The sequence below is a fragment of the Vibrio scophthalmi genome, assembly GCF_040869025.1.
Taxonomy (GTDB): Bacteria; Pseudomonadota; Gammaproteobacteria; order Enterobacterales; family Vibrionaceae; genus Vibrio; species Vibrio scophthalmi.
This window is the reverse complement of record NZ_CP134271.1, coordinates 1730147-1786271: the sequence shown is the minus strand read 5'-3', so window position 1 is coordinate 1786271 and position 56125 is coordinate 1730147. Positions and strand designations below refer to the sequence as shown.

At 43.4% G+C, this 56125-nt stretch carries 64 protein-coding genes and 1 rRNA gene (2 of these 65 cut by a window edge); 13 read left to right on the top strand and 52 right to left on the bottom strand.

What is annotated here, in order from left to right; all coding sequences use genetic code 11:
• The 8 genes from RJD38_RS08200 to dusA all read right to left on the bottom strand — a co-directional run.
• Window positions 1-949 (bottom strand): 16S ribosomal RNA (locus tag RJD38_RS08200) (it extends 598 nt beyond the left edge of the window).
• Between the two features lie 642 nt (window positions 950-1591).
• Window positions 1592-2368: a phosphoadenylyl-sulfate reductase gene (locus RJD38_RS08195; RefSeq protein ID WP_005597058.1), complete on the bottom strand. Its 777-nt coding sequence runs from the start codon at window positions 2366-2368 to the stop codon at window positions 1592-1594.
• A complete protein-coding gene (gene cysI, locus RJD38_RS08190) occupies window positions 2361-4085 on the bottom strand; it encodes an assimilatory sulfite reductase (NADPH) hemoprotein subunit (RefSeq protein WP_065545752.1) in 1725 nt (574 codons plus the stop codon). The genes RJD38_RS08195 and cysI overlap by 8 nt, the downstream gene beginning before the upstream one ends.
• Window positions 4085-5935 carry an assimilatory sulfite reductase (NADPH) flavoprotein subunit gene (locus RJD38_RS08185; RefSeq protein WP_065545753.1) on the bottom strand — a complete coding sequence of 617 codons (1851 nt, stop codon included), beginning with the start codon at window positions 5933-5935 and terminating at the stop codon, window positions 4085-4087. Before RJD38_RS08185 ends, cysI begins: the two co-directional genes overlap by 1 nt.
• 120 nt (window positions 5936-6055) lie before the next feature.
• Entirely contained in the window at window positions 6056-6283 is a 228-nt protein-coding gene (locus RJD38_RS08180) for a hypothetical protein (protein WP_009386358.1), read from the bottom strand.
• Window positions 6284-6433: 150 nt separating this feature from the next.
• Window positions 6434-7096: a TIGR04219 family outer membrane beta-barrel protein gene (locus RJD38_RS08175; protein WP_065429755.1), complete on the bottom strand. Its 663-nt coding sequence runs from the start codon at window positions 7094-7096 to the stop codon at window positions 6434-6436.
• Between the two features lie 72 nt (window positions 7097-7168).
• Entirely contained in the window at window positions 7169-7378 is a 210-nt protein-coding gene (pspG, locus tag RJD38_RS08170; protein ID WP_005597063.1) for an envelope stress response protein PspG, read from the bottom strand.
• 160 nt (window positions 7379-7538) lie between these two features.
• Entirely contained in the window at window positions 7539-8522 is a 984-nt protein-coding gene (gene dusA, locus RJD38_RS08165) for a tRNA dihydrouridine(20/20a) synthase DusA (RefSeq protein WP_367971208.1), read from the bottom strand.
• 149 nt (window positions 8523-8671) lie between these two features.
• On the opposite strand from dusA, the gene RJD38_RS08160 reads away from it, so the two are divergent.
• The 4 genes from RJD38_RS08160 (at window position 8672) to RJD38_RS08145 (ending at window position 13401) form a co-directional block, all read left to right on the top strand.
• Complete coding sequence (locus RJD38_RS08160; RefSeq protein WP_367971207.1) at window positions 8672-9850, top strand: tyrosine-type recombinase/integrase; 1179 nt, start codon at window positions 8672-8674, stop codon at window positions 9848-9850.
• Between the two features lie 302 nt (window positions 9851-10152).
• Window positions 10153-11277: a tyrosine-type recombinase/integrase gene (locus RJD38_RS08155; RefSeq protein WP_367971206.1), complete on the top strand. Its 1125-nt coding sequence runs from the start codon at window positions 10153-10155 to the stop codon at window positions 11275-11277.
• 305 nt (window positions 11278-11582) lie between these two features.
• Window positions 11583-12956 (top strand): hypothetical protein, encoded by a 1374-nt coding sequence (locus RJD38_RS08150; RefSeq protein WP_367971205.1) that lies wholly within the window; start codon window positions 11583-11585, stop codon window positions 12954-12956.
• Between the two features lie 91 nt (window positions 12957-13047).
• Window positions 13048-13401, top strand: a complete 354-nt coding sequence (locus tag RJD38_RS08145; RefSeq protein ID WP_367971204.1) for a hypothetical protein — start codon at window positions 13048-13050, stop codon at window positions 13399-13401.
• Window positions 13402-13497: 96 nt separating this feature from the next.
• On the opposite strand, the gene RJD38_RS08140 is transcribed toward RJD38_RS08145, so the two are convergent.
• Both RJD38_RS08140 and RJD38_RS08135 read right to left on the bottom strand, forming a co-directional pair.
• Entirely contained in the window at window positions 13498-16650 is a 3153-nt protein-coding gene (locus RJD38_RS08140) for a type III restriction-modification system endonuclease (protein ID WP_367971203.1), read from the bottom strand.
• Window positions 16651-16660: 10 nt separating this feature from the next.
• Window positions 16661-18601 carry a site-specific DNA-methyltransferase gene (locus RJD38_RS08135; RefSeq protein WP_367971202.1) on the bottom strand — a complete coding sequence of 647 codons (1941 nt, stop codon included), beginning with the start codon at window positions 18599-18601 and terminating at the stop codon, window positions 16661-16663.
• A gap of 258 nt (window positions 18602-18859) precedes the next feature.
• Here RJD38_RS08135 and RJD38_RS08130 point away from each other — a divergent pair, with 258 nt between their 5' ends.
• Window positions 18860-20068 carry an IS4 family transposase gene (locus tag RJD38_RS08130; protein ID WP_032073033.1) on the top strand — a complete coding sequence of 403 codons (1209 nt, stop codon included), beginning with the start codon at window positions 18860-18862 and terminating at the stop codon, window positions 20066-20068.
• Window positions 20069-20077: 9 nt separating this feature from the next.
• On the opposite strand, the gene RJD38_RS08125 is transcribed toward RJD38_RS08130, so the two are convergent.
• From RJD38_RS08125 to RJD38_RS08090, 8 genes are all read right to left on the bottom strand, one after another.
• Entirely contained in the window at window positions 20078-20902 is an 825-nt protein-coding gene (locus RJD38_RS08125) for a DUF4391 domain-containing protein (RefSeq protein ID WP_367971201.1), read from the bottom strand.
• A 17-nt stretch (window positions 20903-20919) separates the two neighbouring features.
• A complete protein-coding gene (locus tag RJD38_RS08120; protein ID WP_367971200.1) occupies window positions 20920-24192 on the bottom strand; it encodes a helicase-related protein in 3273 nt (1090 codons plus the stop codon).
• 6 nt (window positions 24193-24198) lie between these two features.
• A complete protein-coding gene (locus RJD38_RS08115; protein ID WP_069540250.1) occupies window positions 24199-24435 on the bottom strand; it encodes a transcription factor in 237 nt (78 codons plus the stop codon).
• Between the two features lie 61 nt (window positions 24436-24496).
• Window positions 24497-26560 carry a hypothetical protein gene (locus RJD38_RS08110; protein WP_367971199.1) on the bottom strand — a complete coding sequence of 688 codons (2064 nt, stop codon included), beginning with the start codon at window positions 26558-26560 and terminating at the stop codon, window positions 24497-24499.
• The gene (locus RJD38_RS08105) at window positions 26550-26939 is read right to left on the bottom strand and encodes a hypothetical protein (protein ID WP_367971198.1); all 390 of its coding nucleotides are present in this window, start codon (window positions 26937-26939) and stop codon (window positions 26550-26552) included. Before RJD38_RS08105 ends, RJD38_RS08110 begins: the two co-directional genes overlap by 11 nt.
• Window positions 26940-27095: 156 nt before the next feature.
• On the bottom strand, window positions 27096-27413 hold the full coding sequence (locus tag RJD38_RS08100) for a hypothetical protein (protein ID WP_367971197.1): 318 nt from the start codon (window positions 27411-27413) through the stop codon (window positions 27096-27098).
• A gap of 16 nt (window positions 27414-27429) precedes the next feature.
• The gene (locus RJD38_RS08095) at window positions 27430-28119 is read right to left on the bottom strand and encodes a hypothetical protein (protein WP_367971196.1); all 690 of its coding nucleotides are present in this window, start codon (window positions 28117-28119) and stop codon (window positions 27430-27432) included.
• Window positions 28120-28169: 50 nt separating this feature from the next.
• The gene (locus RJD38_RS08090) at window positions 28170-28436 is read right to left on the bottom strand and encodes a pyocin activator PrtN family protein (protein ID WP_367971195.1); all 267 of its coding nucleotides are present in this window, start codon (window positions 28434-28436) and stop codon (window positions 28170-28172) included.
• A 744-nt stretch (window positions 28437-29180) separates the two neighbouring features.
• Between RJD38_RS08090 and zur the strand changes: the two genes are divergently transcribed.
• Both zur and RJD38_RS08080 read left to right on the top strand, forming a co-directional pair.
• Window positions 29181-29639 carry a zinc uptake transcriptional repressor Zur gene (gene zur, locus RJD38_RS08085; RefSeq protein WP_174269656.1) on the top strand — a complete coding sequence of 153 codons (459 nt, stop codon included), beginning with the start codon at window positions 29181-29183 and terminating at the stop codon, window positions 29637-29639.
• A 17-nt stretch (window positions 29640-29656) separates the two neighbouring features.
• A complete protein-coding gene (locus RJD38_RS08080) occupies window positions 29657-30118 on the top strand; it encodes a chemotaxis protein CheX (RefSeq protein WP_005597067.1) in 462 nt (153 codons plus the stop codon).
• Between the two features lie 168 nt (window positions 30119-30286).
• Here RJD38_RS08080 and cysC read toward each other — a convergent pair whose 3' ends face one another.
• From cysC to cobA, 5 genes are all read right to left on the bottom strand, one after another.
• A complete protein-coding gene (gene cysC, locus RJD38_RS08075; RefSeq protein ID WP_065545754.1) occupies window positions 30287-30904 on the bottom strand; it encodes an adenylyl-sulfate kinase in 618 nt (205 codons plus the stop codon).
• A gap of 11 nt (window positions 30905-30915) precedes the next feature.
• A complete protein-coding gene (locus RJD38_RS08070) occupies window positions 30916-32640 on the bottom strand; it encodes an SLC13 family permease (RefSeq protein WP_367971194.1) in 1725 nt (574 codons plus the stop codon).
• Between the two features lie 163 nt (window positions 32641-32803).
• A complete protein-coding gene (gene cysN, locus RJD38_RS08065; RefSeq protein ID WP_367971193.1) occupies window positions 32804-34231 on the bottom strand; it encodes a sulfate adenylyltransferase subunit CysN in 1428 nt (475 codons plus the stop codon).
• 20 nt (window positions 34232-34251) lie between these two features.
• Window positions 34252-35160 carry a sulfate adenylyltransferase subunit CysD gene (cysD, locus tag RJD38_RS08060; protein WP_005597074.1) on the bottom strand — a complete coding sequence of 303 codons (909 nt, stop codon included), beginning with the start codon at window positions 35158-35160 and terminating at the stop codon, window positions 34252-34254.
• Between the two features lie 47 nt (window positions 35161-35207).
• Window positions 35208-36074, bottom strand: coding sequence for a uroporphyrinogen-III C-methyltransferase (gene cobA, locus RJD38_RS08055; RefSeq protein WP_367971448.1), 867 nt, complete (start codon window positions 36072-36074; stop codon window positions 35208-35210).
• A gap of 261 nt (window positions 36075-36335) precedes the next feature.
• Here cobA and cpdB point away from each other — a divergent pair, with 261 nt between their 5' ends.
• From cpdB to RJD38_RS08035, 4 genes are all read left to right on the top strand, one after another.
• On the top strand, window positions 36336-38297 hold the full coding sequence (gene cpdB / locus RJD38_RS08050; protein ID WP_367971192.1) for a 2',3'-cyclic-nucleotide 2'-phosphodiesterase: 1962 nt from the start codon (window positions 36336-36338) through the stop codon (window positions 38295-38297).
• A gap of 109 nt (window positions 38298-38406) precedes the next feature.
• Window positions 38407-38970: a Crp/Fnr family transcriptional regulator gene (locus RJD38_RS08045; protein ID WP_367971191.1), complete on the top strand. Its 564-nt coding sequence runs from the start codon at window positions 38407-38409 to the stop codon at window positions 38968-38970.
• Window positions 38971-39103: 133 nt separating this feature from the next.
• Window positions 39104-39574: a GNAT family N-acetyltransferase gene (locus tag RJD38_RS08040; RefSeq protein WP_367971190.1), complete on the top strand. Its 471-nt coding sequence runs from the start codon at window positions 39104-39106 to the stop codon at window positions 39572-39574.
• Window positions 39574-40434, top strand: a complete 861-nt coding sequence (locus RJD38_RS08035) for a DMT family transporter (protein ID WP_367971189.1) — start codon at window positions 39574-39576, stop codon at window positions 40432-40434. Before RJD38_RS08040 ends, RJD38_RS08035 begins: the two co-directional genes overlap by 1 nt.
• Before the next feature lie 26 nt (window positions 40435-40460).
• Here RJD38_RS08035 and RJD38_RS08030 read toward each other — a convergent pair whose 3' ends face one another.
• The gene (locus tag RJD38_RS08030; RefSeq protein WP_367971188.1) at window positions 40461-41021 is read right to left on the bottom strand and encodes a LysM-like peptidoglycan-binding domain-containing protein; all 561 of its coding nucleotides are present in this window, start codon (window positions 41019-41021) and stop codon (window positions 40461-40463) included.
• A gap of 231 nt (window positions 41022-41252) precedes the next feature.
• On the opposite strand from RJD38_RS08030, the gene RJD38_RS08025 reads away from it, so the two are divergent.
• Both RJD38_RS08025 and RJD38_RS08020 read left to right on the top strand, forming a co-directional pair.
• Window positions 41253-41873 (top strand): FKBP-type peptidyl-prolyl cis-trans isomerase, encoded by a 621-nt coding sequence (locus RJD38_RS08025; RefSeq protein ID WP_005597087.1) that lies wholly within the window; start codon window positions 41253-41255, stop codon window positions 41871-41873.
• A 93-nt stretch (window positions 41874-41966) separates the two neighbouring features.
• Complete coding sequence (locus RJD38_RS08020) at window positions 41967-42452, top strand: DUF2780 domain-containing protein (protein ID WP_367971187.1); 486 nt, start codon at window positions 41967-41969, stop codon at window positions 42450-42452.
• A 99-nt stretch (window positions 42453-42551) separates the two neighbouring features.
• Here the strand turns inward: RJD38_RS08020 and rplQ are convergent, their stop codons facing one another.
• The 28 genes from rplQ to rpsJ form a co-directional block, all read right to left on the bottom strand.
• The gene (gene rplQ, locus RJD38_RS08015) at window positions 42552-42932 is read right to left on the bottom strand and encodes a 50S ribosomal protein L17 (protein WP_005383141.1); all 381 of its coding nucleotides are present in this window, start codon (window positions 42930-42932) and stop codon (window positions 42552-42554) included.
• Window positions 42933-42958: 26 nt separating this feature from the next.
• Window positions 42959-43951: a DNA-directed RNA polymerase subunit alpha gene (locus tag RJD38_RS08010; RefSeq protein ID WP_005597091.1), complete on the bottom strand. Its 993-nt coding sequence runs from the start codon at window positions 43949-43951 to the stop codon at window positions 42959-42961.
• Window positions 43952-43975: 24 nt separating this feature from the next.
• On the bottom strand, window positions 43976-44596 hold the full coding sequence (gene rpsD, locus RJD38_RS08005) for a 30S ribosomal protein S4 (protein ID WP_005597093.1): 621 nt from the start codon (window positions 44594-44596) through the stop codon (window positions 43976-43978).
• 27 nt (window positions 44597-44623) lie between these two features.
• Complete coding sequence (rpsK, locus tag RJD38_RS08000) at window positions 44624-45013, bottom strand: 30S ribosomal protein S11 (protein ID WP_005597095.1); 390 nt, start codon at window positions 45011-45013, stop codon at window positions 44624-44626.
• 18 nt (window positions 45014-45031) lie between these two features.
• The gene (gene rpsM / locus RJD38_RS07995; protein WP_005597097.1) at window positions 45032-45388 is read right to left on the bottom strand and encodes a 30S ribosomal protein S13; all 357 of its coding nucleotides are present in this window, start codon (window positions 45386-45388) and stop codon (window positions 45032-45034) included.
• Window positions 45389-45536: 148 nt separating this feature from the next.
• Window positions 45537-45650, bottom strand: a complete 114-nt coding sequence (gene rpmJ, locus RJD38_RS07990; RefSeq protein WP_000868186.1) for a 50S ribosomal protein L36 — start codon at window positions 45648-45650, stop codon at window positions 45537-45539.
• Between the two features lie 39 nt (window positions 45651-45689).
• Window positions 45690-47024, bottom strand: a complete 1335-nt coding sequence (gene secY / locus RJD38_RS07985; protein ID WP_005597099.1) for a preprotein translocase subunit SecY — start codon at window positions 47022-47024, stop codon at window positions 45690-45692.
• A 20-nt stretch (window positions 47025-47044) separates the two neighbouring features.
• Window positions 47045-47479 (bottom strand): 50S ribosomal protein L15, encoded by a 435-nt coding sequence (gene rplO, locus RJD38_RS07980; RefSeq protein WP_005597101.1) that lies wholly within the window; start codon window positions 47477-47479, stop codon window positions 47045-47047.
• A 6-nt stretch (window positions 47480-47485) separates the two neighbouring features.
• Complete coding sequence (gene rpmD, locus RJD38_RS07975) at window positions 47486-47662, bottom strand: 50S ribosomal protein L30 (protein WP_000201159.1); 177 nt, start codon at window positions 47660-47662, stop codon at window positions 47486-47488.
• 7 nt (window positions 47663-47669) lie between these two features.
• Window positions 47670-48173, bottom strand: a complete 504-nt coding sequence (gene rpsE / locus RJD38_RS07970; RefSeq protein ID WP_005597103.1) for a 30S ribosomal protein S5 — start codon at window positions 48171-48173, stop codon at window positions 47670-47672.
• A 14-nt stretch (window positions 48174-48187) separates the two neighbouring features.
• Entirely contained in the window at window positions 48188-48541 is a 354-nt protein-coding gene (rplR, locus tag RJD38_RS07965) for a 50S ribosomal protein L18 (RefSeq protein ID WP_005597104.1), read from the bottom strand.
• 9 nt (window positions 48542-48550) lie between these two features.
• Window positions 48551-49084: a 50S ribosomal protein L6 gene (rplF, locus tag RJD38_RS07960; protein WP_367971185.1), complete on the bottom strand. Its 534-nt coding sequence runs from the start codon at window positions 49082-49084 to the stop codon at window positions 48551-48553.
• Window positions 49085-49094: 10 nt separating this feature from the next.
• Window positions 49095-49487 carry a 30S ribosomal protein S8 gene (rpsH, locus tag RJD38_RS07955; RefSeq protein ID WP_005597108.1) on the bottom strand — a complete coding sequence of 131 codons (393 nt, stop codon included), beginning with the start codon at window positions 49485-49487 and terminating at the stop codon, window positions 49095-49097.
• 29 nt (window positions 49488-49516) lie between these two features.
• Window positions 49517-49822, bottom strand: a complete 306-nt coding sequence (rpsN, locus tag RJD38_RS07950) for a 30S ribosomal protein S14 (RefSeq protein ID WP_005597110.1) — start codon at window positions 49820-49822, stop codon at window positions 49517-49519.
• Between the two features lie 17 nt (window positions 49823-49839).
• Window positions 49840-50379, bottom strand: a complete 540-nt coding sequence (rplE, locus tag RJD38_RS07945; RefSeq protein WP_005597112.1) for a 50S ribosomal protein L5 — start codon at window positions 50377-50379, stop codon at window positions 49840-49842.
• Window positions 50380-50393: 14 nt separating this feature from the next.
• Window positions 50394-50708, bottom strand: a complete 315-nt coding sequence (gene rplX / locus RJD38_RS07940; RefSeq protein WP_005597114.1) for a 50S ribosomal protein L24 — start codon at window positions 50706-50708, stop codon at window positions 50394-50396.
• A gap of 11 nt (window positions 50709-50719) precedes the next feature.
• The gene (gene rplN / locus RJD38_RS07935; protein WP_004745883.1) at window positions 50720-51091 is read right to left on the bottom strand and encodes a 50S ribosomal protein L14; all 372 of its coding nucleotides are present in this window, start codon (window positions 51089-51091) and stop codon (window positions 50720-50722) included.
• 165 nt (window positions 51092-51256) lie between these two features.
• Window positions 51257-51511, bottom strand: coding sequence for a 30S ribosomal protein S17 (gene rpsQ / locus RJD38_RS07930; protein ID WP_005597117.1), 255 nt, complete (start codon window positions 51509-51511; stop codon window positions 51257-51259).
• Window positions 51511-51702, bottom strand: a complete 192-nt coding sequence (gene rpmC, locus RJD38_RS07925; protein WP_005597119.1) for a 50S ribosomal protein L29 — start codon at window positions 51700-51702, stop codon at window positions 51511-51513. The genes rpsQ and rpmC overlap by 1 nt, the downstream gene beginning before the upstream one ends.
• Window positions 51702-52112 carry a 50S ribosomal protein L16 gene (gene rplP, locus RJD38_RS07920; protein ID WP_367971184.1) on the bottom strand — a complete coding sequence of 137 codons (411 nt, stop codon included), beginning with the start codon at window positions 52110-52112 and terminating at the stop codon, window positions 51702-51704. The genes rpmC and rplP overlap by 1 nt, the downstream gene beginning before the upstream one ends.
• An 11-nt stretch (window positions 52113-52123) precedes the next feature.
• Window positions 52124-52822 carry a 30S ribosomal protein S3 gene (gene rpsC, locus RJD38_RS07915; protein WP_367971183.1) on the bottom strand — a complete coding sequence of 233 codons (699 nt, stop codon included), beginning with the start codon at window positions 52820-52822 and terminating at the stop codon, window positions 52124-52126.
• A gap of 19 nt (window positions 52823-52841) precedes the next feature.
• Window positions 52842-53174, bottom strand: coding sequence for a 50S ribosomal protein L22 (gene rplV, locus RJD38_RS07910; RefSeq protein ID WP_005597124.1), 333 nt, complete (start codon window positions 53172-53174; stop codon window positions 52842-52844).
• Between the two features lie 10 nt (window positions 53175-53184).
• Window positions 53185-53463: a 30S ribosomal protein S19 gene (gene rpsS / locus RJD38_RS07905; RefSeq protein ID WP_005597126.1), complete on the bottom strand. Its 279-nt coding sequence runs from the start codon at window positions 53461-53463 to the stop codon at window positions 53185-53187.
• A 19-nt stretch (window positions 53464-53482) separates the two neighbouring features.
• Window positions 53483-54307 (bottom strand): 50S ribosomal protein L2, encoded by an 825-nt coding sequence (gene rplB / locus RJD38_RS07900; protein WP_005597128.1) that lies wholly within the window; start codon window positions 54305-54307, stop codon window positions 53483-53485.
• A gap of 16 nt (window positions 54308-54323) precedes the next feature.
• Window positions 54324-54626 carry a 50S ribosomal protein L23 gene (rplW, locus tag RJD38_RS07895; protein WP_005597130.1) on the bottom strand — a complete coding sequence of 101 codons (303 nt, stop codon included), beginning with the start codon at window positions 54624-54626 and terminating at the stop codon, window positions 54324-54326.
• The gene (gene rplD, locus RJD38_RS07890) at window positions 54623-55225 is read right to left on the bottom strand and encodes a 50S ribosomal protein L4 (protein WP_005597132.1); all 603 of its coding nucleotides are present in this window, start codon (window positions 55223-55225) and stop codon (window positions 54623-54625) included. Before rplD ends, rplW begins: the two co-directional genes overlap by 4 nt.
• Before the next feature lie 17 nt (window positions 55226-55242).
• Window positions 55243-55872, bottom strand: a complete 630-nt coding sequence (gene rplC, locus RJD38_RS07885) for a 50S ribosomal protein L3 (protein WP_005597133.1) — start codon at window positions 55870-55872, stop codon at window positions 55243-55245.
• Window positions 55873-55886: 14 nt separating this feature from the next.
• Window positions 55887-56125 carry the 3' portion of a 30S ribosomal protein S10 gene (gene rpsJ / locus RJD38_RS07880; RefSeq protein ID WP_001181007.1) on the bottom strand. The gene runs 73 nt beyond the window's last position, so only the last 239 of its 312 coding nucleotides appear in the window; the start codon falls outside the window, past its right edge; its stop codon occupies window positions 55887-55889.

Sequence of the window (56125 nt, the reverse complement as noted above, 5' to 3'; positions counted from 1 at the left end):
CTCCACCGCTTGTGCGGGCCCCCGTCAATTCATTTGAGTTTTAATCTTGCGACCGTACTCCCCAGGCGGTCTACTTAACGCGTTAGCTCCGAAAGCCACGGCTCAAGGCCACAACCTCCAAGTAGACATCGTTTACGGCGTGGACTACCAGGGTATCTAATCCTGTTTGCTCCCCACGCTTTCGCATCTGAGTGTCAGTATCTGTCCAGGGGGCCGCCTTCGCCACCGGTATTCCTTCAGATCTCTACGCATTTCACCGCTACACCTGAAATTCTACCCCCCTCTACAGTACTCTAGTCTGCCAGTTTCAAATGCAATTCCGAGGTTGAGCCCCGGGCTTTCACATCTGACTTAACAAACCACCTGCATGCGCTTTACGCCCAGTAATTCCGATTAACGCTCGCACCCTCCGTATTACCGCGGCTGCTGGCACGGAGTTAGCCGGTGCTTCTTCTGTCGCTAACGTCAAATCCATACGCTATTAACGTATGAACCTTCCTCACGACTGAAAGTGCTTTACAACCCGAAGGCCTTCTTCACACACGCGGCATGGCTGCATCAGGCTTGCGCCCATTGTGCAATATTCCCCACTGCTGCCTCCCGTAGGAGTCTGGACCGTGTCTCAGTTCCAGTGTGGCTGATCATCCTCTCAGACCAGCTAGGGATCGTCGCCTTGGTGAGCCATTACCTCACCAACTAGCTAATCCCACCTGGGCTAATCTTGACGCGAGAGGTCCGAAGATCCCCCTCTTTGGCCCGTAGGCATTATGCGGTATTAGCCATCGTTTCCAATGGTTATCCCCCACATCAAGGCATATTCCCAGGCATTACTCACCCGTCCGCCGCTCGTCAGCAAAGAAAGCAAGCTTTCTTTCTGTTACCGCTCGACTTGCATGTGTTAGGCCTGCCGCCAGCGTTCAATCTGAGCCATGATCAAACTCTTCAATTTAAGATTTTGTCGGCTCAATGAATACTGACTTCAAAACTACTAAAAGTAATTTTAAAGCTATTATCGTTCCAACAGAACGATAATGAATTGACTGTGCCAAGACTAAGTAAAACTTAATCTCGATTGGTCACTCAGTTCATTGAACCCAATTTGTTTCCGAAGAAACAGTCATTGCCTAAGCAATAACTTATTGGATTATCATCAACGAGTGCCCACACAGATTGATAGGTTTATATTTTTAAAGAGCGTTCTTCTTTGTGACTTACATCACTCTGGAAGAGGCGGCCATTCTAGCGAGATAATTCTCAGTGTCAAACACTTTTGTGTTTTATTTTACTTTTAAAAAGTAAACCACTCTAACTACTTCGCCTTTCTTTCTGACCTTGTCGTTTTGGCCTTAAACCCTTATAGAGCCTTGCCTCGTCGACAGGTGGGCATTATAGAGATCATCGTCACATTGGCAAGCGTTAATTTGCAAAAGTTGCAAAAATAACGACTAGACGCAGATTTTATCGGCAACGGCTTATTTATTCAACTTTACCCATAAGACACCAACAAATTACTCACAGAGTTATCCACATTTGGTATTTTCCGTGTTCAAAAAAGGCTGCACAATGCAGCCTTTTTTACTTCTATATAGAGCTAAATACCGGATCCGTACTGCTCTCCATCATCTTCATGTAGCCCACACTCACGTTTTAGGCCAAAGAACCGTGTTTCTTCTTCTTTCATTCCAGGTTCCCACTTCTTTGTGGTATGAGTATCCCCTACCGAGAGATAACCTTCTTCTCTCAGCGGGTGGTAAGCCAAACCATGCTCTTCTAAATAGTAATGCACATCTTTATTACTCCAGTCGATCACCGGTAGGAATTTAAACACACCATTTTGGATTGAGAGTATTGGCAAATTTGCTCTGGATTGGGATTGCTCTCTACGCAACCCCGAAAACCAAGTACCAACTTGCAGTTCATCCAACGCTCGGCGCATCGGTTCAACCTTATTTAGCTTGTTATACTTCTCTATACCTTCAATCCCCTGCTCCCACAACTTACCGTACACAGCTTCTTGCCACACTGGACTTTGCTTTGCGCGGTACACTTTGAGGTTTAGAGTCAACTGCTTGGTTAATTGCTCTATAAATTGGTAGGTCTCTCCAAAGAGATAACCGGTATCAGTCAGAATAACTGGGATATCTGGTTTTGCTTGCGTCACAAGATGAAGCATGAGTGCCGCTTGAATACCAAAGCTCGACGAAACCACATGCTCTCCGCCCAAGTTTTCGATTGCCCAAGCAACACGCTGCTGCGCTGTCATTTGCTCTAGTTGGTGGTTAATAGAAGAGAGTTGCAATATTTGCTCTGTTTTTGTCAGTGCCAGTAATTGCTGAAGCTCTACCTTTTGTGTTGTCGACTCAAGCATGCAAATCCCTCTTAGATACGAAGACTTCTTCTATAATGCCAGCGCGAATGGTGAAATCACCGAAACCCTCACCGTCATTACGCTCTTTAGCCCAACGCTCCACCAGCTGATCAATCTCTTCTAAGATCTGTTTATCAGTAATGTTCTCTTTGTACATTTTCGGTATACGGGTACCGCCACGGTTACCACCTAAATGTAAGTTGTAACGTCCTGGGGCTTTTCCGACCAATCCAATCTCCGCCAACATCGCGCGACCACAGCCATTAGGACAACCAGTTACACGTAAAATGATGTTGTCTTCTTTGGGTAGGCCATGCTTCACCAAGATATCTTCTACATCCGTTACAAATTGCGGTAGAAAACGTTCTGCTTCTGCCATCGCCAAAGGACAGGTAGGGAATGCGACACACGCCATTGAGTTTTTACGCTGCTCACTCACGGTGTCATCCATCAAACCATGTGCAATCGCTATCTTCTCAATCTTGGCTTTATTTGCTTTAGATACCCCAGCCACAATTAAGTTTTGATTGGCGGTCATACGGAAATCACCTTTGTGAATCTTGGCTATCTCAGCCATTCCCGTTTTGAGTGGTTTGCCTGGAAAATCGAGCAAACGACCGTTCTCTATAAAGAGAGCAAGATGATGCTTGCCATCAATACCTTCTACCCAGCCGATTCGGTCACCACGTTCAGTGAACTCGTAAGGACGACTATCGGAGAACTTAACTTCTGCACGCTTTTCGACTTCCGCTTTAAACACATCAATCCCAACACGGTCTAAGGTGTATTTGGTTTTTGCATTTTTACGGTTAGAACGGTTACCCCAATCACGTTGAGTCGTCACGACTGCCGCGGCAACATCCAATGTTTTATCTAAAGGAACGAAACCAAAATCATCCGCTCGACGAGCATAAGTTGAAGTATCACCATGAGTCATAGCAAGACCACCGCCCACCAGCACGTTGAAACCGATCAGTTTGCCGTTTTCCGCAATCGCCACAAAGTTCAAATCGTTAGCATGCACATCAACATCATTTTGCGGAGGGATCACAACCGTCGTTTTGAATTTACGTGGTAGGTAATGTTTTCCGAGAATCGGTTCATCATTCTCAGTGGTTTCTACTTTTTCACCATCAAGCCAAATTTCGGCATAGGCTTGGGTTTTCGGCAATAAGTGCTCACTGATTTTTTTCGCCCACTCATAAGCTTCTTGATGAAGCTCTGATTCAACTGGGTTAGTGGTACATAGAACATTACGGTTTACATCACCCGCTGTCGCAATTGAATCAATACCAATACTGTTGAGCGTTTGGTGCATCAGTTTCACGTTTGGCTTTAATACCCCATGAAACTGAAACGTTTGACGCGTAGTCAGACGGATGCTGCCATAAAGTGAATGGTCAGTGGCAAACTTATCAATCGCTAGCCATTGAGTTGGCGTAATAATGCCACCTGGCATACGTGCACGCAGCATGACATTGTGTAACGGCTCAAGTTTTTGTTTTGCACGCTCATTACGAATATCACGGTCATCTTGTTGATACATGCCATGAAAGCGAATCAACTGGAAATTGTCTGCCGTAAAACCACCCGTGATTTTATCTTGTAAATCTTGCTCAATCGTTCCACGTAGATAGTTACTTTCACGCTTTAATCGTTCGTTGTCAGCCAAAGGGCCCAATACTTCACCGAGTACTTCTTGTTGTTCTTTGCTCATTAGTACACATCCCTTTGGTAACGTTTTTCCTTACGCAGAGTGGTAATAAATTCCTCTGCTTTTTCTTTGCTTAACTTGCCATGTTCTTGCACTACTTCAATCAATGCTTCATGAACATCTTTCGCCATGCGAGTCGCATCACCACACACGTAGAGATAAGCACCCTCTTCTATCCATTGCCATAACTGCTGACCATTCTCTAAAAGACGATGTTGTACATAAACTTTGTCTTGCTGATCACGGCTAAAGGCCACATCAAGCTGGGATAAAACACCTGATTTTAAATACTTTTGCCATTCAACTTGGTACAGGAAATCTTGAGTAAAGGTGCGATCGCCAAAGAACAACCAGTTTTTTCCTTCCGCATCACGATTATCACGCTCTTGAATAAAGCTGCGGAATGGCGCAATACCCGTTCCAGGACCAATCATGATCACTGGTGTATTGTCATCTTGAGGTAACTTGAAGTTATTGTTGTTCTCGATGAAGACTTTCACTTCACCACCTTCTTCAAGGCGATGAGAAAGATAACTGGATGCGCCACCAAAGCGAGTTTCTTCACCTTGCTGATACTCGACCACGCCGACTGTTAAATGCACTTCTTCATCAACTTCCGATTGAGCCGAAGCAATTGAATAAAGACGTGGCGTTAAGCGACGCAGTAAACCAACCAATTGTTCTGCGTTAAGTTTGGTTTTCTTCTCTGCTAATACATCAACAATCTGAGTATTACCCGCGTATTCACGCAGCTTATCTTTATCTTCCACCAGCTTTTGCAATTTTTTGCTCGCTGATAGCTCAGCAAAGTTAGTCACAAATTGCGGATTAGCAGTCGTGATTTCATATTTGGCGACCAGTGCACTGTGGATAGATAGGCTTTCACCATCGACATCGATACTCTCCACGCCTGACAATCCAACTTTAGCCAAAATAGCATTGGCAAGTTCTGCACTGTTTTCATACCAAACACCTAATGCATCGCCTGGCTGGTAAGTAATACCTGAGCCATCGAGATCAATCGCAATATGACGAACATCTTTACCTGAATCACGGCCTGTGATTTTTTGGCTGGTTAACAGCGTTGCGGTGTAAGGATTTTGTTTGGTGTATTGAGAATGCCCTGCCGCTTGGCCGACAGGTAGCTGTACAACTTCCGCTTCTGCGCCAGAAGAAAGCGCTTCTTTAACCACTTCCAGTGCTTTAGCTCGCCATTCTCCAGCTGGTGCTTCGTAATCAACATCACAGTCAATACGATCGATGAAAGCTGTCGCTCCCTGTTTTGCTAGATACTGATCAAAATCTTTACCGGTTTGACAGAAAAATTCGTAGCTAGAGTCACCTAGGCCAATGACACCATATTGTAGGTTAGGTAATTTAGGCGCCTTCTTTGATTGCAGAAACTCGTGCAATTCAATGGCATTATCTGGCGCCTCGCCTTCGCCGTTAGTTGAGGCCACGATGATAACGTGCGTCTCTTTAGCTAAGTTCTTACCTTTATAATCACTAGCATCAAAAAGTTGCACAGCAATACCTTGTGCCTTGGCTTCTTGTTCCAGAGCTTCTGCAACCCCCTTTGCATTACCAGTTTGCGACGCATAGATAATCGCTAACTTGCCCGCAGGTTTGGCAGCAACGGCGGCAGCGGCTTGATTAATCGGCGCAGCAGCGGCAGCAGGTTGTTGGTGCTGGGCTAAACCCCAAAAATACCCGCTCACCCAAGCTAATTGCTGTGACGATAAATCGGTCACTGTTTGTTGTAGTTGATTTAATTGTTGATCATTCAGTGGGCTAGCGACTGATGGTAATTCTTGTGTGTTTCCTTGAGAGGACACATTCTTGTTTAAAGACATGGTCTCGACATCCCTGTTCATTGCGTGATTATAGATTAACCACTCTTTTTAATAACAAGAAAGAATAGAAGTGAATGTTTTATAACTTTTGGAATTAAAGCATTGGGAAAGAGGGCTAAATCAGTTCTCAACACGTACCTGATTGAAACCCACCGCCATGGCCGATTTCGAGGCTAAGTTTAAATCACCGTAATGACACTCTTCACCATGAACATCGGTTAAAAGTAAGAATTCACCATGCGCATGGCGAAACTCCACCACCCAAAAGCCCTCTTCCGCGGAAGGTTCAATGATGGCCTCAACCAACTTGTTCTCACGATAAAGATTTCTAAGCTCATTAATTGTCATGTTCACTAGCCCTAGTTAAAACTCCCTTTCATCGTATAAGCATGGCGCATAGCGCTAGAACTGCTAACAAATCCCCCTTTATTATAAAAAAAAGATATAAAAAAACGCCGCGTTAAAAAGCGACGTTTTAAAAAAATCTTCTCAGAAAGGCTAGAAATTGTATTCCGCTCCAAGGAAGAAACCATTTACAAAAACATAAGACTCCGCTGTCGCCGGAGATTGCTTGGCAAGATCTTCAAACTCCAAGTCGATAACGCGATAACCACCGCGTAAAACAACATTGCCTGAATTGGTTTTGATTTTATATTGTAGCCCAGCTAATACATCAGCACTCTTAATGCCTTTACTGTTACCAAAATCAAACTGACCGATGATGTCAAAATTGGTATTAGGAATATAAAGCTCCGCATAGGCATACCAATTAAAAGTTAACTCATCAAAGTCATACTTAGGTGTTGCAGACTCTTTGGTTCGGTAATGACTATTGCTGTACTGCGTTAATGTTGCACCCGCATCGAACGTCATCAACTCACGTTCAAGAATTTTGTAGTAAAACGTAAAGTCGTATTTATCAAACCCTGCGTAGTCCGTATCAACACTCGTGTAGCGAAAACCAACGTTCGGCACGTAGGCCATATCATGCTCTAGCGAAAAATAAAGGGTTGGCACAGAAGCATCATCTCGACGAGTCTCATCGATTTTACTATCACCAAACCACACATCAGCGCCAATATCACCAGTGAAAGATTGGGCCATTACCGATGTTGAGGCCATCGATAGTGTTGCTATAAGTGTGAATGCGGATCTGTTCATCGAATATTTGCTCCTAAGCAAGACAACGCTGTAAGTTCTTACCCAGAATATTATCACATCCTCTGTACTTCGCTATCTTGAGCAATAAACGTAATGCTTAAAGAACCAAAAGCCTAGCGCGATCACAATCAACCACGGCAAGATTTTAAACACGGCGCCAAGCATACCAAGCAACACCATCACCAATAGAGCAAAACCCGCGGCGGCAAAAACCGTCACCATGGTTAACCCCGTGACCAATAAAGTTGCGATAAACACTAATATAAAGATTAATTCAAACATACCGTTTCCCCTCTTCTTTACACAACCTATCGCAGGAAGCATGCCAATTTCAGAAAAACTCTAACCATCTAATATATATAAACAAATAAAAAAGCGCTCTATTATTCAGAGCGCTTTCATTAAGAGTGAGGTATTTTTCGCCACTCAATTGTGGCAATTTTTACACATTCAATTCTTTGGGAATTTTAGCCAGTGCCGCTTCAACCACTTCAATACCTGAACCCGGTTTATGCGCATTTTCACTAATGTGACGACGCCATTGACGCGCACCAGGCATGTTTTGGAACAAACCCAACATATGACGAGTCATATGACCAAGATAAGCACCATTAGATAGCTGTTGCTCAATGTACGGGTACATTTCTTCAACCACTTGGGTACGCTTCTTCACCGGCTTATCAAGGCCAAAGATAAGTTGGTCAACTTCCGCCAAGATATATGGGTTTTGATACGCTTCGCGACCCACCATGACACCGTCTAAATGCTTAAGATGCTCTTGTGCCTCTTGCAGAGTTTTGACACCACCGTTCACCGCAATCACCAAATGAGCGAAATCTTTTTTCAGTTGGTAAGCTCGTGGATAATCCAATGGTGGAATTTCACGGTTTTCTTTCGGGCTTAAACCTGATAACCATGCTTTACGTGCATGGATAGTAAATTGCTCACAACCACCTTTTTCCGATACGATTGATACAAAATCCGTTAGGAACTCATACGAATCGTGATCATCAATACCAATGCGGGTTTTGACTGTTACTGGAATATCGACAACATCTTTCATTGCTGCCACGCAATCTGCCACCAATTGAGGCTCAGCCATTAAGCAAGCACCAAAACGACCGTTCTGTACACGATCTGATGGGCAACCGACGTTGAGATTGATCTCATCGTAACCACGCTCAGCGGCAAGTTTTGCACACGTAGCAAGGTCGGCGGTATTTGAACCACCTAATTGCAGTACAAGTGGATGCTCTTGCTCATTGTATGCGAGGAAGTCTCCCTTGCCGTGGATGATGGCACCCGTTGTCACCATTTCTGTGTACAGTTGCGTCTCGCTAGACAACAAGCGATGAAAGTAACGACAGTGGCGATCGGTCCAATCAAGCATAGGGGCAACGCTGAAACGAGAAGAGGGGAAAATCATAATTAAAACCTTAAAAATCAACAATATAGAAATATGTCATACGAATTTTGCAATGACCTATTTCTGCATATTTTGTCCGGTTTTAACTTAAAAAGTCCCTTAAGGGATCAATTTAGGGACTTTTAGGGACACGAAAAGCAGAAATCTTCATGCGAATTTGGGTCGTGGATTATACAGCCAAGATCACATTTCGCAAAATCTGCACCGCCACCATTGCAAGCGTCTTTGCCACAACCCAATCAGAGGAAATTATTGTGGCAACGATTAGTATTGAAAAAGTAGCGAGTAAGCAAGGGACTCGATACAAGGCACGAGTGAGAGAAGCTAGAAACGGCAAACGTTTGTTCGAAAAGTCTAAGACGTTTGGCAAAAAGAGCGATGCGAATAAGTGGGCAAAACAGTTAGCTAAAGAACTGCTAGAAGATGGCATCCCCTCACTTGAATCTGGTTCGAAAGAAATTTTGATTGGTGACTTAATCACGCTCTACCTTGAAGATCCCATCACATCTCGCGATCTGGGACGCTCTAAATCCGCGGTGTTAAGGCGGTTACGCTCGTATGATATTGCGCTTGTTCCTGCACATCTATTGACGGCAACACATTTAGTACAGCATTGCCGCGTAAGGCTTGCCGAGCCAACCGCTCCAACACCACAAACGGTCTATCAGGACATAACCTACTTGCGTAGCGTGATCAACGTTGCAGGGCCAATGTTTGGCTACAACGCCAACGTACATGCACACAATGAAGCGATACCGACGTTGATTAAATATCGTCTTATTGGGCGCAGTGAGAAACGAGATCGACGTCCAACTGAGGTTGAATTGAATCTAGCAGAGCAAGGGTTAAGAAAACGTGAGAGCCACCGAGCCTCATCCATTCCTCTCGTAGATATTTTCCACATGTCACTTTCTACTTGTATGCGACTTGGCGAAATAACACGGATCAGATGGGAAGACTTTGATGAAAACGCAGGTACAGTGGTCATTCGAGATCGCAAAGACCCACGGCAGAAAAAGGGTAATCACTGCACTATTCCGTTATTTAGTGATGCCATTGAGATCATCAAGCGTCAGCCAAAAATTGATCCGTGCATTTTTCCTTATAAATCAACATCAATTGGTGCTGCATGGCAGAGAATGTGCCATGAACAGGGGATTCATGACCTGCACTACCATGACCTACGAGCTGAAGGGGCATGCAGGCTGTTTGAACGAGGACTCAACATCGTTGAAATATCACGTATTACAGGGCACCGTGACATCAACGTACTTAACAATATTTATCTTCGCTTGAGTGTTGAAGACATTCACAAACGCATCAACTGATAAACTCGTGGCTCCTCATTCATCACTGGTTGAGTGAGAGAGCCATCTAAATCTCTTGGTTATATTTTGTTACAAATATGGGGTAATGATCAGTTTTTGATGAAAACAAACGCTACCAAAAACTCAAAAACACCTTAAGTCACTGATACGTATACCACTCTAAAAAACCAATAATCACAGCACACTAATATAAAAGCAAGTATATAAAAATCAACAACTTAATCACCAATCCGCATTATATTTACAATCAAATTCAAACTATTACTATCGGCTCAAACCAGTTAGTTAATAAGAGTAAAGTAATGGCAAAACCATATATCGAACCGCAATACCTAAAATCCGGAATGTCCTACAAAGTACGTGTGCGAGCTGGAAAAAAAGATCCTATTAAATTTTCTATGTCTCGTACATTTAACACAAAACTAAAAGCGGAGCGGTTTGCTAAATCAATCCGCGCACAAATTGAAGCCCGTGATTATGGATTCCTTCTGCCAGATCTCGCGGTTGGCGATGCCCTTGATCAATTTCAATCTTATGTATTCGCGGATGAAGAGCTGGCATCTCGATACAACAAGAATCTACCGACCATCATTAAGCGATTTATTGATTCATCATTTGCAGATCTACCGATTGATTTGATTGGCTCTCATGACATCGCTAAATCAATGATGGAGATCCAAAAGCAGTATCAGCTCTCACCTTCAACAATGAGTGGCTACCTGAGTGGGCTATCCACCGCTTTTGCTGATGCCAATACGTTATTAGGGTTCAATTTCAACACTGATACGATTCGCGATGCGAGACCAACGTTAAAAAGGTTTGGACTGATCAGTAAAAGTAAGGCACGTAAAAGCGTGTTGTCACTCGACGAATTAAAACTCATTACTGAATACTACGAAAACATGGATATGAGAGGGCGCTCATCAATCCCGATGATAGACATCATGTGGTTTGCTTTGTATACATGTATGCGCCTCAGCGAAATTTGCCTGAAAATAAAATGGAAAGACTACGATGAATCGTCACATATTCTGACTGTCGATAAACGTAAAACTCCAACCGATGATGATGACAACAAAACCACTAAAATCGTGCTCAATGCCGCCACTATTGCCATCATCAACAAAATGCCAAAGGGAGAGCCTACTGATCCGATTTTTCCATTCAATCCAAAATCAGTGAGCACATCATGGACGAAAGCAATGAAAGCGCTCGGTATTGATGACCTACATTTTCACGACCTACGAGCAACTGGCTCATCTGAACTCTACAAGCGCGGCATGGATCTTTATGGTGTGTCAAAACTGGCAGGGCATAGCTCGGCTGAGATGCAACTCAAACACTACCTGCGCTGTATCCCTGTTGTTCTGCCTGAAAACGCTTTCGGCGCTTCTACATCCAAAAACAACTCTGTTCTGAGCTGTTAAACAATAGCTTTATTTCATTCTATAAACGTGGACGAAGCTCTTTATACACTTTTATTTCTTTTAAAGAGCTTTAAAAGACTTAGCAAAAAGACAAAGCCAGTAATAGCAATGCCTGCCAAGATTATATGGCGAGTTTTGTGTTTACACTTGCGAGATTCATGCATTCAACTGCGAGGTTTATGATCTTTATTGCGAACATCATGATTTCTATTGCGAGATTTATGATCTCACCCGTTTTCACTGTTTATTAAGATACGAATTCCTACTTGATAACTAGCAACATAATATTTATTTTTGGAGAAAACATGTCTATTCCATTATCTCGTATCGACGAAGAACACGTTGCAAATTTAAGCCGTTCTTTGGTTACAAGCAACACCACTGTATTACAACAAAGACTAATGATTACAACCGTCGCTGCATTTGTTCCTTCTGATTCTAGGTTAGTTGATCAGCTCAACACATTTATGAGAGAGACTGGGCAAAAAATAATTACACATAAGTCTGCAAACTCTTCCGCCAACAGTGAAGATAGTGGTGAAACACGAACCAATGTTGTCATCGATAGTGTTTTATCGAATCAAAGAATAATGAACAATGTTACCATTATAAAAAATGTGGATGCTGATACTTTATGTTGGACACCTATTTCTGCAATTGAATGTGCAAAACTTTATTTCTCAAAAAATACAGATTACTTAAAGTTCCGTTTTAAGCTCAATGACTTTTTAAAGTTCTGGTCACCAGAGGTAATTAATAGTCGCAATGAGAACAAACCAAGCTATTTATCTAGAGGAATTATTAATTCTATAAAGAACATAGCATCAATAACATATGAAGTTAAACTCTGTGATAACGGCTCTTATATTAAAGAATACATCCCTATCTTTAGCAAGGTATCACTCGTTGACTCCACTTATATAGATATTGAGATTAACGTGAACTTTATGCCTTACTTAGTTTTTTATTGTGAAGAAATTAAACGTATTGGTTATATTGCATTGCCGTTATATCTTTTAAAAAACGCCACAACAGAATACACAATGAAAATGTGGCTCTTACTACTTCGACGATACCACCCAATGAAAGGCTATGAGCCTTATGAAGTTACTATTGATATAGAGACTCTTAGAGAAGAGTTGGGTGTTGTTAATAGTTATAAGAATGGCAACGACTTACAGAAGAACGTTATCAACAGAGCAATTTCTGACATAGTTAGAATATCAAACTCAAAAGAAACTAAAGATCGCTCTGTGCTAAAACTCATCAAGATAAATAATGAAAAAGCAGATACTGATGAAAAGGCATATTATAGCATTAATATGAAAGGAAGAAAAACAGCAAGTATTTCATTGCTGGTCGATCCATCGCACATGAGAAAATCTCAAAATAAAAAATTAAAAGATAAGAGAGCAAAAGCAGCAGAAAAATTTGAGGCAAGATTAAACGCAGGCATCACCCCTACTGATGAAAATTGTCTACCTCCATTCTTAGCTAATTTCATCAACAATTCAGATAATAAAGAAGACGAGAAAAACAAAGAAGAAAAGAAAACGCCAATAAATGTTCAAGTATTAAACAGCCTAAACTCTGATAATAGGAGCGCATCCGAAAAATTGAAAGAACCATTAGAAGAAAAAATAAATAATGATTTTGATGCTAATCATGACTTGTGGTAATTAAGCAAAAAACCATAATTAAAAACTCTTACCTTTAGTGTTAATTTATTTCTCTTGTCTATTTTCCTATAATTAAAATAAACAATCCATTATGAGTAAAAGTTTATGGCAGAAAGAGATAAACAATGAAAGACAAAAATCCAATAATAAAGAAACTTTAGATAACTACCATAGCGTTACAGTTGAGTCATTGGTAGTTAAACATTGCTTAGCTAAAGGGTTTATTTCTGAAGAAGATGTTAATCAATCATCTCGTCGATATTTATGGCTGCGCCAAGTAATTACAATGAAGTTGCTAGCAATTGAATTGGAAATATTTGATGATGTCGAAGTGACATTAGCCAACCTTGATGAGTGCTATAAAGCAAAACAAGATAAAGCTAATGAAATTATCGAAACCATATCTCAGTGTATATTAATGTCTTTACCTACCTATAGACACTAGATTTAGAGAAGTGGCATCGCTCTTAGGCAATGCCACTTTCAGTTAGTTTCACCACCAAAAGTAGTCATAAGCAGATACTTTTGAGGCATGCATCAATTAAAAATGTGAGCTAAACGTATCAAAATTATCCGCTTTTACAAACTTAGCGGAATTTTGAATTTCGTTGCCATCATCGTCTTTACTTAGAGCATCAAAGTGAGCGATGCCACATTTTATCTTCGCTTTTTCTGCATCACGTAGATCGTCAGAGAAAATGCTCGACTTGGTTTCAACCACAAAGTAAAGCTGTTCTGTACCATCATCATTATCAATCAGAACCGCCCAGTCTGGGTTGTAGCTACCTAACGGAGTATCGATCTTAAACCAAGGCGGCAGCTTCGCATAAAGCTTCACTTCATCCTGACTTTCTAAACGCTCTGCAAACTTAATTTCAGTGTCAGAATCACAAATAAGATAGTCATAAACCGACTTATTGGCTTTAACCATGTCTTTCAGGTAGCCCGTCAGCTCTTCCTCTTGGAATAATTCTTGTGCGTAGTAAGCTTCATCACCAATGCGGCGATATTTGATGCCACTAACAATTGCAACGCGCATTTGCTTACGAATAACATCACCAGTCAACTCAATAAAGCGTTGTGGGTTATTCTTAAAAGCCTCTAGCTTATCACCTAAACCAAGGAGGATATCAATGATCGTTTGACGAGTTAGGTTAGTCTGATCCGTCAAGTAAGTTACGATGTCAGGAAGTTGAATTTTGCCATCTTCATACGTATAAACTTTGCGCTTCTCATTTATAGTATTTAGACCAGATTCTTCTACTTCTACAGTCACTTTTTTATATTCAAACTTAGCTTTTGCAACTGCTACGTTGGCGCGAATTTCCGTTATGCATTTTTCAACTAACTCATTAACGCTAAAGTTCACGCGGTAAGTTGTTTTAAACTTAATGCGATCCCATAACGCTTTGAAGTCTTCACCGAGTACCACTTGCTTACCATCCGAGCCATCACGCAGTTTAACAGTTCGTTTTTCTTCATGCTTTTTGACATGCAAGCCTTTCGACAATTTCTTCAATACCGCAACAATCGCTTCTGAATGTTCTGCAACCTCTTCAGGCAAATCGACTTGATTATTGTCTAAAGCTTCCTTTAAAGCATCTTGGATCTTACCCTTGCTGTTGATGTATTCACGCGCGAGCAAATGCTTAAATATCGCTTCTGATGCCTTGGCACCCAAAAACGTTTTCTTGTCGAGATTACTAGAAACCAGAATGTTAGCAAACTGATGAGATGCAACTGTACCAAACTTGATACCTTCCTCTTCCTCAATCTCTTTCTGAAGTTGTTCAACAAACGATTCATACGATTCATTTGCCATCACCGTCAGGGTGTTCACTTCAAAACCATAAGGTACGCGCTCACCAGACTGATCAACGGCGAGACGTAAACCTCGTCCAATTTCCTGACGTTTTTTGGTTACTGAGGTCGTTTCATTCAGCGTACAAATTTGGAATACATTCGGGTTATCCCAGCCCTCTTTTAATGCTGAATGCGAGAAGATAAAGCGTAGCTTTTCATCCATTGAAAGCAGTTTCTCTTTATCTTTCATAATTAGGTTATATGCAGACTCATCAGCAGCCGTTTTGCCACCCTCACCTTTTGCTGATAGCTTTGACTCAGCATACAACGGATTACCCGATGCATCCTTTTTCTTATCCTGTGCAAAGTACCCATCATGAACAGATTGGGTTAACTCTTGTAGCGCAATAGGGTTAACTACCTTCTGCCCCCCTTCTTCGACCCAAATCTTAGGGTAAAGCACTTGATACTTTGGCTTAACTACTTGCTTAGCAAATTCTTCTTCAAACCACTGAGCAAACTTACCTTGTACTGGCTGACCATCTTTCGTATAGCCTCGATAGTTAGCAACCTTGTCAATGAAGAATAGACTAAGAACTTTAATTCCTTTTTGGCTCAGAACCTTAGAATGATCCATCCTGTCATGACCCGTCGTCACTTTATGATAAAAAGCCCATTCCTTTTCAAGATGTTCTTCAATCGTTTTAGCAACTTGAATACGCTTGAACGCATCTTCATCAACGGCACCAATAGCTTGACCTAAGCGAACGATCTCACTACGGCTAGTAAAATCAATGTACTCATTGCCTTCTTGACAGTAAATGTCGTTGACGATGTATCCCTCATAGACACTGCGCCCACCTGAAAGCTCAAAGAGGTCATTGACTTGACCATCTTTTATCGTCACCTGTTTGCGTGGTTGTAATTTTCCCGCTTTAGTTTGAGCGTCAATCTCAATCTTTGCTGAAATAGGTGACTTCTTATTATCAACACTGATCAACTTAACATAGGCTTGGTTGTGCCCATCTTTAACATCCAGTGAAGCAACCTCGATCTGCTTCACTAACTTACGGTCATAAGCGTCAATAGAGTCGAGCTTATACAATAAGTTTGGCGCCTCTTTTAGTGTTGCCGAATAACGGAACGTACAAAGTGGCTCTAGACTGTTAATCGCATCTTTTCGGTTTTGCGTTGATACTACCGATTGTGGTTCATCAATAATAACGACAGGACGTGTCGCCTGAATGAACTCAATTGGCTTCATACCATTTAAACGGTCATCGGTACGGTGGATCAGGTTCGCTGTCGTCTCTTTGCTAGGATCAGTAAATGACTTGCTAAATGCGTCAATGTTGATCACCATGATTTGAATGTAATCATTGGTCGCAAAGTTTCTTACTTGATCACGCTTCGAAGAGTCATAAACAAAATAGTCATATTGCACATTTTTAAACTGCTCACGAAAATGTGATTCTGTAATTTGCAGTGACTTATAGACACCTTCTTTGATAGCGATAGATGGCACAACAATGATGAACTTGCTCAAACCATAACGTTGGTTTAATTCAAAAATCGAGCGTAAATACACGTAGGTTTTACCCGTACCTGTTTCCATCTCAACACTGAAGTCCAAACTTGGCAGAGCCTGCTTCTTGTTCTCTGTTTGTTCTAAGCCATTCTGGATCTGAACATTACGCGTATTATGGTAGATCTCATCATCAAGCAAGGTTAATTTATTACCAACACCATGATCGCTATTAAGCATATCCATCTGAACGGTTTGCGCGACAGAAAAGTTGGATTGAAACGTTTCTTGACCTTCAAACACGCCTAATACTGCGTTAACGGCATCAATTTGGTGTCCTAAATCGGATTTGAACTGAATCTTCATCTCTGCCACCTTAAATGCTCTTCACATCATCAATGTCATACTGCTTTAAGATTTGAATCGCGTTAGTTTTCACAACACTATCCGCGAACCCCTGATCTTTGAAAACAACTTGAGTAACTTCAGTATCCAGCTCTTGCTTAAGCTTCGCGATGCCTTCTACAACAGCTTCCGTGATGTCATCATCCAGACAAACCATCAGGGCACCATCACCGACCACAAACACCTTTTTGCCTTCAACCATTGTCTCTTTGACGCTTTCAGTCAACTCTAAACCGTACTTCAAAAGAACCTCATACAACACATCTTTAGAAGTGCGGTCATTTTTAATTGATTTTGCAGCTAGCTGAAGAGCAGGTTCTAGATTCTCAAAATCAGCACTCCATGAGCGAATATTAGTTTCATCTAAAATAAAAGATTTAAAGCCGAAATCTTTTTTGGCATATTTCTTTTCAAAAGTCTCCAATCTAATTTGAGTTATTTTTGAAAGATATAGCTTCCTATTTTTTGATTTAAGATATTCTATAGCTTTTGCTTCATTTACTGGTTCTGGCAATTGAATTAAAATAAATCTCCTATTGTGATTGTCCTCGGTATTTTTTTGAACCACTGCCTCTGCCGTGGTACCAGAACCACCAAAAAAGTCTAGTATTATATCATCTTCACTCGTCATAAAACCGATTAGGTAACTTATTAAACTAACTGGCTTAGGATAATCAAAATAATCCCCACCTAAAAGTTCCTTAAGATAGGTTGACGCTTTTTCATTTGTATCAACCCCTTGTAGAGATTTATTTATTAAAGGAGTGTGGATGCTATCTTTTATAAAGTTAGTAGGTCTTTTGAAACCCTCTTCTTGTCTCAAAAACCTTACAGATAGCTTATCTGATTTAACTACAAATGTTGTTCCTTTCAAAAGCTCTTTGTCTAGGAAGTCTTGAGTCCATTTAAACTCTCCAAGCATTTCAACATCTGATTGTGGAATTCCATTTATCAATTGAATTTCATTAAGCAATTCAACACGATCTGGTTTAGATGGACTATAAAAACCATCTCTAAACTTATTAGGGTTAAATGTAATTTTATCTTTAGGGAATTTTAACTTTCTAAGACTATTTCCAGAGTTCAACAATGGCTGATCACCACCATCAAGTGCTTCCCCGTTATACTTGGTAGGGTTTTTATTCTTTTCATAACAAACAATATACTCGTTTGTCTTTCTAGACTTTGTGGATAATGCAGGTGGAGTAGATGTTTTCACCCAAGAAAATATTTCCACAAAATTGTCCTCACCAAATATCTCATTCATAATGTGCTTTAAGTTTGTCAACTCTTCAACACCAATAGAAACAAATATTGCACCATCATCTCGAAGCAAATTCCTGGCTAATTTCAACCTAGGGTAAAGCATATTAAGCCAATCAGAGTGAAATCTTCCTGACGTTTCAGTGTTAGTATTTACCTTATTACCATCACTATTTACTTGCCCTGTAATTTCAAGGTAATTTTTAATATTATCTTTAAAATTATCTTTATAAACAAAATCCTTACCTGTGTTATAAGGTGGGTCGATATAAATCATCTTTACTTTTTTGTGGTATGACTTTTGTAGAAGCTTAAGCACTTCAAGGTTGTCACCCTCAATAAACAGATTCTCGGTACTATCCCAATTAACACTCTCTTCTTTACAAGGGCGAAGTGTGCCTGTTGATGGTGTTTGCGCAATCTGACGCGCTTGATTCTTACCATTCCATGTAAAGTTATAACGCTCATCGCTGTCATCAACAGCTTCGCCTAACACTGCCTTTAAAGCTTCAAAATCAATTTTTCCTTCTGTAAATACATCAGGGAAAAGCTGCTTAAGCTGTTGAATGTTGCCTTCAGTGATGTCGGCACTCTTAGACTCGGGATGGTCAAGGCTAATTTTTTCTATCATAGTTTTTTCAATCGTCATTTTTATTCCATTCTTTACTGGAAAATAATCTGGCAATGCGTTCCCGTGGCGGTGCGCCTTGGTACTCATCGCGTATTCTTCGGCTTAGCATAAACGAAAAAGCTAAATGCTGGCTTTAATGGTCGCTATCTGTTGCTTTAGTAACTTCGCTCTGAGGAATCCCCTAATGATTTTGATAAAAATCATAAATTTAAGGTAGATGCACATCTTGTCATGTGATCAAATGGTTCTGAGAAAAATCAATAACCAGACAACAAGATGTGCGAACTCGATATTTTACACGACTCTCTTTACCAATTCTGCCCTGAATTGCACTTAAAACGACTCAACAGTTTAACGCTGGCTTGCCACGCATTACTTGAATGTAAAACGCTCACTCTTACCGAACTTGGTCGTAACCTGCCAACGAAAGCCAGAACAAAACATAACATCAAACGAATCGACAGATTGTTAGGTAATCGTCACTTGCACAAAGAGCGACTCGCTGTATACCGTTGGCATGCCAGCTTTATCTGTTCAGGTAATTCGATGCCCATTGTTCTTGTTGACTGGTCTGATATTCGTGAGCAAAAACGGCTTATGGTATTGCGGGCTTCGGTGGCACTACATGGTCGTTCTATTACTCTTTATGAGAAAGCCTTTCCGCTTTCAGAGCAATGTTCAAAGAAGGCTCATGACCAATTTCTAGCCGACCTTGCAAGCATTCTACCGAGTAACACTACACCGCTCATTGTCAGTGATGCTGGCTTTAAAGTGCCATGGTATAAATCCGTTGAAAAGCTAGGTTGGTACTGGTTAAGTCGAGTCAGAGGGAAAGTGCAATATGCAGATTTAGGTGCGGAAAACTGGCAACCTATCAGCAACTTACATAGCATATCCTCAAGTCGCTCAAAGACTTTAGGCTATAAGAGGTTGACTAAGAGCAACCCAATTTCATGTCAAATTGCACTGTATAAATCACGTCCTAAAGGCCGAAAAAATCAGCGTTCGACACGGACTAATTGTCATCATCCGTCACCTAAAATCTACTCCGCTTCGACAAAAGAACCATGGGTTTTAGCGACTAACTTGCCCGTTGAAATCCGAACACCAAAGCAACTTGTTAGGCTCTACTCGAAGCGTATGCAAATTGAAGAAACCTTCCGAGACTTGAAAAGCCCAGCCTACGGTTTAGGCCTCCGTCATAGCCGAACTAGCAGCTCAGAGCGCTTTGATATCATGCTGCTAATCGCCCTAATGCTTCAACTGACATTTTGGCTTGCTGGAGTTCATGGTCAGAAACAAGGTTGGGATAAGCACTTCCAAGCTAACACTGTCAAAAATCGAAATGTACTCTCAACAGTGCGCTTAGGGATGGAAGTTTTGCGGCATTCTGGCTACACAATAACGAGGGAAGACTTGCTCGCGGCTGCAACCCTGCTTGCTCAAAATCTATTCAAACATGGTTGTGCTTTGGGGAAATTATGAGGGGATCCCTCAGAACTTCGCTTCCACATTTAGTTTTACCTTCTGATTCATCTGTGTGGCTTTTTTTATCTTGCTGCGAACTACGCTTAGCGCAGATTCTAACGCTTTCAACTCATGAAGTCTGAGGGTTAAACCGAGATCCTTGTTGGTATCACTGCTACTTGCGTCAATATCGTTCAATTCGGTCTTGTATGTACCAGTAAACTTCGCCGCCTCAAAACGATTGAACTTCGCTATCAAGTCAAGATAGAAGTCATACAAGCTCACCTTAGAAAGGCTACTGAATGCCATATCGCTAAAAAGAGCCTGTTGGAGTTCATTTGTAGCACTGGTGCTTTTGCTTGATGCAGTAGAGCGATTGAGCCACCCTGTATCGTATTGGTGTTCAATGGTTAACTTGTTGCTATCGGCTTGATTTATGCGCTTATCTGCAAGGCTTAATGCTAATTGCCCTTCTTGCTCTCCCTCATGAGGCTCCGCCTCAATGACTAACAATAAGGGATAAGGTATGTGCTGATGCAGCAGACGGCACAATTGTTTAGTTTTAGCATTACTTTTCACCACCACCTTCAGCACTGCTATTTCTAAATACTCATGAATGCCATCTTCAAAGCTCGGAATGTTCACGTTTTCTGACTTTAGCGAATAGCGCCACTCAATTGACTTCAGTACCTCTTTGACTAAAGCCTTGTCGGTGCTCGTTAACGCAGCATTATCCGTTAAAGTTTTTTTGGGGATTTTCACCCCTAGCAACGCATTGTCTGGCAACGCTATCGCCTGCCAAAATTGTTCAGCCAATGTTTTTGGCATGGCTAGAGATACTTTATTTATCATTACTTATCTGCCAATCGTCATAGAACTGGAACAAAGCTAACCACTTCAAAGTCGTTAACCTGTTGAGTTGCGCCAGCCGTTAAGGTTGTACCACCTCGGGTAAACAAACTCGCCGCTCCTTTCTCTTCACTCTTACCCGCGATGTCTTCCACTGCAACCTTTAGGAGATCTTGGTAGTGAGCCATGTCTCTCAACCCTTTGGTTTGCTGCTCCAGCTTTTGATCAGCCAGCCTTTGAGCTTCAGGGTTCGCCTTAATGGCAGCCGAGAACTTTTTAAGTAAATCAAGAATATGCTTTGCCTGAGTAAAGGAGTACAGCACTTCCTCATCTTCTGATACATAGACCAAATAGTAAGGCGAAAGAGCATAGCTCATATCAACTTGCACACTGCCTTTCTTATCTTTTAGACAGAAAATTACGCCAGCCTCAAGTTCAGTGGTTAACTCCCCTAGATCGAGCAAATCTCGGTCTAACACAATAGGAGCAAATAAGCCTAACGGAGCACCCTCCAGCTCATCCAAATGATGTTTCATGAAATCAGTCAGATCCATGCGGAAATCATTCAGTGTTAAGTCCGTGATCGAGACGCCACCAGATATATCTTCTAAATCGACAACCTGATTCTGTAGTTGCTCAAGTTGACGACGACGATAATCTAAGTCGTTCATATCACCATTTTGTTCAATCACGTTCTCTTCACCCGTAGCAGAGATATCAAGCAGCACCATACGACCACTGACTCTAGCCTCTAGGTTGATGTACTCATCCAACTCCATATTAGGCCAAAAGTTTACAAGCTGGATCCTTTCATTAATCGAGCCTAAACGGTCAATTCGACCAAAACGCTGAATGATTCGAACCGGGTTCCAGTGAATGTCGTAGTTAATCAAGAAATCGCAATCCTGAAGGTTTTGACCTTCAGAGATACAGTCGGTGGCAATCAATACATCAATCTCATCGCTAAACTCAGGGAAGATTTTTGCACGCTCTTTTGAGCGCGGTGAAAAGTGAGTCAGCATGCTATTTAGATCCGCTTTAATTCGCTTACCTTGTGGATCTAGTAATGTGGTATCCGTCCGTTGCCCTGTGATTAACGCAATCTTGATACCGAACTCTCGACTCGCCCATAAAGAGAGATCTCGATATAGGTATTCGGCTGTATCAGCGAAAGCCGTAAAGATAATGACTTTTTTATTGCTGCCATTAATCGGGGTATGGATTTTTGCTGAGATAGTCTCTTTCAGTGCCTGTAGCTTAGCATCTCGTACTTCATTAACGCCCTTTGCTTCTCGCACAATAGCCCGTAAGAACGCACAGTCAGCATCAAGATCTTGAGCGTAACGAATTAAATCCATGTCTTGCAGACGCACTTTGGTTTTTTTACCGACCATGTAAGGAGCAAGCTCTGGATTTTCTAACTCAAAATCTTGAATATCCTCAATCGGTGGTGCAACAAACTCTTCTGTTAGGTCATCCGTTAGTGTCGGGGCAATATGCTGGTGAAAATGCTCTATCTGCCCAAGAATTGCTTCCACTTGAGCCAATAACTTATGAGAGGTTAGCTGAAATGAATAAATGGAGCTTTCCATACGCTTAAGCAAATTAACACGCATAAGGTGTACGAGGCTTTCTTCACGGTCAACCTGTCTGAAGATTGAACCACCTTTAACCTTTTGGTCGTATCGACGTGCATATTCTGCTTTTTTATCCGCTCGAATGTATTTCATAGGCGAATAACAAGCCAATGATAGGCGACGAATGGTGTCATTGACCTCTTTCATCGATGGAAATTGATGACTTAAATCAATGTCAGATTTGACATTCTTTGGAAGCAAACGCGTAGGGAATTTACCAATGTCAGCCGTACCATAATACTTTTCGATATGTTTACGTGAACGTGCGATAGTATAAATATCAAGTAGTTTGAAGTAATCAAAGTTAATGGTATCCAGTAACTCTTGAGACGTTCGCTCTTCTGGTGGTCTCTTTGACCACACATTAAAGTGCTGTTGCGCCTGCATCAAAGTACGTTCAATGCTCTTAATGCCTTCTTCAGCTAATGCACTGTCATTTGCCTCAGTAATAAACGCTACCTGATTTTTCATATCATTAAGCCTGTTATTTACTGGAGTAGCAGAAAGCATTAGAACCTTGGTTTTCACACCAGCTTTTATGATGTCATCTAACAAACGCTGGTAGCGGTTTTTCCCCTCTTTTTTAGGGTTGTTGTTCCTAAAGTTATGACTTTCATCGATCACAACTAGGTGGTAGTTCCCCCAATTAATGGTTTCAAGATTGATAGCGCCTGAATACCCCTTATAACGACTCATGTCTGTATGATTTAGTACGTCATAATTGAAGCGGTCACTTGCAAGAAGGTTTCGCTTATCATTCTGAGTATATACCTGCCAGTTATCACGCAGTTTCTTTGGGCAGAGCACGAGAACTTTGTCATTACGAAGTTCAAAGTATTTGATCACTGCCAATGCTTCAAACGTTTTACCTAAACCCACACTGTCAGCGATGATACAGCCGTTGTGCTTCATCAACTTATCTATAGCACCTAGCACACCATCACGCTGAAATTTATAAAGTTTGTTCCAAATAAGGGTATCTTTGAAACCAGTTCGTGCATCAATGATGCTTTCTTCCTGAAGCTCACCAATGAAGTCTTTGAATAGATTATAAAGCGTCACAAAGTAGATGAAGTCGACAGAATGCTCACGAGCTAATACATCAAGTTGTCTCATCAATTCAGCTTTAGCATCAGTGACCTGACCTTTTGCATTCCATACATGATTAAAGTAAGCCAAAAGATCTTGTGATTGCGGCGCAACCACTTTAGTTATCATGTCAAAACCTGATGATTCAGTTAAGCCTAAGCCGCTACCGTTAAACTGCGCCCCATCAATAGCACTAAGCTCCGCGCCTTCAACGGTAATAATATGTTTCCCTACCGCACCCGCTTGATTAACAAGACGCACCTGCGCTTTTTGTTCTAACCATTGTGCAAACTCTTTGGCTATCAATTTTTGATTTAACTGATTGCGAAACTTAGTTTCATGCTCACCGCCAAGTAATGTGCCAAAGGGGGATACGGTTTGCTCTGCACCAAAACCTTTAAATTGAGAAAAGAGTAAACGTACCGAAGATAGTTTATTTAGCTCTTCTTTCAGGTTATCAAATGCATAGATAGAGAAAAGCCCTGTCATCACAGAAAGCTTATCATTGGCAGCTATGCTATCAGCTAAAATAGCTGTAACAGTTGTTGATGAGTTATCTATAAGCATAACGAGTTAAATCCTATCAGGGTTCAAACCAGCCGCCCTCAAGCGTGCAGTTAAGTTGCGCATTTTGCTAAATTCAGTGCCATAACTTGGCTTTAAAGCCAGTTCTTCACAAAACTCACGAGCAGTAATACCCTGTAATTGATCTGCATATTTAATGCACTGAAGGTGAAGTTCTGCCATGTATTGGTTGCGAGGAGCCGCCGATAATGCGGCTTGTATACTCTCTTTGATAACTACATCCATAGTCATTCCAACAAAAACTTATTGAGTGAATTAGCTAATTTAGCAAAATTAGCTAATGACTTCACGGTTGCATATCAAGTTTTGCGTTGTTCTTGCATTGATCTGGTAACGTGTTCGAAGATATCAAAGAGTCAGCCTTTTCAATTTCTTTAATAGCCGCTCGACAACATTCTGCAAGTTGTTGGCAGTGACAGCTAAGCTGTTCATCTCCTGCTGTAAGCTCTGCCGAGCAATCTTTTCGCTCTCCAATGCGTTCGATAGCTGGTTGATGACCTCTGTTTGCTCTTTCGATTGCTTGGACAGCATATTGATGCTTTGTGTTAATTGATTCTGTATTTGTTGCCACTGATCTTGCTTGGTCGCTAAATCGTTGAAGAGCTGCATCATTAACTGAGCGTATTTCTGGTTCTGTTGTGCTAAAAGAACTTGGTTGTGATTGCTCGTTTTTAGCTGGCTCTCGTACTCCGCTAGCCGTTGAAGATACTGGCTTGGGCGTGTTGTTGTTTGTTCTCCCATTGTTATTTTTTTTGATTATTGTGTTTGGTGGCGTTATGCCTTTATTTTTGTAGTATTGCAGTACAGCCGCCTCAAAAGCCGCTTTATTGCTAGCTGATACTTCACCTACATTCGTCGTTAACTTTAATGATGACACATCCCATCCTTTTGCTGCCGCCGCTTCAATGGTCAGTAAATAAGCCAGTTTTTTTCCTTCTGGCGCCCCCTCAGTTGATATTGTAAAGAGGTCATCATATTCGTGAATGACCGTATTGAGACGCTGAGAAACGATGGTTCTCGTTGCTCCATATCCTCCTTTATCAAGAATGATGGCGTCGTGTACCACATCTTGATTAATGCCCTTTTTATATACGGCATACCACTGCCTCTGAGCGCGGGTGAGTTCTTTGCCAAAAACGTTTCTAGTTGCAAGACTGGCGGAAAAATCTAAGCCAAGAAAAGGAAGGTTACGGCGATTCCGAATAGAAAACCCACTATGGTTGATACTGCTATTGCCACAAATGTTTTGTCCAACCTCAAATTCTCGCTGAGCGCCAATTGGTGAGCTTTGTTTAACTGCTCGGTGATTTGCTGCTCGGCTTTCTGGTTGGTAGCGATCATTCTGACGCTGGAAGCCAATGACGCTTCTCTCTGAAGATTCAACATTTCGTGATCGTTTTGTATTTGCATCAACAACTCTCGATGATGGCTTTCGACCACGTTTTTGTTTTGCTTGTATAAGCTGAGCACGTTGTTGTGCGACTTGATAATTGAGTGCTCGCAGCTCTTTGATGTTTTGCTCACAGCGTCTATCGCGCTGCTGGTGATACTCTCTAGAGCCTTCTGTTTGTCGCTCAATAAGTTGCTCAATGGACGTGAATTGATGTTTGTCATAAATCGTGCCTTTAAGGCGTAAGTTTCGTTTTGCTCCTTTTAGTTTAACTACCAAGTAATTGTCTGGTTGATTATCTCTTACCAACTCAACATCTGGATGATTTTTTAATGCTGCAATAATATCTTGGCGATTATTGATTTTTTCTATTGCGATGCCATCAAGAATAAATTCTGTGAGTTTCTTAGCGACCCCTTTATTTTCATTACCATAGCACGAAAGGTTGATTTGCCTCTGGTGACTAGGATCATCGGGGGATGTTAGATTGAACTTATCATTCACGATTTGCTTGGCAAGATTAATGCGGTGCATGTCCCGCTTGTGAAGATAAGGCGTAATGATTTTACCAGTTACGAGATCGCGATTAACGATATGGTAATTAAGCTCCAATCGCCCACAGCCACGAGCCTCATCAAACTCTTTATCTGTATGGCGAATCCATACCAAATCATAATGAGTAGGTGGAAAGCCTGCCATCAATGTTTCTTCAAATAAGCTCATAGCAAATTCTTGAGCTTCAGTTGAAACATCTAGTGCATTTTCCTCAAAACTGAGTACACCATGTGTATATGCATTAGCGCTCTTTTCTAGAGCTAAAAGCTGGTGAGTAATATCAAGATTCCCTCGCAGTAATTCCGGCTTCACTTTGCGCCACTTATAACCACTTAAGTAATTGATACCACCGTCGACTCCCTTTGCTTTGATTTTGTCATTTTTAGCTATCGCTTTATGCAGCATTATCAGAAATATTGTCTTTGATGATTTTTGAGAGCTTTCTGTTGAACACATCAACTTTATAAATAATCAATTCAGCAGATAATGGCTGTCCGTAGAGAGAGCAGGTATGGGCGAGCTTTAGGAACTGATTAATAAGATTACCCAGCGCAGAAAGCTGACGAATAAAATCAGGGTCTTGCTTTATCGTTTTTACGATCTGAAAGGGTGTACCATCAATGAGCAAACGGATCATAGCAACCCTAGTATTCGCACAAGGATGAGCTGCAACTAATGCATCGAGTTTAGCTTGATGCTCTTTTGATAATAGAAACTCGTGGCGAGTTAATTTGTTCTCTTTTTGAGGTGGGGGTGAATTGGTAGCGAAGGAATCCTCTTTCATGTTAATTGATTATTTTTTAGGGTCTTAGGGTGAAACCCTAACCAGCGAGAAATTTAGGATAGGCGAAGCCTAAATCCGTATTTCTCTATGCTGGCTAGAGAACGCTCATATTAAAACAATACAAATTTTTTTATGTGATGACAAAAAAGGATGTAATCACTCCCTTCCCACTTGATGGGGATGTCCATTGTTACGATAAGATTCTTGAGCCTTTTGAAAGGCGATTTGATACTCATTAGTAAGGTGAAGATGAGTCTGAAAGCTAAGATAATTACGTTCATGACTTGTGCGAGAGAAATGATCACAATTGCTGCACAATGTTGTGAAAAATTCCTCTTCAAAAAAACCGCCATCCTTGAATTCAACGGCTGTCACATCATGAGTGATTTTAATATTCGCTGTTGAGTCATTGCAGGCTTGGCAACCGATTGGAAACATATCATTGATGATATGGTAATGTGTTAGTAGTTTCATTTTGCTCTCGTTTACTTTAGTTTTGAAAAGCCCATAAAAATCTAGAACCAAGATCGGCTAACTGATGTACCCGCTCAGTGATGCTTGCCACTGGTTTGGTGTAGTAGTACCCAAGCATAGGTTTATGTCTTACCTGCGCAGTCACCATTTCAGATCGCCTTACCAGCAACTTATTGATATCTAGTTGAATCTCATCGTGACCAGAGATCCCCATTTCAGCATTAGTTAAATGAATAAGTTGCGGAAGCTCCGGCAAAGCAAAGTCAATAACGGCATCCATACCTTCAATCTCAAGCCAAGCGTGACCATTGAATGATTCAATTCCTTCATGTGCGTACGGCATCCACAGATTTTGGGGGTAGCCGAAATCAATCGCACCATACGATCCCATGTTGAATCCAAACGCGGCCTTGCCGCCCACTAACTTGGGGTCGATTCCACGCTCTTTTAAGACGGCTTGACCAAATAAAGCAAGAGGAATGCAAATACCCCCTCTAGTGACAGGATTTTTGCCTGCATAAGTGGCATTCATTGCGGCATCATACCGAGTCTTAACCTCCGGATAAGCTTCAACAACAATCGCTGTAATGCGTTCTAGTTCTGTCTTAGCTGCTTGAACCTTTTGCGACCTTGCTGCCAGTTGTGCTGCTTGTTTCGCTTTGTGTTTAGCTGCCGCAGCTTGCTTTTGCTTTTTGGTGCGCGCCATTTTTAGCCTCTCGCTCAGACTTAGTTGTAACGTAAATAGAAGTAGCTCAGTTAGCATCTAAGCGATGATGCTCTTCTCGATCCTTTGTTTTTTCTCCACTCCCTCTCATTTTCTAATCGTTTACGTTCAACAAATTTCACTAAGTCATCAAAGCTCACGAACCAAGGAGATTTCTGTGAATCGCTGAGACGAACAACAGGAAACGGCAGCTCTTGCTGAGCGGCTTTTCGTTTGATGGTGGTTGCTGCCATACCGAACAATGATCCGGCAACGTCAATGACAGGAATGAAGGGCTGATGATTAAATTTTTCTGCCAACAGGGTTCTAGTAGTGGGTTCAGAAGTTGATGCCATTGTTTTGCTTATCAATTGGTAACGGGAACTGAGGCTATGATTGCAGGCATTAGTGAGCGTGGGAAGTGCCAGAAAACTAGCATAGCGTCAAAAAATAACGATAAGTAACTGAATTATAATAACTAAAAATATAAAAATTTTTGTCAATATAAGGTTTGATAGTCGCCACAACTTGATTGAGCGTAACGGACAATAAGCCAATATAGCTTGCTTGAGGAGGGAGATCATTAAGGAGCTAAAGCGAAAAAATGAAGTATGGCAATTGCAAATTTATCGATGGGGAATACAATTAAAATCCGAAGGCAAAGACGAATGCAAGGCGATAATTTTTACCCCTTTTTTCCCCTCTTTTTCCACAGCTAAACTTAAGCTATTGATTTTAAATGGCTAAACTCTATTATCGGTCCAATCAAGCATTGGAGCGATGGAGAACTTGCACGAATGAGTCATAAATCTGAATTCCAGTCTATTGGCGTTAGTTTTGCGATTAAAATAGGCCGAATATTGTAATCACTTCCCAAGATGTGCGCCAATTTATCTTCCAATGTATCGTTTTTCGAGCAATTTTGATAAGTTAGAACGTTCGACGGTACAGCAAGCTGATTCACCACGATGAATTATCAAAGTCTCGATGGTTAACTCATTTATACGTTAACAATGCATACTATTAAGCGTTAAGTGGTATATTATTAATAAAATCCGATGGTTATGGTGATGGATTTGGATCAAGAGCTAGCAAAGCAAATCGAAGAGATTTGTGCCGCGAGAGGTGTTCGGCTTACACCTCAAAGAAAAAGAGTGTTTGAACTGATTTGTGCGAGCCCAAAAGCCTCCAGTGCTTATGAGCTATTAGAGCAACTAAAAGTCAGTGAACCACAAGCAAAGCCACCCACGGTTTATCGAGCGCTGGACTTTTTATTAGAGCAAGGCTTTATCCATCGAGTCGAGTCAACCAACAGTTTTATTCAATGTTGCTCGTGTAACGCACATAAACATTATTCGCATCTGCTAATTTGCGACAAATGTAGTAACGTGATTGAACTGCAAGATGATAGTTTGGTAGCCTTGTTGGCGAGTAACGCAGAGAAGTATGGCTTTGAGATTACGAATCATGTGATTGAATCACATGGAATTTGTCAGTCATGTTCCTCTGATAACAAAGAATAAAGATATAGAAGAGTATTATGCGCGCTGAATTTGTAAACCCGTTTTTGGCTTCACTGATGAACGTCCTAAAAACGATGGCTTCGCTAGAGCTGAAGCCGCAAAAGCCTCGTGTAAAAAAAGACGAGATTGCACGTGGTGATGTATCAGGCCTAATCGGGATGGTTGGTCCGCAAACTCGCGGTTCTATGTCGATTACTTTTGATGAAAGTTTAGCGCTAGAAATCATGGAGAACATGTTGGGTGAACGCCCTAATGGTCTTAATGATGAAGTAACCGATATGGTGGGTGAAATCACCAATATGGTTACCGGCGGTGCAAAACGCATCCTTGCCGAAAGTGGTTTTGATTTTGATATGGCAACCCCGATCGTTGTATCAGGTAAAGGCCACACCATTCGCCACAAATGCGAAGGGGCGATCATTATCATGCCTTTTACCTCTCAATGGGGTAATGCTTTTATTGAAATCTGTTTTGAATAAGCATTAGGCCACCAATGATAAAAAAGCTTCCTCATGGAAGCTTTTTTGTTTTCGGGCTTGTCGTACAACCTCGATAGCTTTTGGATCATGGCAACCCAAGAGCAGGTTAAACAGCAATTAGCACATAGCTAACCAAAAGCTAACCAAAAGCTATTTAACCTAATCCCATTACTGAATGACACCTTGTTGTTTTAGCACCTTGATACATTGCTCAACCAATGCTTCAATCGGCAACTCTCCTGCCGGTAAATTAATCTCAGCTTTTAATGGCGCTTCGTAGTCAGAATCAATCCCGGTGAAATTAGCGATCTCACCTGCACGGGCTTTTTTATACAAGCCTTTAGGATCGCGCTGTTCACAGACATCTAAAGAAGCATTGACGAAGACTTCTAAAAACTCACCATTAGGGAACAAGTCACGCACTAACTGACGCTCAGCTCGGTGTGGTGAGATAAACGCTGACAAGACAATTAGTCCAGCATCCACCATCAACTTGGCTAACTCACCAATACGGCGAATATTTTCGCGGCGATCTTGATCAGAAAAACCCAAATCACTGCACAAGCCATGGCGAACGTTATCGCCATCCAGTAGATAGGTATGAAAACCTTGTTCTGCCAGTTTATTTTCTAACGCACCAGCAATGGTCGACTTACCCGCGCCCGATAAGCCGGTAAACCACAGTAGCACCGGTTTTTGTTGTTTGAGTTTGGCGCGCTGGGCTTTATCAACACTGTGCTGATGCCAAACGATGTTTTCATCTTTCACTGCTGTATCCGTTGTCATTATTTACATCCTTAATAAGGGAAGAAGAGTGGGATCAATGTCAGCACCAGTACCGAATAGACAATCGATAATGGGATCCCAACTCGCACATAATCCGTTAATTTGTAATTCCCAACACTGTAAACCAGTAAGTTGGTTTGATAGCCATAGGGAGAGATAAAACTCGCACTGGCGCCAAATAGCACAGCCATAATAAAGGGCATTGGGTCAACGCCATAACCGAGCGCCATGCTATAGCCAATAGGAAAAGCCAGAGCAGCCGCCGCATTATTGGTGACAAGCTCAGTTAAGATGAGCGTGAGTAAGTATGTCGCCACCAGCGCCCCAAAGACTCCCCAACCATTAAAAGTTTCAATAAATACTTGGCCAAGTTTCACCGACAACCCAGATGAGAGCATCAGTTGGGCAATAGAAAGTGCCGAGCCGACAATCACCACAATATCAATTGGAAAGCGACGGCGCAGTTCGCCAAGCTGAACAATACCAAATACCAGACAGGCTAATAGATAAACCAGCAGCCCTTTGATCAATGGCACCCACTCTAATAGAGCTAATGCGATCACCGAGCTAAACCCCAGTAGCACTAAGCTCGATTTTTGGAAATCAAGGCGTGCGCTCGAATCAAGGTCATTGACCAAGACGAACTCTTTACGGTGGGCTCGACGCTCCGCTTCAAAACGTTTACCGGGCACCAAAACTAAAGTATCACCCGCGTTGAGCGTGACATTACCTAAGCCACCTTCTAGACGTTCATGACCACGACGAATCGCGACGACTACCGCATCAAAACGATCACGAAAGTGACTGGTTTTTAGCGTCTTATTGCAAAAACTGGCCGAAGAACTGACCACCACTTCAATAAAGCTTTGTCCATTTAAGTGGTGCTGACCAAATAGGGTTAAGCCCTGTATCTCTTGGAGAGTGGCCACACTCTCTATATCACCACAAAACAGTAATCGGTCTTTGGCTTCCAGCACAAATTCCGGGTCAACCGATGGCATGGTTTTACCCTCTCGGATCACTTCAGCAAGAAACAGCTTACGTAATGCACGTAAGTTATTTTCCGCGATACTGCGCCCTACGAGTGGCGATCCAGGTTCAACTCGCGCTTCAAGAAAATAAGGTAAATCATCTTGTGATTGATCATCGTAATTGGGTAGCAAGTAGCTCAACGGGATCAAGATCAACATGCCGCCAAACAGAACAGACAAACCGATCAAGGTTGGAGTGAAAAAGCCTAAACTGGGTAGCCCGGCGTCTTCGACAAAGCTATTAATGATCAAGTTGGTTGAAGTGCCGATCAAGGTCAGCGTACCACCTAAAATGGCGGCATAAGAGAGAGGAATAAGTAGCTTTGATGGCGCATGTTGCTGATTGCGCTTAATCGCCCCAATAAGAGACACTACCACTGCAGTATTATTGGTAAATGATGACAGTAGCGCAGTCGAAATACCCATTTTGGCGACAACCGAGGCGAGTCTTCCCGTCGATAGACTGCGGCTAACCCAGCTGATGAGTAGTGTTTTCTCTAGTGCACTGGAGGCTAAAATCAGTAGCACTAAAGTTAATAAAGAAGAATTGGTGAAATTAGTCGCGACTTCATTAAGTTCAATTAAGCCCGCCATAAAAGCGATAAATGCCGCGCCAGCAAAAATATAGCTTGGTTTAGCGCGTGTCACGACAAGGCATATCACGATACCGAGCAAGATAGCTAACACAAATCCTTGTTGCCACATACCGCTTCCCTACTTCACCCATTCATTGTCTTTATCGGCGATGTGCGATTCAAAACATCACTCAACCAAATAAAGAACTGATACGAACATTCATCGAAACTCGCGCTTCACATCCTGATCCAGCGCGAGATTTCGATGCCTTAAATAGCCACTAAATAGGTGCTTATTTAAGTAATTGACTCATGTCTTTTGCTTCCCAGTGAGGGAAATGTTTGCGAACCAAAGCGTTAAATTCCACTTCAAAGGCAGAGATATCACCTGTTTGCAATTCCACCTGGTTCAAGCTTTCACGTACTAAGCCAGCCCCTACCGTCACGTTAGTTAAACGGTCAATCACGACAAAGCCACCGGTATCTTGGCAATCGGTATAGCGATCGAGTGCTACCGATTCTGTCAGTGTCCACTCACACAAACCAATACCATTAAGTGGCAATTCTACTGCACTGTGGGTTGAGAGATTGTTGATATCATATTGATGACGAATCGACTCAACTCGACCGACGGTTTTCTTGCCGGCAATTTTGATATCGTATTCGCGGCCTGGCTGTAGAGCTTGCTCTGTCATCCACACTACATCCGCTAACAGGTGATTACTTGATTCAACTTGGGCATTGTCCAATACCAATAAATCACCACGGCTGATATCAATTTCATCTTCTAGGGTAAGAGTGACCGCCTGCCCTGCATACGCGGTAGGTAAATCCCCGTCAAAGGTAACAATACGCGCGACTTTCGAGCTTTTGCCCGATGGTAATGCTTGCACGCTATCACCCACATTGATGGTGCCAGATGCTATCGTGCCAGCGAAACCGCGGAAATCGAGGTTAGGTCGGTTCACATATTGAATTGGGAAACGGAAATCACCCGCACCTTTGTCTTGGTCAATATCGACATTTTCCAAGATTTCCAGTAGAGGTTGTCCATCAAACCAGCTCATTTTTGAACTCGGTTCAACGACGTTATCACCTTCAAGCGCTGAGAGTGGCAAAATTTGAATGTTGGTTTCACCACGCAGGTTCTTCGAGAACTCTAGGTATTCATCGCGAATTTGTTCAAATCGATCTTGTGAGTAATCCACCAGATCCATCTTGTTCACGGCGACGACAAAATGCTTCAAACCCAGCAAGTTGGCAATGAACGAATGACGACGGGTTTGATCTAATACGCCTTTACGCGCATCAATCAAGATCACCGCGAGATCACACGTTGATGCACCCGTGGCCATATTGCGCGTGTACTGCTCGTGCCCCGGTGTATCAGAGATAATGAACTTACGCTTTTGGGTAGAGAAATAACGGTAAGCAACATCAATGGTGATGCCTTGTTCACGCTCGGCTTGTAAGCCATCAACCAATAGCGCAAGGTCTGGGCGTTCGCCCGTGGTTCCTACGCGTTGGCTATCATTGTGAACGGCGGCCAATTGATCTTCATAAATTTGCTTTGAGTCATGCAGCAAGCGACCGATCAAAGTACTCTTGCCATCATCGACTGAGCCACACGTTAGAAATCTAAGTAGTGACTTGTATTGGTGTTGGGTTAGGTATCCTTCAATACCCAGCTCCGCTAATTGCGCTTCTACTGCACTGTTCATGTTCTTTCCTTAGATCCTAATTAGAAGTAGCCTTGGCGTTTTTTCAGCTCCATCGATCCTGACTGATCGTGGTCGATCGCGCGCCCTTGGCGCTCACTCGATGTCGCCACCAACATCTCTTCAATAATACCGGTCAGCGTGTTCGCGTCTGATTCAACAGCTCCTGTCAGTGGATAACAGCCAAGCGTACGGAAACGCACGTTCTTTTCTTCTACCACTTCACCCGGTTCAAGCTTCATTCGGTCATCATCAACCATGATCAACATGCCATCACGCTCAACCACAGGGCGCTTATCGGCAAGATAGAGCGGCACAATGTCGATATTTTCTAGGTAGATGTATTGCCAGATATCCAACTCCGTCCAGTTTGACAACGGGAAGACTCGGATACTCTCGCCTTTGTTGATTTGACCGTTGTAGGTCTTCCACAATTCAGGACGCTGATTTTTTGGATCCCAGGTATGGTTTTTATCGCGGAACGAATAAACACGCTCTTTGGCTCGAGATTTTTCTTCATCACGACGCGCACCACCAAAAGCGGCATCAAAGCCATATTTATTCAGTGCTTGTTTTAACCCTTGGGTTTTCATGATGTCCGTGTGCTTTGATGAACCGTGCTCAAATGGGCTACACCCCATCGCGATGCCTTCTGGGTTCTTATGAACCAAAAGCTCAAAGCCATACTTTTCTGCAGCTTTATCGCGAAAATCGATCATCTCTTTGAATTTCCAATCGGTATCTACGTGCAGTAGTGGAAAAGGAATCTTGCCTGGATAAAAGGCTTTCCTTGCCAAATGCAACATTACCGATGAGTCTTTACCGATTGAGTACATCATTACCGGATTATCAAACTCTGCCGCGACTTCACGGATGATGTGAATACTCTCGGCTTCTAACTGTTTAAGGTGAGTTAAACGTTCTTGGTCCATGTTGGTGCTTCCTTTGCAGCTCTATGAGCGTTTCGGCTAGTCTTTCGTTATGCGTATTGACGTTGCTGGAGTGATTGATCTTCTTGATTAAACCACTGTAATTTTTCTGATAGTGCGACCACTTCTCCCACCACGATTAAGGATGGGGATTGAGCGTCTTGCGCTAATTCGGCAAGCTGTGACAGCTGACCTTTAAAGATTTTTTGGCACGATTGAGTACCGCGTTCGATGATCGCAATTGGCGTACTAGATTGGCGCCCATGACGAATTAATTGCTCTTGGATGTAATCGGATTTCATCAATCCCATATAAATCACAAGCGTCTGATTACCACGCGCTAATGTTGACCAATCCATTTCATCGCTTTCTGCTTTCAAATGACCGGTAATGAACATGGCAGATTGCGCGTGATCACGGTGAGTAAGAGGGATACCCGCATAGGCGGTTGCGCCAGCGGCAGCGGTAATTCCAAGTATAACTTGAAAACGGATACCCGCATCGGCAAGCACTTCGAGCTCTTCAGCGCCACGACCAAAGACAAACGGATCGCCGCCTTTAATACGTACAACGCGATGACCTTGCTTGGCAAAATCCACTAACAATTGATTGGTTTTTTCTTGCGGGACACTGTGATGGCCAGCTCGCTTACCAACACAGACTAAAATAGTGTCGTCTGGGATCAGTGCTAAAATGTCATCAGAGACAAGGTAGTCGTAGAGCACCACATCCGCTTGTTGAATAAAATTCAATGCCTTGACCGTCAATAGCTCAGCATCACCAGGGCCTGCGCCAACCAGTGCGACTTCTCCGTGGCGTAACTGACTTACCGCGCTCAAGACTGGGCGAAGAGGTGTTTCTTGTTTTGCTCTTAAGTGGTTCAGGGGGAACTGAGACACTGTTTCCTTGCTCGCCATATTGCCATCCTTCCATGTGAATAACTGCATTATGGACTTCTAGGCATATTACCTGAAATTCTAAAATTTCATTTTTTATATCAATAACTGATAAGAGAAAAAATGGAACGGTGAAATAAACACCAAAAAATCTGAGAATGTAACGACAGAACCGCATTAAACAGGCGCTCGATGTCACATTTTGAAATGCATCTGGAATCTAGTTACATGACATTTTGTTACATTAGCCGCAGTGAAAATAACGCTATCGGAGCGAAAAAAATGAAAGTAGCAGTGAAACCTTTAACCCTAGCAGTGCTTGGTGGCATGTTGACCATGGCAGGCCCTGCAATGGCAGATACGATCAAACTTCGTATCATTGAAACAACTGATATTCACACTAACGTGATGGATTACGATTACTACAAAGACTCAGCATCTGAGAAAATCGGTCTTACACGTACTGCTACTTTAGTTAAACAAGCTCGCGCTGAAGTTGAAAACAGCGTACTGGTTGATAATGGTGACTTGATCCAAGGTAGCCCAATGGGCGACTACATGGCTGATAAAGGCATTGATGCGGGTGAAGTTCACCCTGTGTACAAGGCAATGAACCAACTAAACTACGATGTGGGCAACATTGGTAACCACGAGTTTAACTACGGTCTAGAGTTTCTAGCAGAAACCATCAATGACGCAAACTTCCCATACGTGAGTGCTAACGTATTTGATAAGAAAACCGGCAAACACTACTTCAAACCTTACATCATCAAAACACACACATTTAAAGATGTTGATGGCGCAGAGCATCAAATCAAAGTGGGGTACATTGGTTTCGTGCCACCTCAAATCATGATTTGGGATAAGAAAAACTTAGAAGGCCAAGTCTTCGCTAAAGACATCAAAGAATCAGCAGAAGAGCTGATCCCACAAATGAAAGCAGAAGGTGCTGACGTTATCGTGGCGATCCCGCACTCAGGTGTCGCTTCTGACCCACACAAATCAGGCGCAGAAAACTCAACCTATTACCTAGCTGACGTAGAAGGCATTGATGCGATTGCGTTTGGTCACTCACACGCGGTATTCCCAGGTAAAGGTTTTGATAACATCCCTGGCGTTGATAACGAAAATGGCACGATCAATGGCGTAGCATCTGTGATGCCGGGCCGTTGGGGTAGCCATGTTGGTGTGATTGATCTGCAATTGGCACAAAAAGATGGCAAGTGGCAAGTCGTTGAAGGCAAAGCGGAAGCTCGCCCTATTTACGATGGCATCAACAAGAAGTCGTTAGCTAAAGCCGACGAAGGCATGGTTAAAGCACTACAAGCTGACCACAAAGGTACACGTGAATTTGTTAACCAGCCAATCGGTAAAGCAAATGACGTAATGTACAGCTTCCTGTCTCTTGTTCAAGACGACCCAACGGTACAAATCGTTAACCTTGCACAACAAGATTACGTTGAACGCTTTATTCAAGGTGACCCAGATCTAGCCGATATTCCAGTGCTTTCTGCAGCTGCACCCTTTAAAGCGGGCGGCCGTAAAGATGACCCATCAGGCTTTACCGAAGTTGAATCTGGTCAGCTAACGTTCCGTAACGCAGCGGATCTTTACCTATACCCAAATACACTGGTTGCATTGAAGATGACCGGTAAAGATGTACAAGAGTGGTTAGAGTGTTCTGCGGGTCAATTTAACCAAATCGACATCAATACAACAGCACCACAATCTCTGATTAACTGGGATGGCTTCCGTACATACAACTTTGATGTGATGGACGGCGTTAACTACCAAGTGGATATTACTCAACCAGCAAAATACGACGGTGACTGTAAACTGGTTAACGCAGACGCTAAACGTATCGTCGGTTTGACGTTCCAAGGTAAACCAATCAACCCAGACCAAGAGTTCATCGTGGCAACCAACAACTACCGTGCATACAGCAACAAATTTGCCGGTACGGGGAGCGACCACATTGCGTTTGATTCACCAGATGAAAACCGCTCAGTGGTTGCCGCTTATATCTCTCGCGTAAGCAAAGAGAAAGGTGAAGTAACGCCAAGTGCTGATAACAACTGGACATTTGCACCAATCACGGCGGATAAGAAACTTGATATTCGTTTTGAAACCTCGCCAAGCGAAAAAGCAACTCAGTTTATTAAAGACAAAGGTCAATACCCAATGAAGCAAGTCGCAACCGATGATGTTGGCTTCGCGATTTACCAAATTGATCTACAAAAATAATCACTTGTTACCTACCTTGTTGTAGGACAAGCAGTTAAACTCAAGCCGCTATCATTATATAGCGGCTTTTTTATGGCTATTTTGCCCGTATGAGGGAAGGAAGCACTTTATGGATTCACGCTTTACAGACCACCTTCGCCAGCATGGCTTCTCAGATGATGAAATTGTACAACTGGTCGAACTCGCAAGCCCATTAGAGTTGCCAACACGCCATATATTGGTAGAACAAGGGGCACAAGCCAATGCTTTTTATTTTGTTGTAGAAGGACTTTGCCACGCCAGTTATCTCACTGAACAAGGAAAAGAGTTCAGTAAAGAGTTTTATTGGGAGCAAGACTGGGTCATTGGTTTTGAAAGCCTAATCAAACAACAAGGCTCACCTTTTTTGATTGAAACTCTTACACCGTGTTTGATCCTTTGTTTACCTATCAAGACATTACAACAGTGGCGTTTGGCTCATCATCCTATCTATTTGAAATTGGTCGAAGCGCAATTGATGCATAAAGAGAATAAAGAGCGTTTTATGTTGCTGTATAGCCCTGAAGAACGCTATCAACTGTTCTGTCACCATTTCCCACAGCTTGAGCAGCGTCTGACTGACTATCAGATTGCCGCCTACCTTGGTATTTCTTCGGTTAGCCTGAGTCGAATAAAACACCGCATTCAGGATTAGCCATACACCCACGCTATTTTACTCACCGCCATATCGAGATATATGCAAAATTGGCGCAGAACTTAACAAATGTTAATGTTGAAAAGCGCCTCGCTTGCTATGGTAAGCAAAGATTAATTATTCGAAGATTTCTATGATCACTTGGAAAGCAATACCCTTTGCAAAACTTACTAACCATGAGTTGTATCAATTACTTAAGTTACGCGTAGATGTGTTTGTTGTTGAACAAACCTGCCCATATCCTGAACTGGACGACAAAGATACCCTCGATGGCGTGATGCATTTACTTGGTTACCAGCAAAATCAGTTAGTGGCATGTGCGCGCTTGCTCCCCCAGGGCACAACCTATCCGAGTATCAGTATCGGTCGTGTCGCCACTAAACAAAGTGCCCGAGGCGCAGGCTTAGGTCATCAGTTATTACAACAAGCGATTACACAATGCCTGCAACTTTGGCCAAATCAAGCAATCGAAATAGGAGCTCAACAACACCTTACTGCCTTTTATCAGCAACATGGCTTTGTGCAAACATCAACAATGTACCTAGAAGATGGTATTCCGCATGTTGATATGAAGAGAAGTGTCACAAGCGAAATGGCGCAATAATGAATTGGTCGATCACGACGATCGCCATAACGTTATTAGTCGTTGGTAATTTGGCCGCCTCTTTATCGGATGTGGCGGTCAAAATGCTCGAAGGTGGGATTTCAACTTTTCAGTATGTCTTTCTGCGTCAGTTATTTTCAGTGCTCATCGTATTGCCGCTGTGGCTAAAACAAAGCAAGCGACAACGGGCATTGACAGCGCCAACTATCATTACTATTCGCGCATTGCTGATCATCATCGGCAGTGGTTGTATGATGATAGCGATTACTCACTTATCCTTAGCCACCGCTAACGCAATCTTTTACGCAGCGCCGCTATTAATGCTACCTCTCTCCGTATTGTTATTGAAAGAAATACCACCATGGGGAAAAGCGCTATCAACCATGATTGGCTTTATCGGTGTACTGATTGTCTTACGGCCTTCACAATTTCACTGGGCGGGCTATTTTGCTCTCGGCACTGCAATTACCTTAGCGCTGTTTAATCTACTCGCAAGAAAACTTCCGGCACAACAAACCGTGATTACGGCTCTATTTTGGACTTCACTCATTTCCTTGCCAATAACCGCTTTGTTGGCGTATTTAACTTGGCAGCCAATAGGATGGCAGCAACTGCTGCTGGTCGCTTGCAGTGCTAGCTTAATTTTGCTCTACAATGGCTTGGCGGTAAAAGCCTATAAGGCCGCCCCCGCCGGACAAATCGCCTTGGCGGAGTATTCTGGCTTGGTATTTGTTGTGTTGCTTGGCGTGTGGGGCTTTAATGAAATTCCAGATAGCATGACAGCGCTAGGGATATTGCTGATCATTATTCCGCTCTTGCCGTTGAAGGAGTTGATTCAACGACGAAAGAGAGATTTATAACGAGGCCATCATTGGCGAGTAAGTAATTACTTACTGCGGCCAAAACCACCATCGGATACACGGAAAAACATCACCGATTGGGCGGACTTTTCCAATTGCAGAATATCCAGAGAGCCATCTTGTGCGAGTTTAAAACGAACTAATTGACCGGCTTTGATTCGGCTCAGTGGCTTATCGCTACCTTCGACTTTGACCAAGGCATTGAGATCCGACATCGGCAAACCATTGGAACGGAAAACTTGTGCCAAAGTGTCGCCATTTTTCACCGTATACTCTTTCCACTCATTACTGAGCGTTTCCGGCGATTGCACTTCACCTTGCTCACTGAGACTTTGAGTATTGATATCAATCGCGACTCGTTGACTGGCCTCTGGTTGTGGTTCATCTGCCGACTGCGGGAAAGGTACCACCAATAGAATCAACACCAAAGGGGTTAACACCATTAAGCCGCGCTGATGCAGCTTAGGCAGACGTGCCCACTGGCTAAGAGTGTCATCTTTGATCTTTGCCCAATCAAATTCAGCAAATTTGTCTTTCATCAACTGAACATAATCGACTTGCTGTGGTTTTTTCTTACGGCGATTCATTGAACCTGTCTCCAAACAACTGAGTACCAAGTATAAAAACCTACTCTTCTTGAGTATAGGGAATTTCGCCTCTGAAAGTAATGCTGCTGTCAAAACTGACCGTTTGTGGCAAAAATTAAGACCTAGCTCTCACTATAATCGCTCTGCAACAAAGTGTCAGGGCTGGCGTTTCCTCAAGGCACTAATGCTGGTATCCTTTGGTACTTTATATAGCGATGAAAGAGAGACATCATGTCTGAAGTTAAATTTGAAACTGTAGAGCAAAAAGCAAGCTACGGTATTGGTCTACAAATGGGCCAGCAACTAGCGGGTTCTGGTATTGAAGGTCTTAATGTTGATGCAATCGCTGCCGGCATTGCAACTGCACTAACTGGTGACATGCCAGCGATCGAAATCGACGAAATCAACAACGCACTGCAAGAGCTTCACACTCGTGCTGAATCAGCTCGTCAAGAAGCAGCAAAAGCGGCAGCGGCTGACGGTGAAGTATTCCTAACTGACAACGCTCTTCGTCCAGAAGTGACTGTGCTTGAATCTGGTCTTCAGTACGAAATCATCACTGAAGGTACTGGCGAGATCCCAACGTCTGACAAGCAAGTTCGCGTACACTACCACGGTGAGCTAACTGACGGCACTGTATTCGACAGCTCTGTATCTCGCGGTCAACCTGCTGAGTTCCCAGTAACTGGCGTAATCAAAGGCTGGGTTGAAGCACTTCAACTAATGCCTGTAGGCTCTAAGTGGAAACTATACATCCCACAAGACCTTGCATACGGTGAGCGTGGCGCTGGCGCTGCAATTCCTCCGTTCGCAGCACTTGTGTTCGAAGTAGAACTACTAGACATCCTATAATTGAGTTAAAACTTAGTTATCGAAAAAGCGACGCACAGCGTCGCTTTTTTTTAACTAAAATATAGGGACGAACAACGTAAAAGGAATATAACAATGAAAAAATATGCCGCCGGTTTCGCAGTGCTACTCTTCGCCACTACCGTAAATGCCAGCTCTTTCTTGGACTCAGTGACCAGCAAAGATACAACCGACTTAATCAGCAGTGTCTCGGAAAAATATGATGTAGCCGGTCATTCACTACCAATGACTGAGTTACTAACGCAAAAGCTTGATGTGTCTCCTCAAGAAGCGCTAAAAGGGACCAACGCGTTGTTTTCACTCGCTGAAAATCAATTATCTTCAGGCGACCTTTCTGAGCTGGAATCGCTGATCCCTTGGTCATCGAACATTCCTGACGCACAGAACCTGCTAGGCAAAGTTGAAAACATGGATGCAGTGAAAAGCGTATTCGAAAAAGCAGGTCTTGATCCATCGATGATCAATCAGTTTGTACCTGTCATTTTAGGATATCTAGGGGATAGTGGTGCAAGTGAAGGCCTATTAGGCTCACTGGGTGATCTTTGGAAAAGCGCTGACTAAACAGCCAAGAAGTGAAATAGACAAGAATGTCTAAATCCTAAATTCCAGACAATAAAAAAGCCGAGCTAATGCTCGGCTTTTTTGGTCTTTCGAACCTGATTACTCAGCAGCTTCTTCAGCAGCTGGGCGATCTACAAGCTCAATGTAAGCCATTGGAGCTTTATCACCAGCACGGAAGCCAGCTTTTAGGATACGAGTGTAACCGCCCTGACGAGCAGCAAAACGTGGACCTAGTTCGTTAAACAGTTTTGCAACAACTTCGTTATCACGAGTGCGTGCAAATGCAAGACGACGGTTAGCAACACTGTCAGTCTTAGCTAGTGTAATCAAAGGCTCAACTACGCGACGTAGCTCTTTTGCTTTAGGCAATGTAGTCTTGATAACTTCATGACGTACTAAAGAGCTAGCCATATTGCTGAACATCGCTTTACGATGTGAGCTGTTGCGGTTGAGTTGACGACCACTCTTACGATGGCGCATGACCTAATCCTTCTAACTAGTATCGATTAATCTTCAGCGATAGACGCTGGTGGCCAGTTTTCTAGGCGCATGCCCAGAGACAGACCACGTGATGCAAGTACGTCTTTAATCTCAGTAAGAGATTTTTTACCAAGGTTTGGCGTTTTAAGTAGCTCAACCTCAGTACGCTGTACAAGATCACCGATGTAGTGAATCGCTTCTGCTTTCAAACAGTTAGCAGAGCGAACTGTTAGTTCAAGATCGTCTACAGGACGCAGTAGGATAGGATCAAATTCAGGCTTCTCTTCCTTCTCCTCAGGTACACGTACATCACGAAGATCTACGAACGCATCCAGTTGTTCAGCTAGGATAGTAGCTGCACGACGGATTGCTTCCTCAGGGTCTAGAGTACCGTTCGTTTCCATATCGATAACAAGCTTGTCTAAGTCTGTACGTTGCTCTACACGAGCCGCGTCAACAGAGTAAGCAATCTTGTCTACTGGACTGTATGTTGCGTCAACCAGTAGGCGACCAATAGGACGCTCATCTTCTTCGGTATGGATACGAGCAGAAGCAGGAACATAACCACGACCACGTTCAACTTTGATACGCATAGCGATCTCAGCGTTGTCATCCGTTAGGTGACAAATAACGTGTTCAGGGTTAGTGATCTCTACATCACCATCATGGGTGATGTCACCTGCAACCACAGGGCCCGAGCCTGATTTATTCAGCGTAATAAACACTTCATCTTTGCCTTCGGCAACGCGTACAGCCAAACCTTTAAGGTTCAGTAGGATTTCAAGAATATCTTCTTGAACGCCTTCTTTAGTGCTGTATTCGTGTAGAACGCCTTCAATCTCAACTTCAGTAACCGCACAACCCGGCATAGAAGATAGAAGAATTCGGCGAAGTGCATTACCAAGAGTATGGCCGAAACCACGCTCTAACGGCTCAAGAGTTACTTTTGCGTGTGTCGTGCTGATTTGTTCGATGTCAACAAGACGTGGCTTAAGAAATTCTGTTACAGAACCCTGCATTGTGTCCTCTCTTTAGTTTAAACCTTACTTAGAGTAAAGCTCGACGATCAATTGTTCGTTGATGTCAGCTGACAGATCAGAACGTTCAGGCATACGCTTGAATGTACCTTCCATCTTGCCGCCATCTACTTCAATCCAAGTTGGTTTTTCGCGTTGTTCAGCAACTTCTAGAGATGCTTTAATACGAGATTGCTGTTTAGCTTTCTCGCGAATTGCAACAACGTCGTTAGCCGCTACTTTGAAAGAAGGAACGTTTACAACTTTACCGTTAACTACGATAGCTTTGTGGCTAACTAGCTGACGTGCTTCAGCGCGAGTAGCACCAAAACCCATACGGTAAACTACGTTATCAAGACGACCTTCAAGAAGTTGAAGCAGGTTTTCACCTGTGTTGCCTTTAAGGCGCGCAGCTTCTTTGTAGTAGTTACGGAATTGTTTTTCTAGAACGCCGTACATACGACGAACTTTTTGCTTCTCACGAAGCTGAACGCCATACTCAGATAGACGACCGCGACGAGCGCCGTGTACACCTGGTGCGTTATCAATTTTACACTTGGTATCGATCGCACGAACACCAGACTTAAGGAATAAGTCTGTGCCTTCACGACGGCTAAGCTTAAGCTTAGGACCCAAATATCTTGCCATGATTCTTCTCCAATTGTCCTAGAAACGTTATACGCGACGTTTCTTAGGTGGACGACAACCGTTATGAGGGATTGGTGTAGCATCAACGATGTTCGTGATGCGGTAACCAGCAGCGTTCAGTGCACGAACAGTAGATTCGCGACCTGGACCTGGACCCTTAACCATAACTTCCAAGTTCTTTAGACCGTATTCTTTAGCCATTTCAGCACAACGCTCAGCAGCAACCTGTGCAGCGAACGGAGTAGACTTACGAGAACCACGGAAACCTGAACCACCTGCAGTAGCCCAAGCTAGTGCGTTACCTTGACGGTCAGTAATGGTTACGATTGTGTTGTTGAAAGAAGCATGGATGTGCGCAACACCGTCTGCAACTTGTTTGCGAACGCGTTTACGCGCGCGAGTTGGTTGTTTAGCCATTGTACTCTACCTTCCCGACTATTTCTTGATCGGCTTACGCGGACCCTTGCGGGTGCGAGCGTTGGTTTTAGTACGCTGTCCACGTAGTGGTAGACTGCGACGATGACGAAGACCACGGTAACAGCCAAGGTCCATAAGACGCTTGATGTTCATAGATACTTCACGACGTAGATCACCTTCTACAGTGTATTTAGCTACACCATCACGCAGTTGATCGATCTGTTCATCAGATAGTTCACTGATCTTAACATCTTCAGCAATACCCACTTCAGCTAGGATAGCTTTTGAGCGAGTCTTACCGATGCCGTAGATTGACGTTAGTGCAATCACAGCATGTTTTTGATCAGGAATGTTAATGCCTGCTATACGGGCCATTATTCACTCCATAGTGTTTCATAAAAGAATTAGCCGCAGCAAAGCCCGTCTCGGATACGCTGCGGAGTACTACTTCTTTTGCACGCAAAAGGTAGGCCGAGGAATATACTCGACACTACCTTACATTTCAAGTAAAAATTTCTGCTGATTAGCCTTGGCGCTGTTTATGCTTTGGCTCACTGCAAATCACGCGAACGACACCGTTACGCTTGATTACTTTACAGTTACGGCAGATTTTTTTAACGGAAGCACGAACTTTCATTGCTAAACTCCGTAAATGAAATCTGAGGTTACCGCCGTATTAACGGCCATAGCCTTTCAGATTCGCTTTTTTCAACACAGAATCATACTGTTGGGACATCATATGAGTCTGTACCTGTGCCATGAAATCCATGATTACAACCACTACGATTAGTAGTGATGTACCGCCGAAGTAGAAACGTACGTTCCACGCGACCATCATGAACTCTGGGATCAGACAGATAAAGGTAATATACAGTGCACCCGCTAGGGTTAAACGTGTCATCACTTTATCAATGTATTTCGCTGTCTGCTCGCCTGGGCGGATACCGGGTACGAATGCACCAGACTTCTTCAAGTTATCTGCTGTTTCACGCGGGTTGAAAACCAACGCCGTGTAGAAGAAGCAGAAGAAGATAATCGCTGCTGCATAAAGCATTACATACAGAGGTTGACCTGGGCTAAGAGCCAAAGACACGTCAGTTAACCAACCGAACGCGCTGCTCTCACCATTTTGACCAAACCACTGCGCCAATGTTCCTGGGAACAGGATAATGCTTGATGCGAAGATTGCTGGAATAACACCTGCCATATTAATTTTAAGTGGCAAGTGAGTGCTTTGCGCAGCAAATACTTTACGACCTTGTTGACGCTTCGCGTAGTTTACAACGATACGACGTTGACCACGCTCCATGAAAACAACAAAGTAAATTACCGCAAAAGCAAGTACCGCAATCAACAGCAGAAGAAGTACATGCAGTTCACCTTGACGCGCTTGCTCGATTGTTTGACCGATTGCCGAAGGCAATCCAGCAACAATACCTGCAAAGATCAGTACCGAAATACCGTTACCAATTCCGCGCTCTGTAATTTGTTCACCTAACCACATTAAGAACATGGTACCGGTTACTAAACTTACGGTAGCAATTAGCGTAAACATGGTTTGGTTGATAACAACCAGATTATCGACCATGTTTGGTAGGCCAGTTGCAATACCAATAGCTTGGAATGTTGCAAGTACAAGCGTGCCGTAGCGTGTATATTGGCTTATCTTACGACGGCCTGCTTCACCCTCTTTCTTGAGTTCAGCTAACGCTGGATGAACTACGGTTAGCAGTTGGACAACAATTGAAGCCGAAATATACGGCATGATGCCCAACGCTAATATAGACGCACGCTCAAGAGCACCACCGGAGAACATGTTAAACATTTCTACGATGGTACCTTTTTGCTGTTCGAACAAATCGGCAAGTACAGCAGCGTCAATACCAGGGATTGGTACGAATGAACCGGCGCGGAATACTAAAAGAGCACCTAATACAAACAAAAGGCGCGATTTAAGCTCCGCCAATCCATTTTTCGCACTACTAAAATCTTGTCCTGGTTTTTTAGCCATCTGTACCTTTCCTTCGAAGATTATTCTTCGATTTTACCGCCTGCAGCTTCGATTGCAGCTTTAGCGCCTTTAGTCACGCGTAGACCTTTAACAGTCATCGCTTTGTTAACTTCACCAGAAAGAACGATCTTAACGAACTCGATGTTCTTAGTGATTAGGTTAGCAGCTTTAAGGCTGTTTAGATCTACCACGTCACCTTCAACCTTCGCTAGCTCAGCTAGACGAATTTCAGCAGACACTAGGCTCTTACGAGAAGTGAAACCGAATTTAGGTAGACGTTGTTTCAGAGGCATTTGACCGCCTTCAAAACCTGGACGAACTTTACCGCCAGAACGCGACTTTTGGCCTTTATGACCACGGCCAGCAGTTTTGCCTAGGCCTGAACCGATACCGCGACCTACACGCTTAGGAGCATGTTTAGAGCCAGCAGCCGGTGATAGAGTATTCAAACGCATTTGTGATTACTCCTCAACTTTAACCATGTAGTAAACCTTGTTGATCATGCCGCGCACGCACGGAGTATCTTCAAGTTCTACTGTGTGGTTGATTTTACGAAGGCCTAGACCGCGCAAAGTAGCTTTGTGCTTTGGCAGACGACCAATTGAGCTTTTAGTTTGAGTTACTTTAATAGTTGCCATCGTGTTCTTACTCCGAAATAGATTCAACAGTTAGACCACGTTTAGCAGCAACCATTTCTGGTGACTTAACGCTACCTAGTGCATCGATCGTAGCACGAACGATGTTGATAGGGTTCGTAGAACCGTATGCTTTAGATAGTACGTTGTGTACACCAGCAACTTCAAGTACTGCACGCATTGCGCCGCCGGCGATAACACCAGTACCTTCAGCAGCAGGCTGCATGTAAACTTTAGAGCCCGAATGGCGACCTTTCACTGGGTGGTGAAGAGTACCTTCGTTAAGCGCGATCGTAGTCATGTTACGACGTGCTTTTTCCATTGCTTTTTGAATCGCTGCAGGTACTTCACGTGCTTTGCCGTAACCGAAACCTACGCGACCGTTACCGTCACCAACTACTGTTAGTGCAGTAAAGCTCATGATTCGACCGCCTTTAACCGTTTTAGAAACGCGGTTAACTGCGATTAGCTTTTCTTGCAAATCATTCGCTTGAACTTGTTGTTCTTTAGCCATCTTCCAACCCTACCTTAGAATTTCAGACCAGCTTCGCGAGCAGAATCTGCTAGCGCCGCTACTCGACCGTGGTATTGGAAACCAGAACGATCGAATGCAACTGAAGTCACGCCTTTTTCAAGAGCGCGCTCAGCAACAGCTTTACCAACTGCTTTAGCTGCATCGATGTTACCAGTGTATTTCACTTGCTCACGGATCGCTTTTTCTACAGTAGAAGCAGCTGCGATAACCTCAGAGCCGTTTGCCGCGATAACTTGAGCGTAAACATGGCGAGGAGTACGGTGTACTACCAGGCGAGTTGCACCAAGTTCTGCAATCTTACGACGTGCACGTGTAGCACGACGGATGCGAGATGCTTTCTTATCCATAGTGTTACCTTACTTCTTCTTAGCTTCTTTGGTACGCACATTTTCATCTGCGTAACGAACACCTTTACCTTTGTAAGGTTCAGGAGCACGGTAAGAACGAATATCAGCCGCAACTTGACCTACTACTTGCTTATCGCAACCAGTAATAACGATTTCAGTTTGGCTTGGACATTCAGCTGTAATACCCGCTGGCAGTTCATGCTCAACAGGGTGAGAGAAGCCTAGTGTTAGACCTACAGCGTTGCCTTTGATAGCAGCACGGTAACCTACACCTTTAAGCGTTAGCTTCTTCACAAAGCCTTCAGTCACACCGATTACCATGTTGTTAACTAGTGCACGAGCAGTACCTGCTTGTGCCCATGCGTTTACAACACCTTCACGTGGACCGAAAGTAAGGTTGTTTTCTTCCTGAGCGATAACAACTGCGTTGTTAAGAACGCGAGTTAGTTCGCCTTTAGCACCTTTTACAGTAACTTCTTGGCCGTTTAGTTTCACCTCTACGCCAGCTGGAATAGCGACAGGTGCTTTAGCAACACGAGACATAGTCTACTCCTTAGGCAACGTAACAGATGATTTCACCACCAAGACCTGCTTTACGCGCAGCACGGTCTGACATAAGACCCTTGGAAGTTGAAACGATAGCAACACCTAGACCACCCATTACAGAAGGAAGAGAATCTTTCTTCTTGTAAACGCGTAGGCCTGGACGAGAAACACGCTTAAGTTGCTCGATAACTGGTTTAGCTTGGAAGTACTTAAGAGTAACTTCTAGCTCAGGTTTAGCTTCGCTGTTAACAGCGAAGTCTACGATGTAACCTTCAGCTTTAAGTAATGCAGCAATAGCAACTTTAAGCTTTGAAGAAGGCATTTTTACAGCAACTTTGTTTGCTGCCTGACCGTTGCGAACGCGGGTCAGCATATCCGAAATCGGATCTTGCATGCTCATAAGATTTACTCCAAATGATTAAGTGGCAATTACCAGCTAGCCTTACGAAGTCCAGGAATCTCGCCTTTCATGCAAGCTTCGCGAACTTTAATACGGCTTAGACCGAACTTACGCAGGTAACCGTGTGGGCGACCAGTTTGGTTGCAACGGTTGCGCTGACGTGATGCACTTGAATCACGTGGAAGTGATTGCAGTTTAAGAACTGCTTCCCAACGAGCTTCTTCAGATGCGTTTACATCGCTAATGATAACTTTTAGCGCAGCACGCTTTTCAGCGAACTTAGCTACTAGTTTTGCACGTTTAGCTTCACGTGCTTTCATCGAATTTTTAGCCATAACAGTAACCCTTCACCTTACTTACGGAATGGGAAGTTAAAGGCAGCCAGCAGAGCTCGGCCTTCCGCATCTGTGCCAGCTGACGTCGTGATAGTAATATCAAGACCGCGTACACGATCAACTTTATCAAAGTCGATTTCCGGGAAGATGATTTGCTCGCGAACGCCCATGCTGTAGTTACCGCGTCCGTCAAAAGACTTAGCGCTAACACCACGGAAGTCACGTACACGTGGTAGAGCGATGTTAATCAAACGCTCAAGAAAATCCCACATACGTTCGCCACGCAAGGTTACTTTACAACCGATTGGGTAGCCTTCACGGATTTTGAAACCTGCAACAGATTTACGCGCTTTAGTGATAAGTGGCTTTTGACCAGAGATCGTTGCCATATCAGCTGCTGCGTTTTCTAGCAGTTTCTTATCGTTGATTGCTTCACCCACACCCATGTTTAGGGTGATCTTTTCGATTCTAGGGACTTGCATGACGCTTGTGTAGCTGAACTCTTTGGTCAGTTCAGCGACTACAGACGACTTGTAGTAATCATGCAGTTTCGCCATAGTAGAACTCCAAATTACTTAATTGTTTCACCGTTAGACTTGAAGAAACGCACTTTTTTGCCTTCTTCAAAACGGAAACCTACTCGGTCCGCGTTACCAGTTGCTGCGTTAAAGATTGCAACGTTAGAAGCATCAATAGCTGCTTCTTGCTCAACAATACCACCTTGGATATTTAGAGCAGGAACAGGTTTTTGGTGTTTCTTAACTAGGTTGATACCTTCAACAACAACTTTACCAGTTGCTAGAACCTTAGTTACTTTACCTTTCTTGCCTTTGTCTTTACCAGCAAGAACGATTACTTCGTCATTACGACGGATTTTAGCTGCCATTATAGCGCTCCTTACAGAACTTCTGGAGCAAGTGAAACGATCTTCATGAATTTATCGCCACGAAGTTCGCGTGTCACAGGGCCAAAGATACGTGTACCGATTGGTTGCTCTGTATTGTCGTTAAGCAATACGCAAGCATTACGGTCGAAGCGAATGACAGAACCGTCTGGGCGACGAACGCCTTTACGGGTGCGCACTACTACCGCCTTCAGAACATCACCTTTTTTAACTTTACCGCGAGGAATTGCTTCTTTCACTGTAACCTTGATGACGTCACCGATATGTGCATAACGGCGGTGAGAACCACCCAGGACCTTAATACACATTACCTTGCGCGCACCAGAGTTATCTGCAGCGTCAAGTGTACTTTGCATTTGGATCATTGTTAGTGCTCCGCTAAATATTAATAACTAGACCCATCACGGGTCGGGCTGCCTCTTTAAAAGGGACGCGAATTGTACCACCCTTTTTTGTGATTGGGTAGTCAAAAAATAAACGGCCCCAAAATATTTTTTGGAGCCGTTTCGTTTCATAGAATTAGCTAGGGATTAACCTTTCGCTTTTTCTAGAACGCTTACCAAAGTCCAAGACTTAGTCTTAGACAGTGGACGACACTCAGCGATTTCAACTTTGTCGCCTAGGCCACATTCGTTGTTCTCGTCGTGTGCGTGTACTTTAGTCGTGCGGCGAACGAATTTACCGTAAATCGGGTGTTTTACGAAACGTTCGATTGCAACAACGATAGACTTGTCCATCTTGTCGCTAACAACACGGCCTTGTTGAGTACGTTTTACTTCGCTCATTATGCGCCTGCCTTTTCAGTCAAAACAGTTTTCACACGTGCGATATCACGGCGTACAGCTTTTAGAGTATGAGTTTGCTGTAGTTGACCAGTTGCAGCTTGCATGCGCAAGTTGAACTGTTCACGTAGCAAAGTCAAAAGCTCAGCATTAAGCTCTTCAACGTTTTTTTCGCGTAGATCTTGTGCTTTCATCACATCACCTGCTTAGTTACAAATGTCGTCTTGAATGGCAGTTTACGTGCCGCTAGGCGGAACGCTTCACGTGCCAATTCTTCAGGAACGCCACCCATTTCGTACATTACCTTTCCAGGTTGGATTTGGGCTACCCAGTACTCAACGTTACCTTTACCTTTACCCTGACGAACTTCAAGTGGTTTTTCTGTGATTGGTTTGTCTGGGAACACACGGATCCAGATTTTACCTTGACGCTTAACGTGACGTGTCATAGCACGACGTGCCGCTTCAATTTGACGAGCAGTTAGACGACCACGGCCAACAGCTTTAAGACCGAATTCGCCGAAGCTTACATCAGTACCTTTAGCTAGACCACGGTTACGACCAGTCATAACCTTACGGAACTTAGTACGTTTTGGTTGTAGCATCTGTCGACTCCTTACTTACGGCCTTTACGCTGCTTCTTAGGCTTATCGCCTTTAGGCTCTACTGCGTTAGCAGCTGGCATACCGCCTAGAATCTCACCTTTGAAGATCCAAACTTTAATGCCGATCACACCGTATTGGGTGTGAGCCGAAGAAGTTGCGTAATCAATATCAGCACGTAGAGTGTGTAGAGGCACACGGCCTTCACGGTACCACTCTGCGCGTGCAATTTCAGCGCCGCCAAGACGACCGCTTACTTGCACTTTGATGCCTTTAGCGCCAAGGCGCATTGCGTTTTGTACCGCGCGCTTCATAGCACGACGGAACATAACACGACGCTCTAGCTGAGACGCGATGCTATCACCAACAAGTTGAGCATCAAGCTCAGGCTTACGTACTTCAGCGATGTTAATTTGCGCTGGTACACCTGCGATTTTTGCTACAGCTGCACGTAGTTTCTCTACGTCTTCGCCTTTCTTACCGATAACTACGCCTGGACGAGCAGTGTGAATAGTCACACGGATGCTCTTCGCAGGACGTTCGATAACGATGCGTGATAGTGATGCTTTTGTTAGTTCCTTAGTTAGGAACTGACGTACCTTGAAGTCGCCGTCTAGGTTGTCAGCGAAATCTTTGGTGTTAGCAAACCATGTAGCATTCCAAGGCTTAACGATGCCTAGACGAATACCATTTGGATGTACTTTTTGACCCATTGCTTACTCTCCTAGTCTCTTAGCGATCTGCTACAACAATAGTGATGTGGCTTGAACGCTTCAAGATACGATCCGCACGACCTTTAGCACGAGGCATAATACGCTTCATGGTTGGGCCTTCATCTACGAAGATTTTAGCGACATTTAGATCGTCGATATCTGCACCTTCGTTGTGCTCCGCGTTCGCGATAGCTGATTCAAGAACTTTCTTGATTAGTTCAGCAGCTTTTTTGTTGCTGAACGTCAAGATTTCTAGAGCTTGATCAACTGATTTACCACGAATCTGGTCTGCCACTAAGCGAGCTTTCTGAGGAGAAATGCGAGCAAAGTTATGTTTAGCTAATGCTTCCATCATTTACTCCTTAACGCTTCTTAGCTTTCTTATCCGCAGCGTGGCCACGGTAAGTACGAGTTGGTGCGAATTCACCCAGTTTGTGACCGATCATTTCTTCAGTTACAAATACTGGTACGTGCTGACGACCATTATGGACAGCGATGGTCAAACCGATCATCGTAGGGATGATCATTGAGCGACGGGACCAAGTCTTAACAGGCTTTTTGTCTCCGCTTTCCACCGCTTTCTCTACCTTCTTCAGCAAGTGTAGGTCAATAAAAGGACCTTTCTTGAGAGAACGTGGCATGGCGATTCCTCTTTATAGATTATTTGTTACGACGACGTACGATGTACTTGTCAGTGCGTTTGTTCTTACGAGTCTTGAAGCCTTTAGTAGGCATACCCCATGGTGATACAGGGTGACGACCGCCAGATGTGCGACCTTCACCACCACCGTGTGGGTGATCAACCGGGTTCATTACTACACCACGTACGGTTGGACGTACGCCGCGCCAGCGTGAAGCACCAGCTTTACCAAGTTCACGTAGCATGTGCTCAGAGTTGCCTACTTCACCGATTGTTGCACGGCCTTCAGACAATACTTTGCGCATTTCGCCAGAACGTAGACGGATAGTTACATATGAACCGTCGCGAGCAACGATTTGAGCATATGCACCAGCCGAACGAGCTAGCTGACCACCTTTACCAGGTTTAAGTTCAACGTTATGTACAGTTGAACCTACTGGGATGTTACGCATTGGAAGAGCGTTACCAGCTTTGATTGCCGCATCTGGGCCAGACTGGATTGCATCACCTGCGTTAACACCTTTAGGTGCTAGGATGTAACGACGCTCACCGTCTGCGTACAGAACTAGAGCGATGTTAGCGCTACGGTTTGGATCGTATTCTAGACGTTCAACTTTCGCTGGGATACCGTCTTTAGTACGTTTGAAGTCAATCAAACGGTAGTGTTGCTTATGACCACCACCGATGTGACGTACTGTAATACGACCGTTGTTGTTACGACCGCCGTTCTTAGAGTTTTTCTCTAGAAGAGGTGCGTAAGGCTTACCCTTGTGTAGGTCAGCGTTAACAACTTTAACTACGTGACGACGACCAGGGGAAGTCGGCTTACATTTAACAATAGCCATTTCTCAACTACTCCTGTTATTCCGCGCCGCCAACAAAGTCAAGATCTTGACCTTCGTTCAAAGTAACGTACGCTTTCTTAACGTCGCTGCGGCGACCTTGGCGTAGACCTTGACGTTTGGTCTTACCCTTAGTGATAAGAGTATTTACAGACTTAACTTCAACTTCAAATAGCTTTTCTACAGCTGCTTTGATCTCTTTCTTAGTTGCATCTTTAGCTACTTTGAAAACGATAGTGTTCGCTTTCTCTGCAGCCATAGTTGCTTTTTCAGAGATGTGCGGAGCACGTAGAACTTTTAGGATACGTTCTTCAGTGATCATGCTAGCATCTCCTCAACTTGCTTAACTGCATCAGCAGTCATTAGAACCTTGTTGAATGCAATTAGAGATACTGGATCAATACCAGCAACATCACGTGCATCAACTTTGTATAGGTTACGAGCTGCTAAGAATAGATTCTCATCTACTTCGCCAGTTACGATTAGTACATCGTTAAGCTCAAGCTCTTTAAGCTTAGCTACTAGCTCTTTAGTTTTTGGAGCTTCTACAGAGAAGTTATCAACAACGATTAGACGCTCTTGACGAACTAGCTCAGAAAGAATGCTCTTCATAGCACCGCGGTACATTTTCTTGTTTACTTTTTGGCTGTGATCTTGAGGTTTCGCAGCAAAAGTAACACCACCCGAACGCCAGATTGGGCTACGGATTGTACCAGCACGTGCACGGCCAGTACCTTTTTGACGCCATGGCTTAGCGCCACCGCCAGAAACTTCTGAACGTGTTTTTTGAGCGCGAGTACCTTGACGAGCACCTGCTGCGTACGCAACAACTACTTGGTGTACCAGAGCTTCGTTAAACTCACGTCCGAAAGTAGTTTCAGAAACAGTCAGTGCATCAGCACCTTTAACCATAAGTTCCATTACTTACTCCTGAGACGTTATGCTTTAATAGCTGGTTTAACGATCACGTTGCCGCCAGTTGCGCCTGGGACTGCACCTTTAATAAGAAGCAGATTGCGCTCAGCGTCAACACGTACGATCTCTAGGTTTTGAGTCGTTACACGCTCAGCACCCATGTGACCTGCCATTTTCTTGCCTTTAAACACGCGACCTGGAGTTTGACATTGGCCAATTGAACCCGGTGCACGGTGAGACAATGAGTTACCGTGAGTCATATCTTGAGTACGGAAGTTCCAACGCTTAACAGCGCCTTGGAAGCCCTTACCTTTAGATGTACCAGTAACGTCTACTTTTTTAGTTTCGTTGAATAGTTCAACTGTTAGCTCAGCGCCAACTGCAAACTCTTCACCGTTTTCCAAACGGAATTCCCAAAGACCACGACCAGCTTCAACACCTGCTTTAGCAAAGTGACCAGCTTCTGGTTTAGTAACGCGGTTAGCTTTCTTAGTTCCAGCTGTAACTTGAATTGCTGCGTAACCGTCAGTCTCAAGAGATTTAACTTGAGTTACACGGTTTGCTTCAACTTCAACAACAGTTACTGGGATAGAAACGCCGTCTTCAGTAAATACGCGGGTCATGCCCACTTTACGACCGATTAGACCAATCATTATTCTAATCTCCCTTAACCTAGGCTAATTTGAACGTCAACGCCTGCAGCTAGGTCTAGACGCATCAGAGCATCAACAGTTTTGTCTGTTGGCTCAACGATGTCGATTAGACGTTTGTGAGTACGAATTTCGTACTGATCACGTGCATCTTTGTTAACGTGTGGAGAGATAAGAACTGTGAAACGCTCTTTACGAGTAGGTAGTGGGATTGGACCACGAACCTGTGCGCCTGTGCGCTTAGCTGTTTCAACGA

What these genes read in the sequence shown, in the direction of transcription:
- RJD38_RS08160 (WP_367971207.1), top strand. Translation starts at nt 8,672, where the DNA reads ATGCGAATTTGGGTCGTGGATTATACAGCCAAGATCACATTTCGCAAA.
- rplW (WP_005597130.1), bottom strand. Translation starts at nt 54,626, where the DNA reads ATGATCACTGAAGAACGTATCCTAAAAGTTCTACGTGCTCCGCACATC.
- dusA (WP_367971208.1), bottom strand. Translation starts at nt 8,522, where the DNA reads ATGATTTTCCCCTCTTCTCGTTTCAGCGTTGCCCCTATGCTTGATTGG.
- RJD38_RS08030 (WP_367971188.1), bottom strand. Translation starts at nt 41,021, where the DNA reads ATGAATCGCCGTAAGAAAAAACCACAGCAAGTCGATTATGTTCAGTTG.
- rpsQ (WP_005597117.1), bottom strand. Translation starts at nt 51,511, where the DNA reads ATGAGCGAAGTAAAACGTACTCAACAAGGCCGTGTTGTTAGCGACAAG.
- RJD38_RS08035 (WP_367971189.1), top strand. Translation starts at nt 39,574, where the DNA reads ATGAATTGGTCGATCACGACGATCGCCATAACGTTATTAGTCGTTGGT.
- rplB (WP_005597128.1), bottom strand. Translation starts at nt 54,307, where the DNA reads ATGGCTATTGTTAAATGTAAGCCGACTTCCCCTGGTCGTCGTCACGTA.
- secY (WP_005597099.1), bottom strand. Translation starts at nt 47,024, where the DNA reads ATGGCTAAAAAACCAGGACAAGATTTTAGTAGTGCGAAAAATGGATTG.
- rpsD (WP_005597093.1), bottom strand. Translation starts at nt 44,596, where the DNA reads ATGGCAAGATATTTGGGTCCTAAGCTTAAGCTTAGCCGTCGTGAAGGC.
- rplV (WP_005597124.1), bottom strand. Translation starts at nt 53,174, where the DNA reads ATGGAAGCATTAGCTAAACATAACTTTGCTCGCATTTCTCCTCAGAAA.
- RJD38_RS08095 (WP_367971196.1), bottom strand. Translation starts at nt 28,119, where the DNA reads ATGGCGCGCACCAAAAAGCAAAAGCAAGCTGCGGCAGCTAAACACAAA.
- rplN (WP_004745883.1), bottom strand. Translation starts at nt 51,091, where the DNA reads ATGATCCAAATGCAAAGTACACTTGACGCTGCAGATAACTCTGGTGCG.
- cysI (WP_065545752.1), bottom strand. Translation starts at nt 4,085, where the DNA reads ATGAGCAAAGAACAACAAGAAGTACTCGGTGAAGTATTGGGCCCTTTG.
- cysD (WP_005597074.1), bottom strand. Translation starts at nt 35,160, where the DNA reads ATGGACCAAGAACGTTTAACTCACCTTAAACAGTTAGAAGCCGAGAGT.
- RJD38_RS08175 (WP_065429755.1), bottom strand. Translation starts at nt 7,096, where the DNA reads ATGAACAGATCCGCATTCACACTTATAGCAACACTATCGATGGCCTCA.
- RJD38_RS08070 (WP_367971194.1), bottom strand. Translation starts at nt 32,640, where the DNA reads ATGTGGCAACAAGGATTTGTGTTAGCTATCTTGCTCGGTATCGTGATA.
- RJD38_RS08120 (WP_367971200.1), bottom strand. Translation starts at nt 24,192, where the DNA reads ATGCTTATAGATAACTCATCAACAACTGTTACAGCTATTTTAGCTGAT.
- RJD38_RS08080 (WP_005597067.1), top strand. Translation starts at nt 29,657, where the DNA reads ATGCGCGCTGAATTTGTAAACCCGTTTTTGGCTTCACTGATGAACGTC.
- rplE (WP_005597112.1), bottom strand. Translation starts at nt 50,379, where the DNA reads ATGGCGAAACTGCATGATTACTACAAGTCGTCTGTAGTCGCTGAACTG.
- zur (WP_174269656.1), top strand. Translation starts at nt 29,181, where the DNA reads ATGGTGATGGATTTGGATCAAGAGCTAGCAAAGCAAATCGAAGAGATT.
- rpmJ (WP_000868186.1), bottom strand. Translation starts at nt 45,650, where the DNA reads ATGAAAGTTCGTGCTTCCGTTAAAAAAATCTGCCGTAACTGTAAAGTA.
- rpsS (WP_005597126.1), bottom strand. Translation starts at nt 53,463, where the DNA reads ATGCCACGTTCTCTCAAGAAAGGTCCTTTTATTGACCTACACTTGCTG.
- RJD38_RS08150 (WP_367971205.1), top strand. Translation starts at nt 11,583, where the DNA reads ATGTCTATTCCATTATCTCGTATCGACGAAGAACACGTTGCAAATTTA.
- RJD38_RS08105 (WP_367971198.1), bottom strand. Translation starts at nt 26,939, where the DNA reads ATGAAAGAGGATTCCTTCGCTACCAATTCACCCCCACCTCAAAAAGAG.
- RJD38_RS08010 (WP_005597091.1), bottom strand. Translation starts at nt 43,951, where the DNA reads ATGCAGGGTTCTGTAACAGAATTTCTTAAGCCACGTCTTGTTGACATC.
- RJD38_RS08125 (WP_367971201.1), bottom strand. Translation starts at nt 20,902, where the DNA reads ATGATAAATAAAGTATCTCTAGCCATGCCAAAAACATTGGCTGAACAA.
- rplD (WP_005597132.1), bottom strand. Translation starts at nt 55,225, where the DNA reads ATGGAACTTATGGTTAAAGGTGCTGATGCACTGACTGTTTCTGAAACT.
- cysC (WP_065545754.1), bottom strand. Translation starts at nt 30,904, where the DNA reads ATGACAACGGATACAGCAGTGAAAGATGAAAACATCGTTTGGCATCAG.
- pspG (WP_005597063.1), bottom strand. Translation starts at nt 7,378, where the DNA reads ATGTTTGAATTAATCTTTATATTAGTGTTTATCGCAACTTTATTGGTC.
- RJD38_RS08145 (WP_367971204.1), top strand. Translation starts at nt 13,048, where the DNA reads ATGAGTAAAAGTTTATGGCAGAAAGAGATAAACAATGAAAGACAAAAA.
- RJD38_RS08045 (WP_367971191.1), top strand. Translation starts at nt 38,407, where the DNA reads ATGGATTCACGCTTTACAGACCACCTTCGCCAGCATGGCTTCTCAGAT.
- rplR (WP_005597104.1), bottom strand. Translation starts at nt 48,541, where the DNA reads ATGGATAAGAAAGCATCTCGCATCCGTCGTGCTACACGTGCACGTCGT.
- rpsE (WP_005597103.1), bottom strand. Translation starts at nt 48,173, where the DNA reads ATGGCTAAAGAACAACAAGTTCAAGCGAATGATTTGCAAGAAAAGCTA.
- cobA (WP_367971448.1), bottom strand. Translation starts at nt 36,074, where the DNA reads ATGGCGAGCAAGGAAACAGTGTCTCAGTTCCCCCTGAACCACTTAAGA.
- RJD38_RS08195 (WP_005597058.1), bottom strand. Translation starts at nt 2,368, where the DNA reads ATGCTTGAGTCGACAACACAAAAGGTAGAGCTTCAGCAATTACTGGCA.
- cysN (WP_367971193.1), bottom strand. Translation starts at nt 34,231, where the DNA reads ATGAACAGTGCAGTAGAAGCGCAATTAGCGGAGCTGGGTATTGAAGGA.
- RJD38_RS08180 (WP_009386358.1), bottom strand. Translation starts at nt 6,283, where the DNA reads ATGACAATTAATGAGCTTAGAAATCTTTATCGTGAGAACAAGTTGGTT.
- rplX (WP_005597114.1), bottom strand. Translation starts at nt 50,708, where the DNA reads ATGGCAGCTAAAATCCGTCGTAATGACGAAGTAATCGTTCTTGCTGGT.
- RJD38_RS08155 (WP_367971206.1), top strand. Translation starts at nt 10,153, where the DNA reads ATGGCAAAACCATATATCGAACCGCAATACCTAAAATCCGGAATGTCC.
- rplC (WP_005597133.1), bottom strand. Translation starts at nt 55,872, where the DNA reads ATGATTGGTCTAATCGGTCGTAAAGTGGGCATGACCCGCGTATTTACT.
- rpsK (WP_005597095.1), bottom strand. Translation starts at nt 45,013, where the DNA reads ATGGCTAAACAACCAACTCGCGCGCGTAAACGCGTTCGCAAACAAGTT.
- rplO (WP_005597101.1), bottom strand. Translation starts at nt 47,479, where the DNA reads ATGCGTTTGAATACTCTATCACCGGCTGCTGGCTCTAAACATGCTCCT.
- rplF (WP_367971185.1), bottom strand. Translation starts at nt 49,084, where the DNA reads ATGTCTCGTGTTGCTAAAGCACCTGTCGCTATTCCAGCTGGCGTAGAG.
- RJD38_RS08110 (WP_367971199.1), bottom strand. Translation starts at nt 26,560, where the DNA reads ATGCTGCATAAAGCGATAGCTAAAAATGACAAAATCAAAGCAAAGGGA.
- RJD38_RS08040 (WP_367971190.1), top strand. Translation starts at nt 39,104, where the DNA reads ATGATCACTTGGAAAGCAATACCCTTTGCAAAACTTACTAACCATGAG.
- RJD38_RS08025 (WP_005597087.1), top strand. Translation starts at nt 41,253, where the DNA reads ATGTCTGAAGTTAAATTTGAAACTGTAGAGCAAAAAGCAAGCTACGGT.
- rpmC (WP_005597119.1), bottom strand. Translation starts at nt 51,702, where the DNA reads ATGAAAGCACAAGATCTACGCGAAAAAAACGTTGAAGAGCTTAATGCT.
- RJD38_RS08140 (WP_367971203.1), bottom strand. Translation starts at nt 16,650, where the DNA reads ATGAAGATTCAGTTCAAATCCGATTTAGGACACCAAATTGATGCCGTT.
- rpsN (WP_005597110.1), bottom strand. Translation starts at nt 49,822, where the DNA reads ATGGCTAAAAATTCGATGAAAGCACGTGAAGCTAAACGTGCAAAACTA.
- rpsC (WP_367971183.1), bottom strand. Translation starts at nt 52,822, where the DNA reads ATGGGTCAAAAAGTACATCCAAATGGTATTCGTCTAGGCATCGTTAAG.
- RJD38_RS08130 (WP_032073033.1), top strand. Translation starts at nt 18,860, where the DNA reads ATGTGCGAACTCGATATTTTACACGACTCTCTTTACCAATTCTGCCCT.
- RJD38_RS08135 (WP_367971202.1), bottom strand. Translation starts at nt 18,601, where the DNA reads ATGACGATTGAAAAAACTATGATAGAAAAAATTAGCCTTGACCATCCC.
- rpmD (WP_000201159.1), bottom strand. Translation starts at nt 47,662, where the DNA reads ATGGCAACTATTAAAGTAACTCAAACTAAAAGCTCAATTGGTCGTCTG.
- cpdB (WP_367971192.1), top strand. Translation starts at nt 36,336, where the DNA reads ATGAAAGTAGCAGTGAAACCTTTAACCCTAGCAGTGCTTGGTGGCATG.
- RJD38_RS08185 (WP_065545753.1), bottom strand. Translation starts at nt 5,935, where the DNA reads ATGTCTTTAAACAAGAATGTGTCCTCTCAAGGAAACACACAAGAATTA.
- RJD38_RS08020 (WP_367971187.1), top strand. Translation starts at nt 41,967, where the DNA reads ATGAAAAAATATGCCGCCGGTTTCGCAGTGCTACTCTTCGCCACTACC.
- rpsM (WP_005597097.1), bottom strand. Translation starts at nt 45,388, where the DNA reads ATGGCCCGTATAGCAGGCATTAACATTCCTGATCAAAAACATGCTGTG.
- RJD38_RS08100 (WP_367971197.1), bottom strand. Translation starts at nt 27,413, where the DNA reads ATGAAACTACTAACACATTACCATATCATCAATGATATGTTTCCAATC.
- rplQ (WP_005383141.1), bottom strand. Translation starts at nt 42,932, where the DNA reads ATGCGCCATCGTAAGAGTGGTCGTCAACTCAACCGCAACAGCTCACAT.
- rpsH (WP_005597108.1), bottom strand. Translation starts at nt 49,487, where the DNA reads ATGAGCATGCAAGATCCGATTTCGGATATGCTGACCCGCGTTCGCAAC.
- rplP (WP_367971184.1), bottom strand. Translation starts at nt 52,112, where the DNA reads ATGCTACAACCAAAACGTACTAAGTTCCGTAAGGTTATGACTGGTCGT.
- RJD38_RS08115 (WP_069540250.1), bottom strand. Translation starts at nt 24,435, where the DNA reads ATGGATGTAGTTATCAAAGAGAGTATACAAGCCGCATTATCGGCGGCT.